Consider the following 57,182-nt stretch of genomic DNA (forward strand, 5'->3'; position numbering starts at 1 on the left):
CCTTGGAATTCGGACATCAAGCTCCCTGCCTTTCGAATACAAGACACGGCCGCACCATCTGGGGCGCGGAGGGCCACAAATAGGTTGTAGCCACTTAAGGTCACCGTACGGTGCTCTTCAGTGCATCGCGGGCCTATATGAAGAAAACCCACGAACCAGTGGAATTGAGGTCTCTGAGCGCTCGAAAAGCGCTAACCGGATAGATGCGGGGCAGATCCTGGCAATCCAATTTCGGGCAGAAAAAAGCAGACAGTGACGCGATCGGACGGATCGCTCTTACTGGCCGAGTCGGCCAGAGCAGGGATAATTCGTACATCGCGCGCAGTGAGCCCATCCGGCTCATCCGGCGCATTGCGGCGGTGCCCACGCGAAACAGGTCGCATCGGGGTGTCAGGGTTCCTCCGGATGGCCGCCGGCCGCTCCGCCGGGAGAGACTGAACCGGTGACCGCCCCGATCGACGAGTACGTCCGCGCGGTCGGCGACCGGCTGCGCGGTTCCGCGAGATTGCGGGCCGACATGCTGGCCGAGATCCGGGACGCGCTGGTCGACGCCGCCGAGGCGCACCGGCACGACGGGCTGACCCTCGGGGAGGCGCAACGGCTGGCCGTCCGGGAGTTCGGTTCGGCGCAGCGCATCGCGGCGGGGCTACAGGACGTGCTGGCGGTGGCGCAGGGACGGCGTACCGCGCTGCTGCTCCTCGGAGTGCTCGCCGCCCAGTACGGCACGACGGAGCTGTTGGGCCGGCTCGGGGGCTGGCAGCAGTTCTGGGACGGCGCGCAGCCCGGAGCGGCGTACCTGTGGCTGGCCCGGGCGACGGACACCTTCGCCGGGCTCGCCCTCGGCACCGCCCTGGTGGCGGTCGTCCTGCTGCGCTGGGGGCCACGGCACTTCGACATCCGGCCGGCGGCGATCCGGTTGACCGCCGTACTCGCCTCGGTGGTGGTCGGGGTGACCATGGTCTGCGGCGTGCTGCTGGCCGTACTGCCGCCCGGGAACGGAGGCGTGCAGGCGCTGGTCGGCGGGGTGGGCTCGGCTGTCTCGTCGGCCCTGCTGCTCGGCTCGGCGCGGCACTGCTGGCAGGCCGCCGCCGAGCGGCCGTACTCCCGGGCGGCGGCACGACTGGCCGGGTCGTGGGCGGGCCGCTGAGGGCAGGTTCGCGCGGCTGGACGATTGGTCGTACTCTCCGGCCGTGACCGACGGGGACTCCCACCACCGCCCACCGGCCGACCAACAGCCGCAGATCGGCTACCCGCCGGCCGACATCCCGCCCTCCGGATGGCACCGCCCGGGCGGTCACCCGTCCTCCGCGCCGGAGCCGGCCGCGCTCGGCCTCCCGCCGGTCACCGGCTATCCGGTGCGGCCCACCGGCTACGAGTCGGACGTCGGCCGCCACCAGCCCACCCAGACCGGCTACCAGTCCGGAGGCGCGGATGTCGGCGCGGGTGTGGAGCCGCCCGCCGGTTACGACTCCGCCGGCTACCAGCTCCGGTCGTACCCGCCGGGTGGCTACCCGGCCCGGCCCGGCCAGCCGCCGGCCGGATACCCGACGCCGGGTGGCTATCCGACGCCCGGCGGCTATCCGACCCCCGGCGGCTATCCGATGCCGGGCAGCTATCCGACGGTGGGTGGCTATCCGACGGCCGGCGGTCATCCGACGGCCGGCGGCTACGGGCCGGCGCCGGTCGATCTCCTCCCGCAGCCGCGCCGGCGCCGGTGGCCGCTCTGGGTGGGCTTCGGCACCGTCGTGGCCCTGCTCCTCTGCGCGGCACCGGTCGCGATCGGGGCGGCGCTGCTCGACCGGGTGTCCGGCCCGACCGGCCCGGCCGCCGGTGCCGGTGCGGCGGCCAGCCCGAAGGCCGGCGACCCGGCGTCGGTCACCGGTGACTGGCTCACCGAGCAGATTCGCGGCCTGCTCGACGGGCAGGCGAAGGCGCTGCTCGGCGGCGACGAGAACGGCTACGTCGGGCTCGCCGAGCCGAACACGGCGATCGCCCGGCAGCTCCGGCGCGAATTCCGGACCCTGCGGGCGATGCGGGTGAGCAAGTGGGAACCGGAACTGCTGGGCCAGGTGGTCAAGCTCGACACCGCCGGCGAGTGGCGGGCCAACCTCACCGTCGCGCACTGCTTCGTGAGCCCCGGCTGCGAGCCGAACGAGATCACCATGGTCACCCGGTGGAAGGACACCGCCGGCCAGCCGCGACTCTTCGCGATCGACACCGACCGGGCCGGCGGACCGGGTCGGCCCCGGCCCTGGGAGAGCGACGAACTGGTCGCCTCGATCGGGGAACGTACCCTGGTCGCCGCGCCCCGGGCGTTCCGGGACCGGCTGCCCGACCTGCTGCGCGAGGGGGAGCGGGCGGCCAAGGTCGCCGACCGGTACGCCGTGGACGGCTCACCGCCCGAGCGCTACCTGATCTTCTACGCCGGCCCGAACGAGTGGAGCCGCTGGTACGGCGGCAACCGACCGGAGTGGACCGCCGGATACGCCGTACCGGTCGGTGACGACCAGTACGACCTGGTGCTCAACTCCAAGGCCGTGGTACCGGGCCAGTACGCCGACCTGATGCGGCACGAGCTGACCCACGCCTCCTCGCTGGCCGGCGCCGACCAGATCGACGACGACGCCTGGTGGCTGGTGGAGGGGCTCGCCGAGCAGGCGGCAGCCGGTGGCAAGGCGGCGAGCCGCTACGGCAGCCTGGACGACGTCGACCGGCTGGTCGGCTCGGGCTGGAACGGCAAGCTGGCGGACGTCGCGCCGAGCAACGGTTCCGAGGACTGGCACGTCGCCGGCAGTTACGGCGTCGGCTATCTCGCCGTACGGCATCTCGTGGACCGGTTCGGCGAGAAGGAGGTACTCGCCTTCTTCAAACTGGTGGTGCACGACGGCAGGTCGGAGGCGGAGGCGTCCCAGGAGGCGTTCGGGCGGGACTGGTCGAAGCTGCACGACGAGTGCGTGGCGTACGTGAAGAAGACCGCCTCCTAGATCAGGTGCAGCTCAGCGGCCTCGCCGGCCCGCGCGTCGTGCCGCCCGGGGCGGTGGTAGCTCGTACCATGGCGGCGTGCGTCGCGCCTCTCCGCCGCGCCTGTCCGCAGCACCGCGGCCCCGTCGCCCCGTCATCTCCGCCACCCTCGTCGCCGCCACCGTCCTGTTCGGCCTCTCCGCGGCCTCCTGCGAGTCCGACGAGCAGGTCGGGCTGGCCAGTGTGGAGCGGGCCGACGTCGCCGAACTGGTCGACGCGCCGGCCAGCGTGACCGCGCGGGCGGCGGCGACCCTGAGCGCCCCCGCCGACGGCACCCTGGCCGAGTTGCGGGTCAGGCCGGGTGCCCAGGTCAGGGCGGGCCGGGTGCTCGCGGTCATCGACTCGCCCACGGCCCGGGACCGGCTGGCCAAGGCCCGCCGGGCCCTCGACGCGGCCCGGAGCGCCGGGCGGGGCGTCGGCGGCGGCGCCGACCTGGCCCGGTTGCGTCGCGGCACGGACCGGGCGGCGGAGCAGGCGTTCCGGGCGGCCCGGGACGCCGCCGACAAGCTCACCGACCCGGGCGCGCGGGCCGCGCTGCTGGCCCAGGTCCGGATCGCGGAGCGGCAGTACGAGGCGGCGGCCGAGACCGCCAGCGCGGCGGTACGCGCCGTCCAGCGCGGTGTCGCCGGGCTGAACTCGGCGGTACGGGCACTCTCCGCCGCCCAGCGTCTCCAGGCCGAGCAGGCGTACGACCTGGCGAAGGCGACCGTCGACGCGCTGGTGCTGCGGGCGCCGATCGGCGGGGTGGTGCAGCTCGGTGGTGCCGCGTCGCCGGCTGCCTCGGGCTCGGCCGAGGCGCTCGCCGGGCTGCTGGGCGCGACCGGTGGACTCGGTGCGCCGGCCGGGGTCGACCCGGCCGGGGCGCTCGGCGGTGGCACCCCGGCCGCGCCGGTGGCCGGGGTCGACGGCGCGGTACCGGTCGGCGGCCGGGTGAGCGCGGGTACGCCGATCCTGACCGTGGTGGACCTGACCGACCTCGGCCTGGTCGCCGAGGTCGACGAGACCGACGTGCTGCTGGTCGGCCCGGGGGTGCCGGCGAGCGTGGAGCTGGACGCCGCCACCGGGGCGGAATACCCGGCCCGGGTCCGCTCGGTCGACGTACTGCCGACGGCGTCGGCCCGGGGCGGCGTCACGTACCGGGTGCGGCTCTCGCTGGGCTCCGGGCGCTTCGCCGACGGGCGGGCCGCCCCGGCACCGCGCCCCGGGATGAGCGCGGTGGTCCGGCTGCGGGTCCGCGAGGCGGCCGGTGCGGTGACCGTACCGGCGGCGGCGCTGCACTCGGCCCAGGGACGGGACGCGGTCTGGGTGGTCGAGGACGGGATCGCCGAGCAGGTGCCGGTGACGGTCGGGGTGCAGGGGCAGGACCTGGTGCAGGTCGTCAGCGGGGTGCAGCCGGGCCAGCAGGTGGTGGTCAGCGGCGGCGACCAGGTGCGCCCCGGAGAGCGGGTACGGTGAGCGGCCCGCCGGCGGCTGCCCCCGGCGACACGAGGGCCGGTGGATCGGCCCGGCGGTCCGGGGTGGCGGTCGAGGCGGTCGACCTGGTCCGGACGTACGACCTGGGCGGCGTCTCGGTGGCCGCGCTGCGCGGCGTCTCGCTGACCATCGCGGCCGGTGACTACGTGGCGGTCGTCGGGCCGTCCGGGTCGGGGAAGTCGACGCTGATGCACCTGCTCGGCGGGCTGGACCGGCCCACCGCCGGCCGGCTGGTGATCGGCGGCAGGGACGTCGCCACGCTGGACGCCGGGGAGCTTGCCACGCTGCGCAACGAGACCATCGGCTTCGTCTTCCAGTCATTCCACCTGCTGCCCCGGACCTCCGCGCTCGACAACGTGGCGCTGCCGCTGGTCTACCGGGGGATCGGCGGTCGGCGGCGGCGGGAGCTGGCGGCGGCGATGCTGGGCCGGGTCGGTCTCGGGCACCGGCTGGAGCACCGGCCCAACCAGCTCTCCGGCGGTGAGCAGCAGCGGGTGGCGATCGCCCGGGCCCTGGTCACCGACCCGGTACTGCTGCTCGCCGACGAGCCGACCGGCAACCTGGACAGCGCCACCGGCGAGTCCGTGCTGACCCTGCTGGAGGAGTTGAACGCTTCCGACGGGGTGGCGCTGGTGCTGGTCACCCATGACCGGGAGGTCGCCGAGCGGGCACACCGGCAGGTCACGATGCGCGACGGCCGGGTGGTGCCGTCGGCGGGGGAACCGGAACCGGCGACACCTCTACCACCGGCGGCGGGGGTGGATACCCCGACGGTCGTGCCGGCGGCGCGGCGCGGGCCTGAGATAGTAGATCCCGCTCCCAGCGCGGAGCCCCGACGAGCGTCCGGAAGCGACTCGGGGCACCCGTCCGGGGGGGGGGGGGGGGGCCCCCCCCCCCCCCCCCCCCCCGGGGGGGGGGGCGCCCCCCCCCGGGGCCGGGGGGGCGCGACCCCCCGGGGGGGGGGGGGGGGGGCCCCCCCCCCCCCCCCCCCCACGCCGCGGTGCGGCGGACGCCCCGGCCGGGACCGGTGGGGACGTCACCCCCGGCTCGGGGAGCGGCTCGTGAGGATCGCCGAGGCGTGGCGGGTCGCGCTGGACGCCCTGCGGGCGAACCGGCTGCGCAGCATGCTCACCATGCTCGGGGTGGTGATCGGGGTGGCCGCGGTGGTGGTGCTGGTCGCCATCGGCACCGGCGCCAAGCGGGAGGTGGAGCAGCAGGTCGAGGGGCTCGGCTCCAACCTGCTCGTCGTGGTGCCCGGCCGGCTCGACTTCGGCGCGGCACCGGCGGTCTCCCGGCTCTCCCTCGCCGACGTCGAGGCGGTAAACCGGGTGGTCGGCGACCCGCGCCGGGTGGCGGTCACGGTCACCTCCGGCGAGACGGTACGCGCCGGCACCCGCTCGGCCTTCACCACCGTGCAGGGCGTACTCGAGACCACGCCGGAGGTCTTCGTCCGGGAACTGGACCGGGGCAGCTACCTCACCTCGTCCGATGTGGACACGAGTCGCCGGGTCGCGGTGCTCGGCGCCACGGTCGCCGGTACCCTCTTCGGCGACCGGGAGCCGGTCGGGCAGCAGGTCGCGATCGCCGGCGTACGGTTCCGGGTGATCGGGGTCTTCGCCCCGCTCGGCCAGAGCCTCGGGGTGGACCGGGACGACGAGGTGCACATCCCGGTCACCGCCGCACACCGGCTCTACGGCACCCAGCGGATCGACGGGATCGCGATCAAGGCGCCGGACCGGGAGGAGATCGACGACCTCGGCGCCCGGGTCGTCGCCGAACTGACCCGGCGGCATCCCGACACCGAGTTCAGCGCGGTGACCCAGGAGCAGATCCTCGGCGTACTCGGTGACATCCTCGGGGTGCTGACCGGGGTGCTGGCCGCGATCGCCGGCATCTCGCTGCTGGTCGGCGGCGTCGGGGTCTCCAACATCATGCTGGTCTCGGTACGCGAGCGGACCCGGGAGATCGGCCTGCGCAAGGCGGTCGGCGCCCGTCCCCGGGACATCGGGGTGCAGTTCCTGCTGGAGGCGGTGCTGCTGACCGCGCTCGGCGGGGTGCTCGGGATGGGGCTCGGGGTCGGTTCGGCGCTGCTGGTGGCCGCGCTCTCCCCGGTACCGGCGGTGGTCACCTGGTGGTCGCTGGCGCTCTCGTTCGGGGTCTCGGCGGCGGTCGGGATCATCTTCGGGGTGGTACCGGCGCAGCGGGCCGGGCGGTTGGACCCGGTGATCGCCCTTCGCGCCGAATGACCACCAATGACGCGTTCCCAGGGGTGGACGGGCGAGCCAGTGATGATCAAATGCCCGAAGGGATCGCGCCGGTCACAGCCGCCCCGTTACCGTACTGGTAACACGCGCGTAGCTGCGGCGCGGAAGCATCCCGTCGGGCGGCACGCGCCGGGGATTGGGATGGGTTGGTGAGCCATGGCAGGATCACCACAGCCGGACAGCCGAATGCCGGAGGTCAGGTTTCTGACCGTCGCCGAGGTGGCGACGCTGATGCGGGTCTCGAAGATGACGGTCTACCGGCTGGTGCACTCCGGCGAGCTGACCGCCGTGCGGGTCGGGCGGTCCTTCCGGGTGCCGGAGCACGCGGTGCACGACTATCTGCGCGGTGCCTTCCAGGAGACCGCCTGACGGCGCAGCCGGCGATGTCGCGACGGTGCCGGAGCGGTCCGGGCGGTTTCTCGGCGGGGCCGGGCGGTTCTCCGTGGGGGCGCTTTGGCCCGGCTGACGGCCGAGGGCTAGTCTGGACCGCGACCGTGGCCACGTGCCGATATGGGTGCGAGCCCGTAGTGCCGGCCCGGTCCGTTGTCCAGCTCGGTAACCGGCCGCACCTTCGGGTGGGGCCGGTCCGATCAGCACGTCGCATCAGAAGGGCTGTCGTATGGGCTCGGTGGTCAAGAAGCGCCGCAAGCGCATGGCCAAGAAGAAGCACCGCAAGCTGCTGCGCAAGACCCGCGTCCAGCGTCGCCGTCTCGGCAAGTGACCCCGGCCGGGCGCACCTGCCCGGCCGGCGGTGAGCCGTTCAGACTGTCGACCTTCGGAGGCCCACGTGACGACGTCGCGGCGGTCCGGGTCCGGCCCGGGTCGTCCCGTGCGGAGCGCGAGGTGACCCCCGGTAGCACCCCCGGTGCGCCGGGGGTCGTCGTGGTGACCGGGGTCAGCAGGTTCCTCGGCGCCCACGTGGCGGCGCGGCTGGTCGCCGACGACCGGATCACCCGGGTCGTCGGCCTCGACGTGCACGAACCTGCGCCCGAGATCGCCGGGCTGCTCGACGGCGTCGAGCGGGTCCGGGCCGACGCCGGTGCGGTGGGCAGCATCGTCGAGGAGCTGGGCGCCGACGCCGTGGTGCACCTGGCGCTGGTCACGGCCGCCGACCCGCAGCAGGGCGGCCGGGCGGCGATGAAGGAGCAGAACGTCATCGGCACGATGCAGCTGCTCGCCGCCGCCCAGCGGGCGCCCCGGCTGCGCAAGCTGGTCGTCCGGTCGTCGACCGCCGCCTACGGGGCGTCGTTCCGGGACCCGGCGGTCTTCACCGAGGACACCGAGCCCCGGGCCGTGCCGCGCGGCGGCTTCGCCCGGGACATCCTCGACATCGAGGGGTACGTCCGCGGCTTCCGGCGCCGCCGCCCCGACGTCACCGCCACCGTGCTGCGCTTCGCGCCGTTCATCGGCTCGATGGCGAACACCACGCTGACCCGGTACTTCGCCCAGCCCGTGGTGCCGACCGTGCTCGGCCGGGACCCCCGGCTCCAGTTCGTGCACTTCGACGACGTGCTGGAGGTGCTGCACCGGTCGGTGGTGGAGGAGCACCCCGGGACGTACAACGTCGCCGGGTCGGGAGTGCTGGCGCTCTCCCAGGCGATCCGCCGGGCCGGCCGGGTCGCCCTGCCGGTGGCGGAGCCGGGGCTCTCCGGCGCGGCCGGGCTCGCCCGGGTGCTGGGCTTCGCCCGCTACGGCCTGGACCAGGTCGACCTGTTCGTGCACGGCCGGGTGGTCGACACCACCAGGCTGACCACCGAATTCGGCTTCACCCCGAGGTCGACCGCCGCCGCCTTCGAGGAGTTCATCGCGAGCCACCGCGACGGGACGGTGCTCGGGCCGGAACAGCTCCGCCGGGCCGAGCAGGCGATCATGGACGGCATCCGGCAGACCCGGGCCGCGGTCCGGGACCGGATCGGGCTCGACGCGGCCGACGGTGCCGGGCCGGCCGAGCGGGGCGGACGATGACCGGCAGCGCGGACGACCGGCGTAACGGCAGCGGAAACGGGGAGGCCGCAGGGGTGCAGCACGATCCGGAGAGCACGGCCGGCCGGCGGTACGCCGTACCCCCGGAGGCGGACGGCACCGAGCTGGACCGGCCGGTGCGGCGCAACGGGCACCGACCCGGGTCGACGGTGCCGGACGAGTCCGGCGACGTCTGGGACCGGCGGGTCGCCGCCGGGCTGGCCTTCCTGCGCCGACGCCTCTCCGGGCAGTACGAGGTCGACGAGTTCGGCTTCGATCCCGAGCTGACCGACCAGCTCTTCCATCCGGTGCTGCGCCGGCTCTACCGCGACTGGTTCCGCACCGAGGTCTCCGGCGTGCACCACCTGCCGGTCGACGGTGCCGGACTGGTGGTCGGCAACCACTCCGGCACGGTCGCGATGGACGCGCTGGTGTTGGCCGCCGTGCTGCACGACAAGCACCCGAAGCACCGCTACCTGCGGCTGCTCGGTGCCGACCTGGTCTTCCGGATGCCGGTCGTCTCCGAGCTGGTCCGCAAGACCGGCGGCACCGTCGCCTGCAACTCCGACGCGGAGCGGCTGCTCGGCCGGGGTGAACTGGTCGGTGTCTTCCCCGAGGGCTTCAAGGGCGTCGGCAAGCTCTACGCGGACCGCTACAAGCTGCAACGGTTCGGCCGGGGCGGCTTCGTCTCCGCCGCACTGCGTACCGGGACGCCGATCGTGCCGGTGGCGATCGTCGGGGCCGAGGAGACGTACCCGATGCTCGCCGACATCAAGCCGCTGGCCCGGCTGCTCAAGCTGCCGTACTTTCCGGTGACCCCGACCTTCCCGTGGCTCGGCCCGCTCGGCGCGGTGCCGCTGCCCAGCAAGTGGCTGATCGAGTTCTGCCCACCGATCCCCACCGAGCATCTGGTCGACTCCGCCGACGATCCGCTGGTGGTCTTCAACCTCGCCGACCAGGTCCGCGAGACCATCCAGCAGACCCTGCACCAGTTGCTGGAGAAGCGTCCCGACCCGTTCGGCCCCTGAGCAGCGCTCCGACCGCCGGGCCGGTCACCGGGCCAGCCGGCGGCGCATCGCCAGCCCCGCCGTCACCGCGCCGGCCACCAGACCGGCGGCGACGGTCGAGGGTACGGCGATCCGGGCCGCCTTCCGCCCGGTCCGGAAGTCGTGTACCGACCAGCCGTGCTCCCGGGCGTACCGCAGCAGCATGCTGTCCGGGTTGATCGCCACCGCCCGGCCGACGGCGGAGAGCATCGGCAGGTCGTTGGCGGAGTCGCTGTACGCGGCGCAGCGTTCCAGGTCCAGCCCTTCCACGGTGGCGAGCTGGACCACCGCGTCCGCCTTGGCCGGCCCGTGCATCAGGTCGCCGACCAGCCGCCCGGTGTAGGCGCCGTCGCGGATCTCGGCGACGGTGCCGATCGCGCCGGTCAGGCCGAGCCGGGCCGCGATGATCCGGCCGATCTCCACCGGTGCGGCGGTGACCAGCCAGACCCGCTGGCCGGCGTCGAGGTGCTGCTGGGCCAGGGCCCGGGTGCCGGTCCAGATCCGGGGCGCCATCAACTCGTCGAAGATCTCCGCGGTGAGCCGCTCGACGTCCTCGACCCGCCAACCGGCGACGAAGGCCAGCGCAGCCTCCTTGATCCGGGACATGCTGCCGGCGTGTTCCACGGCGAGTACCCGGAACCGGAGCTGCTGCCAGGCGAACCGGGCCAGGTCGCCGGTGGTGAGGTAGTTCCGGGCCGCCAGGCCACGGGCGAACCAGTAGATGGAGGCGCCCTGCATCACCGTGTTGTCCACGTCGAAGAAGGCGGCGGCCTCGGGATCGGTCCGGGCCGGCTCCGCCGGTGGGGCGTCCGGTCCGGCCTCGGCCCAGCCGGCGGTGTGACCGTGGTCGTCGGTGCTGACCGTCACCTTGCGGGCCCGGGCCACGCGGGAACCTCCTCGCTTCGGGTACACAGCGAGGGTAGCCGGATCGGCGCGGGCGCACCTGGAGTCCGGGGCAGCGGCCGACGTACGGGCCGGTGCGGGAGGGTCAGCCGCCGACCCGGTGTACGGGTTCGGTGGTGCTGCGGTCCCGTACCGCCGGTGGCTGCTCGGGGCTGGGCGTCGCGGCGGGTGGCCGGGGTGGCGTACTCCGGTCCGAGGTACGCGGCGCACCCTCCTCCGGGGTACGGCTGCCGCCCTCGGCCTCGGCCGCCGGAGGTGGCGGGTCCACCGCCGTACCGACCGGGCCACGGCCGGCCGGGCAGGTCCGGGGGAGTGGACCGATCGAGTCGGCCCGGCCGATCGCGCCGACCCGGCAGGTGAGCGCGGCCCGGAGGCTCTCGGAGCGGGCCTGAACGTCGTCGAGGAGTTCCAGGGACTCGTTGGCCCGGCTGCGGGTGGCCCGGGTGGTGTCCTCGAAGAGGCGGGCGACCTGCGGCCGCTGCTCGTGCAGGAAGCTGTCCACGGCGTCCAGCGCCGACGGGTCCTGGCGTTGCACCGCCGCGCTGGTCAGCAGCTTGACGCCCTGTCGCGTGTCGGCGTCCATGTCTTCCAGGACGGCGGAGAAGCCGAAGTTCTGGCCGCCGACCGCGACCGCCTCGGCGAGCCGGGTACGCGCGAAGTCGAGGAAGAGCTGCCCGCGACTCAGGTCTGAGCTGGCCAGGGCGAGCTGGGCGCGTTCGGTGTGCCGCTTCATGCCGTAGAGCGCGTCACCGGGTACGGCGTTCTCGCTGGCGGCGGACATTCCGGAGACGGCGATCGCGCCGACGGCGACCCCGATGACGACGGCGCCCCGGGCCCGGGCCCGGGTGCGTGGGCCCCGGAACGCGGGCTGGCCGGTCCGGCGGGTGGCGGGTTGGCCGCCGCCGTCGACGATGGCTTCGTCGGTGGCGGTCGCGCCGATTCCCTCCCGCTCGGCGGTGGCGACGAGCATGGCGCGCAGGCCGGCCCGGAAGTCGGGGTCGACCTCGACGGTGGACTGGACGTCGCGGAGCCGTTCGCCGACCGCCAGTGGCTGTGCCAGGTCGTCGTCGAGGCGGGACCGGACGTGGTGGCGACGGCCTCCGTTGGCCTCGTCGAGCAGCTGCGCGAAGCGCTCGGCGCGTTGGCGGTAGAAGGTCTTCCAACTCACCGCCGACACCTCCCTTCGCTGGTCGCGATGCTGCGGTCGGCGTCGTCTCGCCGTCCGGGTACGACGGTGGCTGACTTCAGGACCAGGCCACGGTGCCCGGGACCCGATCCGCTCTCCGACCGACCGGTCGGCGGGATCTCAAGCCAACCACCGGTCGCACCCGGACAAACGGTCGGCGGGGGCGACCGGTTACGGCCCGGCGGCGGGAAATACTACGAAGAGTGAGCGGAGTCACGGAGCGTGGGTGCCGGCGCTGGGAGCGCTTCACGGGCGGAATCCGTCCGGCAGCAACCGGGCCAGCGCCCGCACCGCGCGGTACTGGAGAGCCTTGATCGCGCCCTCGTTCTTCCCCATCGCCTGGGCGGTCTCCGCCACGGAGAAACCCTGTAGGAATCGCAGAACGATGCATTCCTGCTGCTCGGGGTTGAGTTGCTTGACGGCGGTCAGCAAGGCGACGTTGGTGATGTGCTCGACGACGGCCGCCTCCGGGCTCCCCTCCGGCCCCCGATCCTCGCGGTCCGCATCCAGAACGTCACCCGTAGTAACTTCCAGGCGGTACCGGCCGGACTTGAAATGGTCCGCGACCAGGTTCCGGGCGATCGTCACCAGCCAGGCGCCGAGGTCGCGGCCCTGCCAGGTGAAGCTGCCGATCCGTTTCAGCGCGCGTAGGAAGGTGTCCGAGGTGAGGTCCTCGGCGAGCTGCCGGTTGCCGACCCGGAAGTAGACGAACCGGAAGACCGTGTCGACGTACCGGTCGTAGATCAGGCCGAACGCCTCCGGCTCGCCGGCCTGGGCCCGCTCGACCAGCGCCCAGACCTCCCGGGCCGGGTCCGACGGATCCGGCCGGTCCGGATAACCGGTCGGCGTGCCGCCGCCCGAGCCGGTCGAGGTCTCGGTCGCCGGCACCACCGGAAGGATCGCGGTCTCGGTCTCCGGCGTCTCGGGCCGGGCGGATGGTGCCGCCGTACCCGGCTGGGCGGGCATCGCCGGCCGGGTCGGACTGGCCACCCGGCCGCCGACGGGCCGGGCGTTGCCGCCCGGCGTGTTGTGCCGGGTCGGCGTCTCGTTCGGATGTGGACGGTTGCGGATCCGTTTCGAGCCCCCGTCGCCGCGCACCGCCAGGCTCAGCATGTCGTCCATGGACGCGCGGAGCCGGTCGAGGCCCTGGGTGAGGGCGAGGCGGGTGTTCCGTGGCGCGCCGCCGGATGCTCCGTCGACGTATCCGTATGTGCTCACTGGACCTCCCCGGCCGGCCGAGGCCGCGAAACCGGTCGCCGGAACCGGGCCGCGATGGGGGCCGTACCCGCGCCGGGGTCGGCGCGATCCGGCACGGCAGTTCCGGGGTGCGCCGTACGACGGCACACGCCCCACAGCTGCTGGTGCAGTGCTCTCACAGGCACGGCGGCCTCCTCGGGCTGAGGGGTGTCGACTCACGGCAAAAGGGGTGAGCCGACCCGAGTGATGATAGGGCCAACGTCACCCATGTGCGGCAAGTCCGTTACACAGAGCCAAAGTATTTCCGCCAAGCCACCCGAACGGGGCGCACAGCTTGTGCGTTGTCAGATGGCTGACAGTGCGGTATCAAGGGCCCTGAGCAGGGGAAACGTGCGAACACGCCAGTGCGCGACGGGCCTTGGGCGCGCCGCCGCGAACGTGTTAGAAGCTGTCCACCGCACGGGGGCGTCGATATCCGAAACCCGTTACGGCCTGCTGGAACGTACCCCGGCCACGCGGAGAAGTCGAGACAAGTTCCACGTCGAGGGAAAGTTCCACCGGCCCGCGCCGTCCACCGGCCCGAGCCGGCCGAACCGGACGTGGCGGCCGAACCGGACGTGGCGGCGGGGTCCGGGATGGCCGGTTGTGCGACCGCTGGACGAGGCGGCGGTGGGAGCGCGCGTCGGGCCCGGCGCTGTGCCAGACTCAGCGACCGTGCAGGATGGACCGGACACCCCCGCCGAGCCAGCCGCGGCCACTTTGGCCGACCGGGTACGCCTGGCCGCCACCAGCCGCCCCGACCAACCCGCGCTGCTCTGGCCGGACGGCGTGCTGAGCTGGGCCGAACTGGACACCGCGGTGGACCGGGTCGCCGCCGCACTCCGCCGCCGGGCCGGCGGACCGACCGACGGCCACCCGGCGCGGGTCGCGATCGCCCTGGCCAATCCGCCCGACTTCGCGGTGGCGTTCTTCGGCACCCAGCGGGCCGGGCTGGTCGCGGTACCGGTGAACCCGGCGCTGACCGGCCCGGAGCTGCGACACATCCTGGCCGACTCGGCGGCGAGCATCCTGATCTGCACCGAACAGGTCCGCTCGGCCGTCGACGGGGTCCGGGCGGAGCTGCCGGCACTGACCGAACTGCACACCGCACTGTCCAGCCTGACCGGACCGGCAGCCGACGAAGCGGTGTCGTCCGGGGCGGTGTCGTCGCCCGGAGGCGACCTGGCCGACCGGCCGATCCGGACGGACCCGGAGGCGGTGGCCGTACTCCTCTACACCTCCGGCACCACCGGCGAGCCGAAGGGCGCGATGCTGTCGCACCGGGCGCTGCTCGCCAACCACGAGCAGGTCGGCCGGATCTCCCCGCCGGTGGTCGGGCCGGACGACCGGGTACTGCTGGCCCTGCCGCTCTTCCACGCGTACGGGCTGAACGCCGGGCTGGGCGCGGTGGCGTACCACGGGGCGTGCGGGGTGCTGGTCGAGCGCTTCGACGCGGCCGACGTACTGGAGGTGGTCGCCCGGCACCGGGTGAGCGTGCTGGTCGGCGTACCGTCGATGTTTCTCGGCTGGACGATGCTGCCGGACGCCCCGGCGGCGGCCGGGGTGCCGGCCGGCTCGGCGCTGCGCACCGCGATGGCCTCGGTGCGGGTCGCCATCTGCGGCGCCGCCCCGCTGGCCGTCGGCGGCGCGACCCGGTTCGCCGAGGCGACCGGCCGGCGGATCCAGGTCGGCTACGGCCTCACCGAGACCGCTCCGGTGCTCACCACCACGCTCTCCGGCCCGGAGGCGAAGCCGAACTCGATCGGTCGGCCGATCCCCGGCGTCGAGCTGCGGCTCGTCGCGGCCGACGGGGAGGAGCTGTGGCGGGACGGCTCCGCCGTCGAGCCGGCCGAGGGCGGGGACGACGCGGACGAGCCCGACCTGGAACTCTCCTCGCCCGGCACCGATCCCGGCGAGATCGTGGTCCGGGGCGCCAACCTCTTCTCCGGCTACTGGCCGGACGGGCACGGCGGCCCGGACACCGACGGCTGGTGGCGGACCGGCGACGTGGCGTACGCCGACGCCGGGGGTGACCTCTTCCTGGTGGACCGGCTCGGCGAACTGATCCTGGTCAACGGCTTCAACGTCTATCCCCAGGAGGTCGAACGGGTGCTCGGCGCGCATCCGGAGGTGGCCGAGTCGGTGGTGTTCGGCAGGCCCGACCCGGTGGCCGGGGAGGCGGTCACCGCGTACGTCGTACGGGCACCGGACAGCGGCGTCTCGGCCGCCGAACTGGCCGCGCACTGCGCCCGTAGCCTGGCCCGGTTCAAGTGCCCGAGCAGGATAGAGTTCGTCGGGTCCCTGCCGCTCTCCGCGATCGGCCGGGTACGCAGATCGGTGATCCGGCACGAGGGGCGCGAGTGACGACGAGTGAGCCACGGCTGACCTTGATCACCCGACCCGGTTGCCACCTCTGCGAGGTCGCCAGGGAGGCCGTCGACCGGGTGGTGGCGGTGACCGGGGACCGCTGGACCGAGCTGGACGTCACCGGCGACCTGGAGCTGGAGCGCGAGTACGGCGACCGGCTGCCGGTGGTGCTGCTCGACGGCCGCGAGCACGGCTACTGGCGGGTCGAGGAGGAGCGCCTGCTCCGCGACCTGACCGCACCCCGCGGCTGACCGTCCCTCCGGTCTCCGCCGGGAGTCGGCGGATGTGACGTCGGTGACTCCGTGGCCCGCCGGCTGGTCGCGGGCGTGAGCCCGGTCGGGGCAGCCGCGTATCGTGCTCGGATGCGCGAGCACCTCGTCTGGGACTGGAACGGCACCCTGCTCGATGACCTGACCCTGGTGGTCGCCGCCACCAACGTGGCCCTGGCCGGAGCCGGCGGGCCCGAGGTGACCGCCGAGGAGCACCGTACGCAGTTCCGGCGGCCGATCGCGGACTACTACGCCGAGGTGCTGGGCCGGGCCGTGGACCCCGAGGAGTTCAGCCGGCTGGACCAGCTCTTCCACGAGGCGTACCGGGTCGGGCTGGCCAGCTGCGAGTTGGCCGCCGACGCGACCACCGCGATCAAGACGTGGACCGGTACCCAGTCCCTGCTGTCGATGTGGTTCCACGACGAGCTGGTGCCGGCGGTCGACCGGTATGGGCTGACCACCGTGTTCCGCCGGGTCGACGGGCTGCGCGGCACCGTCGGCGGCGAGCGCAAGGCCCGGCACCTGGCCCGGCACCTGGCCGAGTCCGGTGTCGAGGGAAGCTCGGCGGTGCTGATCGGCGACTCGATCGACGACGCCGAGGCGGCCGACTCGGTGGGCGCCCGCTGTGTGCTCTACAGCGGCGGGTTCACCGATTCGGCCCGGCTGCGGGCCGCCGGCTGGCCGGTCGCCGACTCGCTCACCGAGGCCGTCGAACTCGCCGCCGAACTGGACTGACCGTCCGGGTGGCGGGGTCGGGCGGGCGGGTCAGCCGCGCAGGTAGGCGAGCACGGCGAGGACCCGGCGGTGCTGCTCCTCGTCCGGTGGCAGTTGCAGCTTGGTGAAGATGTTCCGGACATGCTTCTCCACCGCGCCGTCGCTGACCACCAGGGCCCGGGCGATGGCGGTGTTCGACCGCCCCTCGGCCATCAGCCCGAGCACCTCCCGCTCGCGTGGCGTCAGCTCCCGCAGCGGGTCGTCCCGACGGCGCCGGACGAGGAGCTGGCCGACCACCTCCGGGTCGAGCACCGTGCCGCCGCCGGCCACCCGGTTCACCGCGTCGAGGAACTCGTCGATCGCCGCCACCCGGTCCTTGAGCAGGTAACCGATGCCACCGCCACCGACGCCGCCGCTGGGCTTGACGGTGGCGAGCAGGTCGTCGGCGTACGACACCTCGACGTACTGGGAGAGGACCAGGATCGGGGTCCGGGGTACCCGCTGCCGGGCCTCCACCGCCGCCCGCAGCCCCTCGTCGGTGTGCGAGGGCGGCATCCGGACGTCCACGATCGAGACGTCGGGGCGGTGCGTGACGATGGCCTCGACCAGGGTCGTACCGTCGCCGACCGCGGCCACCACCTCGTGGCCGTGCTCGGTCAGCAGGCGTACCAGACCCTCCCGGAGGAGAACCGCGTCATCGGCGATCACTACGCGCATGATGTTGTTGTCTACCACTGCCGGCTCGTCCGAGGCGTGCTCCCGTCCGATCCGGGCGGCTCCGGGTGACGCCGGTGCGGTGCCGGCCGGGGCGTCGGGGTGGCTCAGCACGGCAGCTCGGCCCGGATCTCGGTCGGCCCACCGGGCGGGCTGAGCACGGTCAGGGTGCCGTCGTTGGCGCGTACCCGGTCGGCGAGCCCGGCCAGGCCGTGCCCCTTGGAGAGGTGTGCGCCGCCCTCGCCGTCGTCGATCACCACGATCCGCAGCGCCCGTTCCTCCCGGGTCACCGTCAACCAGCACTCGGTGGCCCGGCTGTGCTTGGCGACGTTGGTCAGCGCCTCGGCGACCACGAAGTACGCCGTCGACTCGATCGCCGGGCCGGGCCGGCCGTCCGGGGTGCCGAGCCGGGGGTCGACGGCGAGTTCGACCGGGATCAGCCCGCGACCGGCGAGCGCGGCCAGGGCGCTGGGCAGGCCCCGGTCGACCAGGATCGGCGGGGCGATGCCCCGGGAGAGTGCGCGCAGTTCGGCGAGGGTGTCCCGGGTCTGCGCGAGCGCCTCGCCGAGGGTCTGCCGGGCCGCCTCCGGGTCCGAGTCGAGCTGCTGCTGCGCCCGGCTCAGGTCCATGGCCAGCCGGACCAGCCGCTGCTGCGGCCCGTCGTGGATGTCCCGCTCCAGCTTGCGCAGCGCGGTGGCCTCGGCCGAGACGGCGGCCCGCTTCTGCTCCTCCAGCACGGTGATCCGGTTGCGCATCTCCGCCACCCCGGTCAGCAGTGCCCGGCCGAGCCCGGCCTGCATCAGGGCACAGCCCCGGACCACCAACGGCAGGGTGATCAGGAAGAACACCCCGAGGGCGGTGTTCACGCCGATCCGGGCGGCGGCGGTGTCGCCCAGCCCGAGCAGTTCGTGCAGGCCCTCGTCGTTCGGGCCCTGCGGGATCGCCCAGTCGTACGCCCAGTAGAGCGAGCCGCCGATCGCGCCGAGCCACCAGACCGCAGTGATCACGAAGGTGCCGAGCGCCACGATCAGCCGGACCCAGCCGTGCGCGAGGTCGAGCCAGGACTGGGCGTCGGCGATGGGTACGAAGATCCGCCGCCACATGCTGGCCCCGGGGTCGGCGGTGCGGTAGTTGGGGCGTACCCGGGGTTGCCGCAGCACCGCCGGCATCCGCAGCCGTTCGATGTCGGCGAAGCCCCGGGCGGCGTAGAGGGTGCCGGCCAGGATCGGCAGCCCGGTCACCGTCACCGCCAGTCCGGCGCTGAGCGCGGTCCCGGCGACGAGCACGACGAAGCTCGCCAGTGCGAGGGGGAGGCCGAGGAACACGTAGCCGGAGTCGATGGCGAGTTGGCGTAGCACGCTGCGGCCGGCGCCGGGTTCGGCGCCGACCGCCACGCTGGTGGCGGTGGTCGTGGTCATGTTCTCGACGCTAGGCATCGCTGCGATCGGTCCCCATCCCATCGGCTGGCCTCTTCACGGTAGGGCTGTCCCCACCTGGCGGAAAATCCGCGCTCCCACACCGGCGGAATTCCGCGCCGACCGGAGCCGCCGGGCCGGTCCGGTCGGCGGCGTCGGCACGGTCGTCGGCGCCGCGTGCCCCGGCTGCCGGGGTGGCCCACCCCGGCCGCGGGTCGGGTCCGGGATTCCGGCCGCCGGGAATGTGCTTGGGCTGCCACGGTTGTCGCCGAATGTAATGGTGGACGTCAGGAAATTCGCGGCGCATCGTGATTGCTGGATCGGCCGAAAGAGCCGGTCGATCGGCCGGCGTGGTAGTGGCGAGTTGGTCAGATAAGTCGGACTTAGGTAATAATCGCCGTGACGGCTCCGGTTGGGTCGCGAACTGATCTTGTAAGTGGAGGCCCAGGTGAGGCGTTATCGCGGTCTATCAAGATCGCGATTTGTGCGTGTCTTCACAAGCGCCTACTCTGTTACTCCGACGAGCCCTGCTAGCACAGCCGGTCACAGCGGTCGCCAGCGGGTGCCCCGAAACGACCCGCCGGTCCGGCTGGTCGAAGATCGCACGGCACGGAGTCGCATGAATCAGCACCGCCCTGTAGGCACGCCCGGCCGCGCCGGTGCGGTGCCGGCGCTTCCTGATCTCCCTGAGGCGACGGTCGCCCGGCTCCCCGAATACCTCCGTGCCCTGCACAATCTCGCCGAATCCGGTAACGACACGGTCTCCAGCGAGGAGCTGGCGACGGCGGCCGGGGTCAACTCGGCGAAGCTACGCAAGGACCTCTCGCAGCTCGGGTCGTACGGCACCCGGGGCGTGGGCTACGACGTCGCCCTGTTGATCGACCAGATCGAGTTCGTGCTCGGGCTCACCCAGTGCCGGGCGGTGGCCCTGGTCGGTGTGGGTAATCTCGGTCACGCCCTCGCCGGCTACGCCGGCTTCGCCGGCCGCGGCTTCCGGATCGCGGCGCTCTTCGACGCCGACCCGGCCCGGCTCGGCGAGGTGATCAACGGGCTGGTCGTCCGGCACATCGACGAGCTGCCGCAGGTGGCCGCCGAGGAGAGCATCGCGATCGGTGTGATCGCCACCCCGGCCACCGCCGCGCAGAGCGTCGCCGACCAACTGGTCGCGGCCGGGGTGACCAGCATCCTCAACTTCGCCCCGTGCGTGCTGGCGGTGCCGGACGGGGTCGACGTCCGCAAGGTCGACCTCGCCATAGAGCTACAGATCCTCTCCTTCCACGAGCACCGCAAGGCGGCGCTGACCGGGTTGCCGGCGACCGCCGGTCCGGGCGCCGGGCTCGGCACGGCGAACGGCAGCACCCTGGGCGGCGCGGCCACGACAGGGCTGACGGCCCTGCCCGGCGGGCTCGCCGCCACCGGCACCACCGAGGCAACGCCCACCGGGACACTCCGGTCGACGAACGCGGAGGCGGTCGGCTCATGAACCTGCTCGTCGTCGGTGCGTCGCACCGCACCGCGCCGGTCGCGATCCTGGAGCGGCTGGCGGTGGCCAACACCGAGCTGCCGGAGATCCTCGCCCGGCTGCTCGCCCAGCCCTACGTCGGCGAGGCGGTCGTCGTCTCGACCTGCAACCGGGTCGAGGTCTACGCCGCCGTCACCGGCTTCCACGGCGGGCTCGGAGACATCTGCGCCGTACTGGCCGAGCACGCCGGGGCCGCCCCGGCCGAGCTGGCCAACCACCTCTACGTGCACTACGACGGCGCGGCGGTGGAGCACGCCTTCCGGGTCGCCGCCGGGCTGGACTCGATGGTGGTCGGCGAGGCGCAGATCCTCGGCCAGCTCCGCGACGCCTACCATGCCGCGAGCGAGGCCGAGGCGCCCGGTCGGCTGCTGCACGAGCTGATGCAGCAGGCCCTCCGGGTGGGGAAGCGGGCGCACGCCGAGACCGACATCGACCGGGCCGGACAGAGCGTGGTCAGCGCCGCGCTCGACGTGGCCGCCACCCACTTCGGCGGGAGCGTCGAGGGTCGCCAGGTGCTGGTGGTCGGGGCCGGCTCGATGGGCGCGCTGGCCGTGGCCACACTCTCCCGACTGGGCGCCGGTCCGGTCGAGATCAGCAACCGGGGCCACGACCGGGCGCTGCGGCTGGCCGAGGCGTACGGCGCGTCGGCGGTGCCGATCGCCGAACTCCCGACCGCCCTTTCCACAGTGGACATAGTAGTCGCCGCCACCGCGTCGATCGAGCCGGTCCTCACCCGCGAGACGGTGGCCCGGGCGCTGCGGGAACGCACGGCCGACCGGCCCGATCCGCTGGTACTGCTCGACCTCGCCGTACCCCGGGACATCGAACCGGCGATCGCCGAGCTGCCCGGCACGGTGGTGATCGACATCGACGGGCTCGCCGCGGCCCAGCCGATCGGCCCGGCCGCCGCCGACACCGCCGCCGTCACCCAGATCGTCGGCTCCGAGGTCGAGGCGTTCCTCACCTGGCTGCGCGGTGCGGACGTCGCCCCGACCGTGGCCGCGCTGCGGGCCCGGGCCGACGAGGTGGTCACCGCAGAGCTGCGCCGGCTCGCCCAGCGCCGCCCCGACCTCACCGACGACCAGCGCGCCGACGTGAGCCACACGGTGCACCGGGTGGTGCAGCGGCTGCTGCACTCGCCGACGGTACGGGTCCGGCAACTCGCCGCCGAACCCGGCGGCGACCAGTACGCCGCCCTGCTCCGGGAACTCTTCGACCTGGAGGTGCCGGTCACCTCACAGGCGGACACCGTGCCGGAACTGGCCGCCGCCGAGCTGGCCGGGGTACCGGCCGGCAACCGGCTGACCGGTCTCGCCGGCCTGCCCGGCCTCGGCGACCTGCCGGCCGTCGGCGGTCAGGCCGACCTGGACGCCGGCCCGGCCCTGCGCGCACCGGTGCCCCGACAGCAATCCGGAGGAGAACGATGACCGAGGTTCAGGCCGGCGCCGGCCGGACCGGTGACCCGGGGTGGGCCGACCTCGCCGAGCGGATCGAGGTGCCGGCATGACCGCGCTGCGGCTCGGCACCCGGGGCAGCGCCCTCGCCCTCGCCCAGTCCCGGACCGTCGCCGAGGCGGTGACGGCGGCGACCGGCCGGCAGGTCGAGCTGGTCGAGGTCGTCACGGCCGGTGACCGCTCCAACGCCCCGGTGCACCGGCTGGGCGTCGGGGTCTTCGTCTCGGCGCTGCGGGACGCGCTGCTCGCCGGAGAGATCGACTTCGCGGTCCACTCGTACAAGGACCTGCCCACGGCAGGTGAGACCGGGCTGCACATCGCGGCGGTACCGCCCCGGGAGGACCCGCGCGACGCGCTGGTCGCCCGGGACGGGCGCACCCTCGCCGAGCTGCCGCCCGGCGCCACGGTCGGCACCGGTGCGCTGCGCCGGATCGCCCAGCTGCACGCGCTCGGGCTCCAGCTCACGGTGGTGCCGATCCGCGGCAACGTGGACACCCGGGTGGGCCGGGTGCGCGGCGCGGAGGCGGATCTCGACGCGGTGGTGCTGGCCCGGGCCGGACTGGCCCGGCTCGGCCGGGCCGACGAGATCAGCGAGACCCTCGACCCGATGCTGATGCTGCCGGCACCCGCCCAGGGTGCGCTGGCGGTGGAGTGCCGGGTCGACGACTCGGAACTGGTCGAGCTGCTCGGTGCGCTCGACCACGCCCCAACCCGGGCCGCGATCACTGCGGAACGGGCATTTCTGGCTACCCTGGAGGCCGGGTGCAGTGCCCCGGTCGCCGGGTACGCCGAAGTCGCCGAGGGCGACGACGGCGAGGAGATCTACCTGCGCGGGGCGGTGATCAGTCCGGACGGCACCCGTGACATCCGGCTGTCCCGCACCGGTACGCCCGCCGAGGCGACGGAGATCGGAAAGGCCCTGGCCGCCGAACTCCTCGACCTCGGCGCCGACTCGATCCTCGGGGCGCCCAAGGAATCCGGCGCGAGGACCCAGCATTTTGGAGCTACAGAATGATCGGCACCCGTAAGCCCGCAGGCCGCATCGCGTTCGTCGGGGCCGGACCCGGCGACCCCGGCCTGCTGACCCGCCGGGCGCACGACGCCCTGGTCGACGCCGACCAGGTGGTATACGACCGCAGCGTGCCCGAGGCCCTGCTCACGGCCGTCAAGGCCGAGGCCAAGGAGGACGCGCAGTTCACCCCCGCCGAGGGGGCACCGGGCGACGTGGCCAAGGTGCTGCTGTCGGCCGCCCGCTCCGGCCTCTCCGCCGTGCACCTGGTCGCCGGTGACCCGTTCGGGCACGACTCCGTGGTCAAGGAGGTGCAGGCGGTGGCGCGTACCGCCGTGCACTTCGAGGTGGTGCCGGGGGTCGGCCAGGCCGAGGGGGTGGCCACCTACGCCGGGGTACCGCTGTCCGGGGTACGCACCGCCGCCGACGTCGACGACGTCACCGCGATGGACTTCGAGGCGCTGGCCGCGGCGGTCAACCGCGGCTCGCTCGCGCTGGCGGTGGACGCCGGTGACCTCGCCGCGGTCCGGGACGGGCTGCTCGCGGTCGGGGTGGACGGCTCCACCGCGGTCGCGGTGACCGGGGACGGCACCGGGGAGACGCAGTACACCACCACCTCGACGGTGGACAGCTTCGTCGCCGCCGCGCTCGGCTTCACCGGCCGGGTGGTGCTCACCCTCGGCGCCGGTGTCCCGCACCGGGACAAGCTGAGCTGGTGGGAGAACCGCCCGCTGTACGGCTGGAAGGTGTTGGTCCCGCGCACCAAGGAACAGGCCGGGGTGATGAGCGCCCGACTGCGCGAGTACGGCGCGATCCCGTGCGAGGTGCCGACCATCGCGGTCGAGCCGCCGCGTACCCCGGCCCAGATGGAGCGGGCGGTCAAGGGTCTGGTCGACGGCAGGTACGCCTGGGTGATCTTCACCTCGGTGAACGCGGTCCGGGCGGTCTGGGAGAAGTTCGCCGAGCACGGCCTCGACGCCCGGCACTTCGGCGGCGTCAAGATCGCCTGCATCGGTGAGCCGACCGCCGAGGCGGTACGCGCGTTCGGCATCCAGCCGGAGCTGGTCCCGTCCGGGGAGCAGTCCTCGGAGGGGCTGCTCGCCGAGTTCTCGCCGCACGACGAGATCCTCGACCCGGTCGGCCGGGTACTGCTGCCCCGCGCCGACATCGCCACCGAGACCCTCGCGGCCGGGCTGACCGAGCGCGGCTGGGAGGTCGACGACGTGACCGCCTACCGGACGGTGCGGGCGGCGCCGCCGCCGGCCGAGATCCGCGACGCGATCAAGTCGGGCGGCTTCGACGCCGTGCTCTTCACCTCTTCCTCCACCGTGCGCAACCTGGTCGGCATCGCCGGCAAGCCGCACGCCCGGACGGTGGTCGCGGTGATCGGCCCGAAGACGGCGGAGACCGCCACCGAGTTCGGCCTGCGGGTGGACGCCCAGCCGGCGCACGCCTCGGTGCCGGACCTGGTGGAGGCGCTGGCGTCGTACGCGGTGGAGCTGCGGGAGAAGCTCGCCGCGATGCCGGCCAAGCAGCGCCGGGGTTCGAAGGTTCAAGGCCCGACCGCGCTGCGGTTCCGGTAATCTCTGTCGGATTTCTGTAGCACCATCGGATGTGAAGCAGGCTCGGTCCTTCAGGCACCATCGGCCCTAGGGCCGTCGGCGGCCCGGGCGGCCCGGCAGACGCCGGGTCGGGTGTCGGCCGGTCGGTCGTGAGGAGTGGTCATGTCGTACCCAGAGATCCGTCCGCGCCGGTTGCGGCGGTCCCCGGCGATCCGACGGCTGGTCGAGGAGACCCGGCTCGCCCCGGCGGAGCTGGTGCTGCCGATGTTCGTCAAGGAAGGGCTGGCCGAGCCGAGGGCGATCGCCTCGATGCCGGGCGTGGTGCAGCACTCCCGGGAGTCGCTGCGCAAGGCGGCGGCCGAGGCGGTGCACGCGGGCGTCGGCGGGATCATGCTCTTCGGGATACCGGCGCAGAAGGACGAGACCGGTTCCGGCGGCACCGACCCGGACGGCATCCTCAACGTGGCGATCCGGGACGTGATCGCCGAGGTCGGCGACGCCACGGTGGTGATGAGCGACCTCTGCCTGGACGAGTTCACCTCGCACGGGCACTGCGGGCTGCTCGCCGGAGACGGCAGCGTCGACAACGACGCCACCCTGGCCGCGTACGCCAAGCTGGGGGTGGCGCAGGCCGAGGCCGGTGCGCACATGGTCGGCACCTCCGGGATGATGGACGGCCAGGTCGGGGTGGTCCGCCGGGCGCTGGACGCCGCCGGGCACACCGACACGAGCATCCTGGCGTACGCGGTGAAGTACGCCTCCTCGTTCTACGGCCCGTTCCGGGACGCCGTGGAGTCGTCGTTGCAGGGCGACCGCCGCAGCTACCAGCAGGACCCGGCCAACCTGCGCGAGTCGCTCCGGGAGGTGCGCCTCGACGTCGCCGAGGGCGCCGACATGGTGATGGTGAAGCCGGCCCTGCCCTACCTCGACGTGCTCGCCGCCGTCCGGGCCGAGGTGGACGTGCCGGTCGCCGCCTACCAGATCTCCGGTGAGTACGCGATGGTCGAGGCCGCCGCGGCCAACGGCTGGATCGACCGCGACCGGGCGGTACTGGAGACGCTGACCTCGATCCGTCGGGCCGGGGCGCAGATCATCCTCAGCTACTGGGCCGTCGAGGCGGCCCGGATGCTCCGCGACCGCTACTGAGCGACCCGGGGGTGCGCGGGCCGGCCGAACCGGCCCGCCCCGCCGCGCTCAGTTGCCGGCGTCCAGCCGGTGCACCAGCTCGGCGACGTCGACGCCGTACTCGTACCACTCCCGGTCGGCCTGGAAGCCCAGGTCGGCGTTGACGGCCCGCATCGCCTCGTTGGTCCGGGCGTTCCAGGTCTGCACCTCGGAGAGCTTCGGCTCGGCCGAACGCAGTTCGAAGAGCATCCGCGCCTTCATCGCCCGGTCGATTCCGTAGCCCTGGTGCTCCTGGCCGACGATGGTGTCCCACTGGTCGGCCCGGGTCGGATGCTGGGCCGGCACGACGACCTCGGTGAGTCCGGCGACCACGCCGGTCTTCTCCTCGATCGCCAGCACGATGTACGGCTTCATGCCGCGCCGGTGCAGACAGTTCAGGCTGTCCCGGAGGCGCTGCGGATCGTGCGAACTGGGGCGCAGATCCAGGTCACCGTCGTCAATGTCGCGCGTCTCGGCCTTCGCCATGGCGTACGCCTCGATCAACTCGTCCGGCGGCCCGCCCGGGCAGAACTCCAGACGGTATCCGGGACCGATTCCCTGGGCCATGTCGCCGAGCGCGGCCCAGTCGACCGTGCCGAGCCGCAGCACGCTGCGGTCCTCCTCGTACTCCCGGACGAAGCCGAGGGCCTCGTAGAACCCGACCGCGGGGGTGTCGCCGATGACCTCGACGCCCATCGACCGGAAGCCCTCCTGGTAGGTCCGCCGGGCGGCCGTGGCGATCAGCCTGCGTCCGAGCCCGCTGCGCCGGGCCGCCGGATGCACCATCACCTCCAGCACGCCGATGTCACCCAGCAGGAGTACGTGGGTGTGCCCGAGGATGCGCCCCGGCTGGCCGTCGGCCGAGGGCTCGTCCTGGGCGATCCAGGAGATGCGGCGTTCGCCGGGCATCACCTCGCAGAGGTACTCCCGGAGCATGCCGTTCTCCCACAGGGGGTCCTCCGGTAGGTCGGCCGCGAAAACCGCGTTGAGCGCGTCCAGGAAGGACTCGATCTCGGCGGCCGGGGCGGTCCGGGGATCCCACTCGCGCACCATCACCCGTCTAGCTTGCCGTCAACCGCAGCCTGGCGAAAGTGCCCAGTTCGTCAATGTGTCGAGGACATTACGCTAAGTTCTACTGTCTGTGCCGTACTTGTTGGCCGCGTTGAACACCGCTTGGGCATATGGCCGCACGTCATTGTAGGAAAGGATGGCGCTCCACCAGTCCGAGGCGACCGACAGGTTGCGGCCTCCCTTGCACAGATAGTTACCGGCCGCCAGAGCCGCGTCGTCGATGCTGTGCGGGTTCTTCACCCCGTCGCCGTCGGCGTCGGCCCCGATTTCCTCCCAGGTGGTCGGGATGAACTGCATCGGTCCGACCGCACGGTCGTAGGTGGCGTCCCGGTCGAGCCGGCCGTCCTCGGTGTCCATGATCCGCATCCGGCCGCCGTTGCCGTCCAGCGGCAGGCCGATGATCTCCGGCGCGGCGATCCCGTTCGCGCCGAGGACCGCCCCGTTCGCCCGCCCGTGTCCGGATTCCACCTGGCCGATCGCGGCCAACGTGGTCCAGCGGAGCTGGCAGCCGGGCGTCGTCTGGCCGACCCGCAGTTCGGCGTAGCCGTACGCCTGAAGCGCGGTAGTGGAGATCCCGACCCGGGGCCCGATCTGCCCGGCCCAGCCGGCGAGTACGTCGGAGGGGCGGCCGCCGGTCGCGTTCCAGGGCGGTGCCGGCACGCTCGGCGTACCGAACGCCGGTGGGCTCGGCAGCCCCGAGGGCAGCCCGCCGGGACCGACGGGAAACCCGGGCGCGGTCGGTGAGGGCGGTGGCAGGCTCGTGGCGGCACCCGCGTCCACCGGCCGGGCCTGGCGCGCGGTGGCCGGGATCAGGAAGGCGCCCGCGGCACCGGTCGTGGCGACCAGGGCGAAGAGCAGCAGCGCCGGCAGGGTGAGCCGGCCACTCGGCCGTTTCGACCAGGCGCGTACCGCCCCGGGTGACGGCCAGCGGGAGACCGCGTGCGCGAACCGGACCCGGATCCGCCGGTTTCGCCCGGCCGGCGCGGTGGCGGGTACGTCGAGGTCGATGACCGTCTCGCCCGGCTTGCCCGCCGGGGCGGTCGTGGCCGTAGGTGTGGCGGCAGCGCTCGCCGCCGTCACGGCGGTCGCGGGCGTGCCGGCCGCCGACGTGGAGGTTCCGGAGGTGGCGGTGGAGCCGGACGCCGGCTCGCCGCCGGTGACCGGCTCGGCCTCGGCGGCGGAGTCCGGCTTCGGCTCGGCGGTGGGCTTCGGCTCGGCCTCGGCGGTCGGCTTCGACTCAGTTTCGGCGGTGGGCTTCGGCTCGGCCTCGGCGGTCGGCTTCGGCTCGTTTTCGGTGGCCGGCTCGGCCCCGGCGGTCGCCTTCGGCCGGGTTCCGTCGGCCGGCTCGGTCTCGGTGGCCGGCTTCGGCTCGGCGGGCGGGACGGGTTCGGCCTCGGCGCGCGGGCGCGGCACGGCGACCGACGGCGGATCGAAGTCCGGATCCGGGGCGGCACCCGAGCTGGCCAGCGGCCCGTCGAAGACCGGTGCCGCGGGTCGCAGTGGTCGAGTCGTAGAAGTCTCCTCGCGCTCCGCCACCCGTCGAGTATTACCCATCGACCGTCGAACGTCAGGTCTGGCCGTACGCTGTTGGTATGCCCCGGTACGAGTTCCGTTGCCGCGCCTGCGGCGACACCTTCGAGATGAACCGGCCGATGGCCGAGGCCTCGGCTCCGGCGTCCTGCCCCCGAGGGCACGACGACACGGTCAAACTACTGTCGACGGTCGCCTTCACCGGTCGCGGCGCGGGCGGCTCCGCCCCGGCGCCGGCGGCCCCCAGCGGCGGCGGCTGCTGCGGCGGGGGTTGCGGCTGCTGAGGCCGTAACCCGGCTGTCCGGACCCGGCCCCCTCCCGTTCCGGACAGTGAGGACAGTTCGCGACCGTGATGTCGGTTTCGTGGCACAGTCCCCGGTTAGCACCTTGGTACGGGGTCGCGCCGTCCGTTTCTACGATGGGCCAACCCGTAAATATGCGGCAGCATGAACGCGACTTCCAGGGGGCGGGAGGTTCCAGGCATGTCAGCACGGATCCACCTGCCGAGCGGGTTGGTGACATTCATGTTCACCGACATCGAGGGCTCCACGAGGCTGGCCCAGATGCTCGGGCCGGGCTACCGGCCGGTGCTGAGCGAGCACCGGCGCCTGCTGCGCGCGACGCTGGCCGCCAGTGACGGGACCGAACTCTTCACCGAGGGCGACTCGTTCTTCGTCGCGTTCGCCGACGCCTCGTCCGCGCTCGACGCCTCGCTGGCCGCACAGCGCGCGCTGAACAACCACGAGTGGCCGACGCCGGAGGCCACCCCACGGGTCCGGATGGGACTGCACACCGGGCACGCCGAGCCGCGCGACGGGGAGTACGCCAGCGCCGAGGTGCACCGGGCCGCCCGGATCGCCGCCGCCGCGCACGGTGGCCAGGTGCTCTGCTCCGGTGCGACCGCCAAGCACGCCGCACCGCTGCCGCCGGGTGCCTCCCTGCTCGACCTCGGCCTGCACCGGCTGCGCGGCTTCGACGACCGGGAGCGGCTCTTCCAACTCGTCGCCCCCGGGCTGGAGCGCCAGTTCCCCCGTCCGCGTACGGCCGACGCGATCCCGCACAACCTGCCGACCCAGGTCACCTCGTTCGTCGGCCGGCAGGCCGAGCGGGAGGAGCTGGACCAGCTCATCGACTCCCACCGGCTGGTGACGGTGGTCGGTGCCGGTGGTGCCGGCAAGACCCGGCTCGCGGTCGAGTTGGCCGGCGGCGTGGTCGAGTCGTACCCGGACGGGGTCTGGTTCGTCGACATCGCCACCGTGACCGATCCCGGGCTGGTCGCCTTCGCGGTCGCCGCGGTCCTCGGGCTGCGGCCGGAGCCGGGCCGGCCGATGCTGGAGACGCTGGTCGAGTTCGCCGCGTCCCGGCGGATGCTGGTCGTGCTCGACACCTGCGACGCCCAGCCGGCCGCCTGCGCCGAGGTGATCTCACGACTCCTGGCCGGTGGCAGCGGCGTGCGGGTGCTCGCCACCAGCCGGGAATCGCTGGGGCTGCCCGGTGAGGTGATCTGGCGCATTCCGCCACTCTCCGTCGACCCGGCGCCCGGCGGCGGTCCGAGCGAGGCGGTGACCCTGCTGCTCGACCGGACCGCGGCGGCCCGGGGCGGGCGCCGGTCCGGCCCGGCCGAGTCGGCCGACCTGCAACGGGTGGTGACCCGGCTGGACGGGCTGCCGCTGGCGATCGAGCTGGCCGCCGCCCGGCTGCGGGTGCTCTCCGCCAGCCAGCTCGCCGAACGGCTGGACGACGTACTCGGTGCCCTGGACGCGGGCCGGGACGATGTGGAACCCGCCCCGGCGGCTGTCCGGACCTGGTCGGCCAACCAGCAGGACACCGTGGACCTGGCGGCGGCGGCCCGGGGGGTGGCGCCACCCGCCGGCGCCCGCGCGGTGCAGCGTTCGGCCACCCAGCGGCACGTGACCATGCAGGCCACGGTCACCTGGTCGTACCGGACGCTCGGCCCCCGGGCGGCCCGGCTGCTGCGCTGGTTGGCGGTCTTCTCCGGCCCGGTCGACCTGGTCACCGTCGAGTGGCTGCTCAACGACGACCCGCTCGACCCGCTCTCGGTGCTGGTCGACAAGTCGATGATCCAGGCCGAGCCGAACGTCTCCGGCAGCACCTACCGGATGCTCGACCCGATCCGGGCGTACGCGGCGCGCCGGCTGGTGGACGCGGGGGAGGAGCAGACCGCCCGGGACCGGCACGTGGCCTGGTCGCTGCACGCGTTGCAGCGGGCCTACCTGGGCCCGGACGACCGCCCGGTCACCCTCTCCCTCTACGCGCTCGACCCGCTCGCCGACGAGCTGCGGGCCGCGCTGCGCTGGACGGTCACCGGCGGCAGCGCCCGGCAGGGGCTGCAACTCGCCAGCGGGCTGGACGAGTGGTGGCGGGAGCGGGGGCTGGCCCGGGAGGGGCGGCTGTGGCTGTTCCGGCTCTACGGCCGGATCGCCGAGACCGGCGAGCAGATCCCCGAGGCGGAGCTGGCGGCGGCGTACCACATGCACTCGCAGCATGCCGGCGCGGACGGTGAGTTCGCCGAGGAGCTGCGCTTCTCGCAGCGGGCCGAGTCGGCCGCCCGGCAGGCCGGCGACGCGGGGTTGCTGACCCGGGTACTGGCCGGCCGGGCCGCACCGCTGATCGACATGGGACAGTTCGCCGAGGCCGAGCGGGTGTGCCGGGAGGTGATCGCCGAGGCCGAGACGGAGGGCGTGGCCGGTGAGGCGCTGCTCGCCGTCTACAGCCTGGCGGAGCTGCTCTGGCGCCGGGGTGCCCTGGACGAGGCGGCCGAGCTGCTCGGCGCGGCCCGGCCGGTGGAGGCGAGCCGGCCGACCGAGCGCGGCAAGCGCTCCGTCGACATGCTGCTCGGGATGGTGGCGCTGGCCCGGGGTGATCTCGTCGCCGCGCACGACCACCTGGTCGTCGCGCTGCGGTCCCGGATGAGCTACGGCTATCTGGCCAGGGCGTGCGACACGGTCAACGCGATCGCGGTGCGCTGTGCCGGCGGTGGGGACCCGAGGTCGGCGGCGCGGCTCTTCGGCGCGGCCCAGCTCACCCGTTCGGCGATGCGCTGCACCCCGGGCACGTTCGGGGCGTACTGGCTCCAGGAGCAGACGGCGCTGCGGAACCTGATGGGGGACGCGGCCTTCGACACGGCGTACGCGGCCGGGGCCGAACTGACCCTGGAGGAGGCGGCGGCGGTGGCTCTGGAGGTCGACCATCCCGACCTGGCGGCCGGCTCGATCCGGTTCTCCCACGTCGAGACCCCGGCCCAGCGGCCACGGCCCCGGGAGAGTGTCGACACGCCCCGGGAGGCCGAGCGCTGACCCGGGCGGAGCGGCACCGCGCCGGCCGTGCCGAGGTCGCGCGGCCGGGGGTCGGGTGGCGAGGACGGCGATGCTCCCGTACCCGGGTGGGTGCGGGAGCATCGGAGCGGGCAGCGGTCAGCGGGCCTTCGTGAGATCGACGAATATCCGCCAGGACTCGGGGCGGAACGCCAGGACCGGACCGGTCGGATCCTTGCTGTCCCGGACGGCGACCACCTCCGACAGGTTGTCCGCCACCTCGACGCACGCACCACCGTTGCCACCGGACCGGGTCGACTTGCGCCACAGCGCCCGAGTTAGGTCCATATCTTTGACACTTCCTTGATCAATTCGAGTGACTGTTTAAGGGGAAGGGCGTAGTTGCGCACGACTTCCCACATTCGCACGAGTCTAACAATTTCACCCGGTTGATCCACGATTTGTGCCTTGAGTTGGTTGTCGGCGTATCCGACCCGGCTGTCGTCCGGCATCTCGGCGACGATGAACTGCCCGGCCAGTCCGAGGTAGATCCCGGTGCTCGCCGGCACGACCTGCACCTGGACGTGGTCCAGTTCGGCGAGCGCGATGATCCGGTCCACCTGTTCGCGCATCAGCCCGGGATGCCCGGAGGCCGGCCGGCGCAGTACCGCCTCGTCGATCACCGCGATGAGCTGCGGCGGGACGTCCCGGTTGAGGATCGCCTGCCGGGCCAGCCGGGAGGCGACGTGCCGGTCGATCTCCTCGGCGGTGAACCGGCCGCCGGCCAGGGTCGCCCGGGCGTACGCCTCGGTCTGCAACAACCCGGGCACGTACGCCGGCTCGAACCAGCGGAGCAGTACCGCCTCCCGCTCGATCTCGATCCAGTCCCGCAGCCAGATCGGCGCGCTGTCGAAACTGGCGAGCCGGACCAGGAGCCGCGTGTAGGCGCCCCCCGTCTGGAACGCCCGGTCCACGGCCGCCACGTACTCGCCGGTCGGTGGCCGGTGCCGCGTCTCCACCGAGCTGACGTGCGTCGGAGAGAACTTGACCGTACGTGCCCACTCCTCCTGGGTCATCGCCCGGGACGTCCGCGCCTCGATCAACTCCTCGACCAGCAGGTCCACCGCCGCGCCCATCACGCACCCTCCACTCGAAATGTGTCGGTATCTACGCGGCCCACTCACGACTACGCGCACGCCGCGGCCAAACTGCGCAAACGTTCCGGATCATCCTTCACGGTATTTGCCTCTACACCAGACTGTCACCGACGGGACCGCTCCGGGGGTCGTTTCTCGGGGGGAGAGCGGACCCGCGCGGGGACCGCTCGCAGCCGGCACCGCACGAGCGGTCCCCGCCTCCACAGCCAACGCGGAGGGGGTCGCGAGATGAGCTGGTTACGCCGTACACCCGAACGACATCGCCGGGACTGGCGCCGACTCTGGCGGTACTGCCGGTGCGGACACCGGTGGCGGTGTCCCGGCTCGGCGGGCGCGGTAGGGTCCGCCGGGCCGCCGACACCACCGGCCCGCAGGGCCGTGGCCGCCGACCCGCCGCCACCGGCCCGGGCCCGGCCGACGAACCAGCGGCTCACCTGGGCGCGTCCGGTCGGCAGCCTGGCCGGCCGCGCCGGACCGCCGGCGACCGGCGGGACCACCGGGGCGCGGGCTTCCGAACCGGACACGCCAGCGGGGCAGTCCGGCAACGTGCGCCGGACGGCCCAAGCACCGGGCCGGGCGCGTCGACGGCCGTTGGCGCGGCGCTCCATCTGACCCGCCCCGGCGCCAACCCGCCCGGGAACCGGCGTCGGGACCGGCGCCGACGGCAATCGGCGCCGGTCCCGACCGGCTCAGTGCGATGGGCAGTGCGGCGAGGACGCCGAGGTCAGCGGGGTGCGGCGGCGGCCGCCCGGCGCTCGCCGTCGGCCTTGAGCTTCGCCGCCCTGTCCAGGTCGGACTGGCTGATGATCACGGAGCCGAACGCGCGTACGGCCTGGTAGTACGTCCAGGCCAGGCTGTAGCAGGCCGGACGGACGAAGGCGTTGTACGTCGCGCAGACCCGACGCAGGTCCTCGTAGAACGCGCTGTCCAGCCGGGCCTTGTTCGGGTCGAACTGGCCGGCCGCCTTGTAGTTGCGGTAACCGAAGTCGTGCCGGTAGCAGGAGAGTTCGAAGTTGAACCCGAGCGGGTTGTCCGGGCTGGACGAGCAGTAGTCGGTGCTCCAGTTGAAGGCGTACTCGGCCCAGGCGGCCTGGTTGGTGCGGGCCGAGTTCCAGGCGTTGTAGCTGCTGGCGCTGGTCTGGGTCCAGCTCGACAGCACGGCGAGCTTCTGTTCGGGGGTCACCGCGGCGGCGGCGGGCGAGGCGTACCCGAGCAGCGCCAGTACGGCGAACGCACCGGCGGTCAGGGTCGTGAGCAGGCGACGGGACAAGGCGCGTACCTCCGGATAGAAGGGCCCCCTCGTGGGAGACCCGGGCGGGACGGAGCTGTCACCGGTAGGTGATCTACGTGATGACAGTCTCCGGGCATCGTCGCCCGCCGATCTCTACCCGACCTTTATTTTCGTAGACAGCGCCAGAACAGGCGAATGCTCCGGGGTGCCGTACCCCGGAGCATTCGCGGTGTCGGTGCCGGCCGGTTCCGCTCAGCGGAGCACGAACCACGGCGGGCTGGGCTGGCTCTCGTTGGCCAGCCGGTCCAGCGCGGTCACGTAGTAGCTGTACCGCCGACCCGGCTCGGCGGTCCCGTCCAGCCAGGACTGCGCGCCCGAGCCGTCGGCCCGGACGGTGCCGACCAGGTTGCCGGCGTCGGCGAAGCCGCAGGAGCCGGGGAGGTCGATCCCGTCGAACCGGTAGATCGCGTACGAGGTCGCCCGGCCGAACGGGCCGAGCCCGTCCGCCGGCTGCCGCCAGCGCAGCCGTACCCCGTCGGCCTGCCGGGACGCGCCGGTCAGCACCGGGAACATCAGCGGCCTGGCGGCCAGGTGCGGCATGGTCGGGATCAGCGCCGGCCGGGAGTAGTGCTCGGCGGCGTAGATGTCGGTGGCGCCGAGCTTGTTGGCCCGGACCTGCACCGCGCTGAAGTGGATGTTGCCGGCGACCTGCGGATGGTCCCGGTTGAAGGTCAGGTGCCTCGACATCTCGGCCGGGTCCTGCCAGGGCGCCGGCTGGGCCGGCTCGGCGATCTTGTAGTCCGCCTGCCCGATGTAGAGCTGCACCCGGGTCCCGGCGACCACCTCCGACCACCACGGGACCAGCTTGGCGTAGTCGGCTACCGCGAAGCCGATGTTCCAGTAGACCTGCGGCACGATGTAGTCGATCCACTCCTCCTTCACCCACTTGCGGGTGTCGGCGAAGTTGGCGTCGTAGGACTGGGTGCCGTTGGTCTGCGAGCCGAGCGGGTCGGCCGAGGCGTTCCGCCAGATGCCGAACGGGCTGACCCCGAACTTCACCCACGGCTTGGTCGCCTTGATCCGCTGGGCCATCTCCTGGACCAGCAGGTCGATGTTGTGCCGCCGCCAGTCCGCCTTGCTGGCGAAGCCGGCACCGTACTCCTCGAAGGTGGCCTGGTCGGCGAAGTCCTGCCCGGCCGCCGGGTAGGGGTAGAAGTAGTCGTCGAAGTGCACGCCGTCGATGTCGTACCGTTTGACCGCGTCGAGCATGGCGGTCTGGACGAACTGGCGTACCTCGGGGATGCCGGGGTTGTAGTAGAGCCGCGAGCCGGCCGCGTTGACCGGGTAGGCGACCGCCCAGTCCGGGTTCTCCCGGGCCGGGTGGCCGGGGGCGAGCTTGTCGAGGTCGGCGCCGGCACCGTCCGGCATGGAGATCCGGTACGGGTTGAACCAGGCGTGGAACTCCAGGTTCCGCTTGTGCGACTCGGCGACCAGGTACGCCAGCGGGTCCCAGCCCGGGTCCTGGCCGCGCACCCCGGTCAGGTACTCCGACCACGGCTCGTGCGGCGACGGCCAGAAGGCGTCGGCGGTCGGTCGGACCTGCACGACCACCGCGTTGTGGTTCAGCCGCTGGGCCAGGTCGAGCCAGCCGGTGTACTCGGCCTGCTGCGCGGCGACCCGGTCCGGCGCCGTGTACGACGCCTTGGTCGGCCAGTCGATGTTGACGACGCTCGCGATCCACATCGCCCGGAACTGCCGTTTCGGGGTGGCGGGATCGGTTGGGCAGTCGGTACGGGCGGCTGCGGTGGTGGCACTGGTGGCGGTCGCGGGTGCGGCGTTCGCGGGGGTGGCGGCGGCCAGCGAGCCGAGCAGCGCCACGGCCAGCCCGGCGGCTGCGATCCGATACGGCTTCATGCGGTGCGTCCCTTCGTCGGGCTCCCCGGGGGCGGGAGTGGACACGACGGTCAGTGGTCGGCGGTTTGTGTCGACGTACGCGTGTTGCTGGAAGGAAATTTTCACAGGATCGAGGTGGGCGCAAGCCTCCGAACCGATCCGAGGGCCTCCACCGTAAGGTCCCGCTCCCGCCACCCGGTCCCGGCCGGGTCGGACCGGGCCGAGCCGGGCGGTGGTCCGCGGACCCGCCGCCGATCTATGCCGCAGTCTTATGTCCGCCATACACATATTGCATTTGAATCGAAGTCCGTCAGTGACGAGGATTCAGTTATGGATTCGTTTCCACATTTCTGCTGCGGCAGTTGTCCGACCAGTGAACGGGGGAGATCATGATGAGGTTCGTAAACTCCGGGGCCACGCGAGTTCGCGCGGGTGGCGTGGTGCTGGCCGTCGTACTGGCAGCTCTTGCCGCCCTGGTGGTCCCGACGCCGGCGGTCGCCGCGCCGAGTTGCACCAGCCCCAGCCACAGCGTCAACGGCGAGGGATCCGGCGTCATGAAGGGGACCTACAATCTCAAGGTGGCGCCCTATTCCGATTGCGGCACCATCAGGAGCGTCCCCAAGGGCACCGAAATCTTCTACCACTGCCTCTATGTGAACGACTACGGGAACCTGTGGGTGTACGGCCGGGTCGAGGGTACTTCCACCTCGGGCTGGATGTCCTTGGACAACCTGACGGACACGTGGCTGGACGACGACGGTGACGGCGTCTACGAAGAGGCGTTCTGCTAGTAACCGAGGCGGCTCGCCGAACTCGACCTGACATGTTCTGGCCGGCTCAGGAGAGCCGGCCAGACATGTCGCGCGCCGGCTCCGCGGGTTGGACGGGCCCGATCAGCGCCGCGACCCTGACCAGCGCCTCGATCCGACCCTGCGTCCCGCCGTCCCGGTCGAGCCGCTCGCCGACGATCCAGACCCACTCGTCCTGGTAGTAGTGGGAGATGTCGTGCCGGACCTGCTCGACCCGGAGCCGGAGCGGGTGGCCGCCGTAGCGCCAGTCCTCCTGGCGGAGCTGGAGCACCGTCCCGGCGGCCAGGTCGGGAACTGCGGGCAGCGTGGTCACGGCACCTCCAGGCGACGGGGGCAGAGCGGTGGGCGCGGGGTTCGGTTGGGCGAATAACCGCATCTGACGTCACAGCGTGCTAATTCGGAGGCACCCAGCGCAACGTATCTCACCAAAATTTCAGCTCGATGCATGGCGGGACGGCCGGCCACAACCCGGCTTGTCGGCCCCGATCCGGGCACCCGGCCAGCCCGGTGCGATGATCCCGGCTATGTTGTGGGCGTGCGGGCGGGGGCGGCGATGAGGCGGGGTGGGCGGTGATCCACTTTCCGGCCATCCGCCGGGGGCCACTGCGGGCGCTGAGCCAGCGGCTCGCCGCCGCGATCGGCCTCGTGCTGCTGATCGTCGCGGTCGTCTACCTCGACCGGGACGGCTATCGTGACGTCAACGAGGACGGGATCACCCTCCTCGATTCCTTCTACTACGCGGTGGTCTCCCTCTCCACCACCGGATACGGCGACATCACGCCGGTGACCGAGGGCGCCCGGCTGATCAACGTCCTTGTGATCACCCCGGCCCGGGTGCTCTTCCTGATCATCCTGGTCGGCACCACCCTGGAAGTCCTGACCGAGCAGTACCGCACCAACCTCCGCTTGACGCGGTGGAGGAGACAAGTGAAGGACCACGTCATCATCTGCGGCTACGGCACCAAGGGCCGTAGCGCGATCTCCGCACTGCTCGAAACCGGCTTCGACAAGCAACGGATCCTCGTCGTCGAACGCAATCCGGCAGCCGTCCGGCAGGCCACCTCGGCCGGCCTGGTGGTGGTCGAGGGCAACGCCACCCGGTCGGCGACGCTGAACGAGGCGCACGTACGACACGCGAAGTCCGTGATCATCGCGACCGACAGCGACGAGGTCTCCGTACTGGTCACGCTGACCGTACGGCAGCTCACCGCCGGTCAGGTCCGGATCATCGCCGCCGCCCGGGAGGCGGAGAACGCCCCGCTGCTGCGGCAGAGCGGGGCGCACCACGTCATCGTCTCGTCGGCGACCGCCGGCCGGCTGCTCGGCGTCTCCACTTCGGCTCCGCCGCTGATCGACGTCGTCGAGGACCTGCTCACCCCCGGCCAGGGCATGGCGCTGGCGATGCGCTCGGCCACCCGGGACGAGGTCGGTGTCTCGCCGCGTCGGCTGGAGGCCCTGGTCATCGCGCTGGTCCGGCGGGGCAAGGTGGTCTCGCTCTCCGACCAGGCCGCCACCGCCATCGAGACCGGCGACATGCTGGTGTACGTCCGCGACGACCGAGCCGGCAGCGGCAGCGCCCCGGTCGCCGACCAGACCCGCTGACGGTCGCCGTCGTCCGTTCGCCGTCGGCCGTCGTCCGGCGCCTTCGGTCCCGAAGACTCAGGCCCGCCGGCCGGTGCACACCGGTCGACGGGCCGTGGTCGTCCGACGGGTCAGAGGATCGTCCAGGTGTCGCCACTGCTCAGCAGGCCGGCGAGCTGCTCCTCCGGGGTACCCGTGCTCTTCGCCCGGGCCGCTTCGAGCTGCCCCTGGACCACACCGTCGTAGCTCGGCCGGTCGACGTTGCGGAAGATCCCGATCGGGGTGTTGCGCAGCGCGAAGCCCGGCAGCCGGGAGAGCGCGAACGCGTACGCCGGCTCGGTCACCGTGGCGTCGTGCACCACGATCTCGTCCGCCGGTACCGAGGCGGTCTCCCGGACCTCCAGCCCGAAGCCACCGGGCGGGTGGACGACGCAGAACTGCCCCGCCGAGCCGAAGGTGATCGGCTGGCCGTGCTCCAGCCGGATCAGGTAGTCGTCCCGGGTGGCCGGCTCCTTCAGCTCGTCGAAGGCGCCGTCGTTGAAGATGTTGCAGTTCTGGTAGATCTCCACGAACGCCGAGCCCTCGTGCTCGGCGGCGGCATGCAGCACCGACTGGAGGTGCTTGCGGTCCGAGTCGATGGTCCGGGCCACGAAGGTCGCCTCGGCACCCAGGGCCAGCGAGAGCGGGTTGAACGGCGCGTCCGCCGACCCGACCGGCGTCGACTTGGTGATCTTGCCGACCTCGGAGGTGGGTGAATACTGACCCTTGGTCAGCCCGTAGATCCGGTTGTTGAAGAGCAGGATCTTGAGGTTGACGTTCCGCCGCAGCGCGTGGATCAGGTGGTTGCCGCCGATCGACAGCGCGTCGCCGTCACCGGTGACCACCCAGACCGACAGGTCCGGCCGGGACACCGACAGCCCGGTGGCGATCGCCGGGGCCCGACCGTGGATCGAATGCATCCCGTACGTGTTCATGTAGTACGGGAAGCGCGACGAGCAGCCGATGCCGGAGACGAAGACGATCCGCTCCCGGGGGATCTGCAACTCCGGCATGAACGACTGGACCGCGGCGAGGATCGCGTAGTCACCGCAGCCGGGGCACCAGCGCACCTCCTGGTCGGACTTGAAGTCCTTGGTGGTGAGCTTGAGGGCGACGGGCTCAGGCATTCTTAACGACCTCTTCCAACATGGTCTCCAGCTCGGTGGCGGTGAACGGCAGCCCCCGGACCTGGTTGTATCCGATCGCGTCGACCAGGTAGCGGGCCCGGATCACGTGGGCGAGCTGGCCGAGGTTCATCTCCGGGATCACCACCCGCTCGTAGCGGGCCAGCACCTCGCCGAGGTTGGCCGGCAGCGGCGCCAGGTGCCGCAGGTGCGCCTGGGCCACCGGCAGGCCGCGCTGACGCAAGCCACGGCAGGCGGCGCCGATCGGGCCGTACGTCGAGCCCCAGCCGAGCACCAGCACCCGGGCGTCCGAGTCCGGGTCCTCCACCTCGACGTCCGGTACCTTGATCGCCTCGATCCGGGCCGCCCTGGTCCGCACCATGAAGTCGTGGTTCGCCGGGTCGTACGAGATGTCACCGGTCTTGTCGGCCTTCTCCAGCCCGCCGATCCGGTGCTCCAGCCCCGGCGTGCCGGGGATCGCCCACGGCCGGGCCAGCGTGGCCGGGTCGCGCAGGTAGGGCAGGAAGCTCCTGCCGTCCTCGCCGTTCGGCTCGGTGGCGAACTCGACCCGCAGGTCCGGCAGCGACTCGACCTCCGGCAGCAGCCACGGCTCGGAGCCGTTCGCCACGTAGTTGTCCGAGAGCAGGATCACCGGCGTGCGGTGCGTCAGCGCGATCCTGGCCGCCTCCAGGGCGGCGAAGAAGCAGTCCGACGGCGAACGCGGGGCGACCACCGCGACCGGCGCCTCGCCGTGCCGGCCGTACAGCGCCATGTTCAGGTCGGCCTGCTCGGTCTTGGTCGGCATGCCGGTGGACGGGCCGGCCCGCTGCACGTCGACGATGACCAGCGGCAGCTCCAGGGCCACCGCCAGGGAGATCGTCTCGCCCTTCAGCGCCACGCCCGGACCGGAGGTGGTGGTGACGCCGAGCGCACCGCCGTACGACGCGCCGAGCGCCGCCCCGATCGCCGCGATCTCGTCCTCGGCCTGCATCGTGGTCACGCCGAACCGCTTGTGCTTGCTCAGCTCGTGCAGGATGTCCGAGGCCGGGGTGATCGGGTACGCCCCGAGGAAGACCGGCAGCCCGGACCGGACCCCGGCGGCGACCAGCCCCAGCGAGAGTGCCGCGTTGCCGGTGATGTTCCGGTAGGTCCCCGGGTTCATCTTCGCCGGCTTGACCTCGTAGCGGACCGCGAAGTCCTCGGTGGTCTCGCCGAAGTTCCAGCCGGCCTTGAACGCGGCGGTGTTCGCCGCGACCAGCTCCGGCCGGGCCGCGAACTTCCGCTCCAGGAACCGGATCGTCGACTCGTACGGCCGGGAGTACATCCAGGAGAGCAGGCCGAGCGCGAACATGTTCTTCGCCCGCTCGGCGTCCTTCTTCGAGACGTCGTGCTCGGCCAGCGCGCCGACGGTCATCGAGGTCAGCGCCACCGGGTGCAGCACGTAGCCGTCCAGCGAGCCGTCCTCGAGCGGGCTGACCTGGTAGCCCACCTTCGCCAGGTTGCGCCGGGTGAACTCGTCGGTGTTGACGATGATGTCGGCCCCGCGCGGCAGGTCGGCCAGGTTGGCCTTCAGCGCGGCCGGGTTCATCGCGACCAGGACGTTGGGGGCGTCGCCCGGGGTCAGGATGTCGTAGTCGGCGAAGTGCACCTGGAAGCTCGACACCCCGGGCAGGGTGCCGGCGGGGGCGCGGATCTCCGCCGGGAAGTTGGGTAGCGTCGAGATGTCGTTGCCCAGTTGAGCGGTTTCCGAGGTGAATCGGTCGCCGGTGAGCTGCATGCCGTCGCCGGAGTCGCCGGCGAACCGGATGACCACCCGATCCAGCTGTTGGACCTGCTTGCTCACTGCTGCACCTCGCTTCGCTCGGCCCGGTCGGACGGGCCGAGCTCAGGGGTGACCTCGCCGTGCTCGGCCACATGTCCTCCTTGAGCGCCGGTGGCGGGTTGGCGGTGGTGAGGGCCGGGCCCGCTCCAGTCCTTCACTCCAGAGCCTACGTCGGTGGTTAGGTGATCCTTGCCCAAGGTCCGTCACATGGGACGCGGTAATGGCGGCATTGGCCTGGTTTCGCCCCACCCGGAAAGCGGCGTCGTTATCCAGATCACCGAAGTTCGGACGTCGAATTCTGCGGGGCAGGAACCCGACATCGGGCGGTAGGCTGCGGCACATGACCGGATACCTGGGGTCGTACGCGACGCTGGGACTGCTGCTGCTCGCCAGCGTACTGGTCTTCGTCGGCGCGTTCACCGCCAATCGGGTGCTCCGGCCAGCCCGCCCCGCCGACCCACCCGGCAAGCGGACCAGCTACGAGTGCGGGCTGGATCCGGTCGGCAGCGACTGGGCGCAGATGCAGATCCGCTACTACGTCTACGCCTACCTCTACGTGCTCTTCGCCGTCGAGGCGGTCTTCCTCTTTCCCTGGGCGGTGGTCTTCGACCGGCCCGGGTTCGGCCTCGTCACGGTGGTCGAGATGGCGGTCTTCGTCGCCGTGCTCGCCCTCGGCATCCTCTACGCCTGGCGGAAGAACATCCTCCGCTGGACCCAGTGAGCCGGACGCCGAACCGGGTGGGCCGGACCTGACGGTCCGGCGACCAACTCTGCCGGGTCGGGGTCAGGCCAGCCCTGCGGGACCGGAGTCAGGCCAGCCCGCGCCGGGACACCGCCGGTGGGCGGTCGCCGCGGATCGAGGCGACCATGTCCAGCAGCCGCCGGGTCGGGCGTACCTGGTGGGCCCGGAACACCCGGGCGCCCAGCCAGGCCGAGACGGCGGTGGCCGCGAGGCTACCCTCCAGCCGCTGGTCCACCGGCAGGTCGAGGGTCTCCCCGACGAAGTCCTTGTTGGACAGGGCCACCAGCACCGGCCAGCCGGTTCCGGTGAGTTCGGCCAGCCGGCGGGTGATCTCCAGCGAGTGCCGGGTGTTCTTGCCGAAGTCGTGCGCCGGGTCGATCAGGATGCCGTCCCGGCGTACCCCGAGCCGGACCGCCCGCTCGGCGAGCCCGGTGACCGTGTCGAGCACGTCGGCCAGCAGGTCGGTGAAGGCCGCCCGGTGCGGCCGGGTCCGCGGCGTCAACCCGCCAGCGTGCGAGCAGACCAGCCCCACCCCGGTCGCGGCGGCCACCTCGGCCAGCGCCGGATCGGCACCGGACCAGGTGTCGTTGAGCAGGTCCGCTCCGGCGGCCACCGCCTCGACGGCCACCTCGGCCCGCCAGGTGTCGATCGAGATCACCACCTCCGGGAAGGCGGCCCGGACGGCGGCGATGGTGCCGACGGTACGACGGATCTCCTCGGCCACGTCCACCTCGGCACCGGGCCCGGCCTTCACCCCGCCGATGTCGACGATCTCGGCACCCTCGGCCACCGCCCGCTCCACGGCCCGGAGCGCGCTGTCGGCGGCGAACGTGACGCCCCGGTCGAAGAACGAGTCCGGAGTCCGGTTCACGATCGCCATCACGGCGAGGTCTCCGGGCGCGAACGTGCGCCGCCCCAGTCGAAGCGCGTCCGCCATCCACTCCTCCTCCACCATCTCGGCGCTGATCACGCTAGTCGGCGGTGGGTCGTCGTACCCCTGCGGGCGCCCGCGTCGGTCGGGGCCGGCAGCCGGGATGGCGGCACGTCGGCCACCGGTGTCCGGCCCGCCGACGGGGCAGGGTTTCACGTCCTTCGAAGAACGACCGGGGTGGCGGGGTCGCCCGGCCCGGCTCGCCATGCCACCATCGGCGGATGGGTCAGGTTCTGCTCCTCTTGGTCGTGGCGCTGACCGTCGCGGCGGTGGTCTTCGGGGTGACGGTGCTGGTGACCGGCTCCGATCCGGGGCTGGGCGCCGCCGAGCCGGACGGGCGGGCGGTGCCGTTGCCGGGCAACCGGCCGCTGCTGGAGACCGACGTCGGGCAGGTCCGGTTCGACCTGACGCTGCGCGGCTACCGGATGGCCCAGGTCGACCAGGCGCTGCGCCGCACCGCGTACGACATCGGCTACAAGGACGAGCTGATCGGGGTGCTCCAGGCGGAGGTCACCGCGCTGCGGGAAGGGCGGCTGGAGGACGCCGAGGTGCTCCGCCGGGCCCGGGAGGCGGCTCTCGTACCGGCCGGGTCGGTGCCGGACGCGCCGGACGCCCCGTTGGACGGCTCCTCGGCCCGTACCCTGGCGTCGGCCACGACCGGCGGGACCGCGGTCCACTCGTCGCCGGTGCCGCCACTCGGCGGCCCGGTCGGGAACGGCGGAACCGGTGCGAACGGCCCCGGCGGGCGGTCCGACCAGGCCGAGACCACACCGTCCGGGCTCCAGCAGACCGACGTCGACACTCCTGACACCCGGCCCGAACCCGCCACGGCGGCAGACGCGCCCGCGACGGAGGACCGGGCGGAGGACGCCGAGCCGGTTCCGACCCGGTCGGTCCGGGCGGGCGGGTCCGTGATCGAGGCCGAGGACGGCGACCTGACCGAGGCCACCGCACCGCCCCGACCGACCGATGACGCCGGACCGACCGTTCGGGGCAGCAGGGACGGGGCCGTTCCGGGCAGCGGAGCCGAGGCCGTTCCGGGCAGCGGAGCCGAGGCCGTCCCGGGCAGCAGGGCCGAGGCCGTCCCCGGCAGTGCGGACGCGGGCGACGACCAGCGGACCCGGCCGGCCCGGGCCGACGCCACCGCCGAGGCCGACGGGGCGGCGGAGGAGGCGTCGACCAGGCGGGTCGAGCGGCCGGTACGGACGGAGGGGACGGCCGGGCCGGCGGAGCAGCCGGAGCGGGCGTGAGCGCCGCCGGTTCGGGCGCTGCCGATCCGGACGGCACCGAGGGGCTCCGGGCGGCGGCCGAGCCCGGCTCCGGAGAGGTCACCGCGACGGTCATCGTCGCGGCCCCCGCGCCCCGGGTCTTCGCCGCGCTGACCGCATGGGAACGACAGGGCGACTGGATCCCGTTCACCCGGGTCCGCCTGGTCGAGGGGGACGGTGGCGAGGGCAGCCTGGTCGAGGCGGTCACCACGGTCGGACCGGCAGTACTCCGGGACGAGATGCGGGTGGTCCGGCTGGACCCGCCGTACGAGGTACGCGTGGTGCACTGCGGGCGCCTGTTGCGCGGTCCCGGGGTGCTGCGCTGCACCCAGATGGCCGAGGACCGGACCCAGGTGGTCTGGCACGAGTGGTTCCACCTGCCCGGCGGCCCGACCGGCCGGATGGCCTGGCCGGTGCTCTGGCCCGGCTCCAAGTTCGGCCTCACCCAGGCGCTGAAGCGGTTCGCCCGGCTGGTGGAACGCGGCCAACTGCCCTGATCACGGCGGAACACCGTGCCGACCCGCTGACCGGCAGGTTGTCGGGCGGTTGGCCTACCGTTGACGCCGTGACTGATCTGGTGATTGGCGCCGACGGGCTGGCCCGCTGCCGCTGGGGCGCGAGTACCCCCGACTATGCCGTCTACCACGACGAGGAGTGGGGCCGGCCGCTGCACGGCGACGACGCGCTCTACGAGCGGCTGACCCTGGAGGCGTTCCAGTCCGGGCTCTCCTGGCTGACCATCCTGCGGAAGCGGCCGGCGTTCCGGCGCGCCTTCGACGGGTTCCACCTGGCGACCGTGGCCGGCTACGGCGACGCGGAGGTGGCCCGGTTGATGGCCGACGCCGGGATCGTCCGGAACCGGGCCAAGATCGACGCGGCGATCGCCAACGCGCGGGCCGCGCTCGACCTCCCGGACGGGCTGGCGGCCCTGCTCTGGTCCTTCGCACCGGCCGCCCGGACGGGCCGACCCCGGACGTTCGCGGAGGTGCCCGCGATCACCCCCGAGTCGACAGCGATGGCGAAGGCGCTCCGGAAGCGCGGCTTCCGGTTCGTCGGCCCGACCACGGCGTACGCGCTGATGCAGGCGACCGGCATGGTCGACGACCATCTCGACGGCTGCCACGTGAAGCCGCCGGCCGCCGCCGTGATGGGATAGCGGCATGAGTGCAGCGGGTTCGGCCGGGACGTGGGCGGTGGTCATCCCCGGCGAGCGCTACGAGGCCGAGCGGCTCTTCCACCACGACACGCTGGAGCTGACCGGCCGCAACGGCGGGCCCCGGCCCGGCCCCGGCGACCCCGTCCTGGTGGTCCGCGACGAGCAGCCGCCGCTGGTGGTCGCACTCGGCCGGGTGACCGTCGTCGGCGGGGCCGGCGAGCGGGACCCGGACGATCCGCAGTCCGGACCGGGCGAGACGGGCGCGCTCGCGGTGACGTACACCCGGCAGGTCTTCGACGCGCCGGTGCCGGCCGACCGGCTCTCCCTCGACGGCCCGGTGACCCCGGTCGACCCGGCGGTCTACCAGGAGCTGGCCGGGCGGGTCGGCCCGCCGCCGGAGCGCCGGAACTACCTGGTCAGCCTCGACCTGCCGATCGAGGCGGGGTCACCGGCCGAGGCGGTCCGGCTGTTCTGGGCGTACGTCCAGGAGCTGGGCCCCCGCGAGCTGCCGGCGTTCGTCGCGCCGTCCGACGACGAGCTGGCGATGCAGGCGTTCGTGCTCGGTGCCGAGGCCAACCAGGACCCGGAGGAGGACGAGGACTGAGCCGCTGCCGGCCCGGCTCGCCGACCGCCGTCAGGTGAGCACCCCGGCCAGCCGGCCCCGCCAGCCGGCCAGCACCTGCTCCGGCTCGGTGTCGAGGACCCGTTCCAGCAGGCTGGCGTAGACGTCCCGGAAGTCGGTGGTGAACCGCAGGTCGCCGTCGTCGAGCCGGGTCAGGTCGGGCGGCTCGCCGTGCAGGCCGCCGTGCACCCCGGCGCCGAGCAGGAAGACGTCCGACGCGGTGCCGTGGTCGGTGCCGTCCGAGGCGTTGGCCCGGACCCGCCGGCCGAACTCCGAATAGACCGCCACCACCACCTTGCGCCCGGCCTCGGTGCCGGCCATCCGGTCGACGAACGCGGTCAGCGCCTTGTCGACCTGGCCGAGCAGCACCGCCTGGAGTTGCTTCTCGTCGGCGTGGGTGTCGAAGCCGCCCAGCGAGACCGAGAAGACCCGGCTCGACACCCCGGCCTCGACACACTGCGCCACCAGGTCGAGCTGGGCGGCGAGCGCACTGCGCGCCCCGCCGGTGGCGGTCGCCGCCGGCCGGTCGTCGTTCCCGCCGTCGTCGGCCTCCTCGGCGGTGGCCGCGTCACGCACCTCGGTGATCATCGCGTCGACGGCGCGCAGGTCGGCGAAGCAGGCGGCGGCCCGGGCCTGCCCGGCCGGCTCGCCGGGCTCGGCCACCGCGAGCTTGGCCAGCGTCGGGTCGCCGACCGGGCGCCTGGCCTTCCGCTCGGTGACCGGTACGGCGGCACCCGCGCTGCGGGCACCGGCGAGCAGCGGTGGCAGGGTCGGCTCGAACGAGACCGCGAGCCGGGGGTCGCCGCCCGCCCCGTCCAGCCAGCGGCCCAGCCAGCCGGTGTGCTCGGGTCGGTCCGGGCGTGCGGTCTGCCAGATGTCCATCGAGCGGAAGTGACTCCGGTCGGGTGTCGGATATCCGACACCACGTACGATCGCGAGCCGGCCGTCGCCGTACAGCCGGTGCAGCCCGGCCAGGGCCGGGTTCAACCCCACACTGTCGTCCAGCCGCTTCACCTCGTCGGCGGAGTACGCCAACTCGGGGCGGGCGTCCTGATAGGCCGGGTCGGCGTACGGGACGACGGTGTTCAGGCCGTCGTTGCCGCCGTAGAGGGTGACCAGCACCAGGGTACGGGCCTGCGGATCGCGGTCACCGGCCGTGTCGAACAGGTCGGACAGGCCGTACGCGCCCGCGCCGGCCGCGAGCGCGCCCGCCCCGGCCACGCCGCTGGCGAGCAGGAACCTGCGTCGGGTGAGGATGTCCATCCGCTTCGTCTCCTCCTCGTCAACTGACGGTGTACTCGGGGCTGACCAGCCCGGCGACAAGCAGCCGGCCCGGGTCGTCGGCCAGCGGGGCCAGGGCGGCCCGGCTGCGTGGCGTCCACCGGTCCACCACCAGCAGCCGGGCCAGCGCCTCCGGCCGGTCGTTCGCGGGTGTGCCGGCGAGCCGCCGGGTCACCTCCGGGGCCGCCGCCCCGGCCAGCAGCGCGGCCAGCCGCATCCGGGACTGCAACGACGAGGTGGTCAGCCAGGCGGGCCCGGCCGGCCAGCCGCCGACGCTCGGCGGTCGCAGCGGCACCTGGTCCATTCCGGCCAGCCGGTTGGACAGCTCCCGGCGCTGCTGCTCGGCGAGCTTGCCGGGCCGGATGCCGAGCTGGCGCATCGCCCCGACCGCCCACTCCACCGGCTGCTTCACCAGCCCGCCCCGGGCCTGCCCGAACTCGGGCCGGGTGAAGAGCGCCCGGAGCAGCCCGGTGGTGGTGCCGGCGGCTCCGCCCAGCGCCTCCGGCGGGGGCAGGTCGGTGCCGGCGAACCGGGCCCAGAGCCGGGCCGCGACGAAGGCGCCGGCCTCGGGGCGGGCGGCCAGCAGCCGGGCGTACGAGTCGGCCTCGAACGCCTCCGTCCGGCCCAGGATCGTCTTCCCGGCCGGATCGTGCCGGCGCCGGACGAACCTCGCCTCGCCGGTACGCCGGTCGACCTGCCAGCCGGTCAGCGCCCGCGCCCCGGCCTTCACGTCCGCCTCGGTGTAGTGCCCGATGCCGAGCGTGAAGAGCTCCATCAGCTCCCGGGCCAGGTTCTCGTTCGGGGCGGTACGGGTGTTCTTCTGCCCGTCCAGCCACAGGATCAGGGCCGGGTCCCGCACCATCGCCCGGACCAGCGCCTCGAACGGCCCCGGGCCGTACCGCCGGAAGGTGTCGAGCTGCCCGAACATGAGCTGGGCGGACTTGACCTTGCGTACGCTGGTCGCCCAGTGCCCGTGCCAGAAGAAGACCAGCTTCTCGGTGAGCTGGTGCTCGGCGGCGACCATCCGGTCCAGCCACCAGTCGACCAGCCCGCGCACCTGTTCGGCCCGCCGCTTCTGGGCCTGCTGCCGCTGCTCCCGGCTGGACTCCTTGGTGATCCCGGCATACGGGTCGGCGCCGAGGTCGGGCGGCGGGGTGGCCGCCGCACCGGGGTCGGCGCCGACTGGGGCGAGCAACCGGTCCAGCGTGGCTGCCAGCCCGGCGCGTCCGGCCGCCTCCACCTCGGCGGCTGTCGGCCCGAAGGTGGCGCGGCGCAGCAGATGTACGACGGCGTCCCGATCGACCATGCGGCCGACCCTAGGCCGGTCGTGTACGAGCCCGGTAAGGCCGGTGATCGAGCCGGGTCTGCGTCGACGCGCCGTGGTGTGCCGGGCCGGTCAGCGCCCCTCGAAGGTCGGTCGGCGCTTCTGCACGAAGGCGGCGGTGGCCGTCCGGTGGTCGGCGGTGGCGCCGCAGATCGCCTGGGCCTGCGCCTCGGCGGCCAGCGCCTCGGAGAGGGTGCCGGCGTCACCGACCGAGAGTTGCCGCTTGATCGCCCCGTACGCCACCGTCGGTCCGGCGGCCAGCCGGGCGGCCAGCTCCCGGGCGGTCTCCAGCACCTGCTCGTCGTCGACCAGCCGGTTCAGCAGCCCGAGCCGGTACGCCTCGTCGGCCGGTACCGGCTCGGCGAGCATCAGCAGCTCGATCGCCTTGGCGTGCCCGACGAGCCGGGGCAGCGACCAGGAGGCGCCGGTGTCGCCGGCCAGGCCGACCTTGGCGAAGGCCATCAGGAAGCTGGTGCCGGGGCCGCCGATCCGGAAGTCGGCGAGGAAGGCGAGCGAGGCGCCGGCGCCGGCCGCCATTCCGCGTACCGCCGCGACGACCGGCTTGGGCAGGCTGGCCAGCCGGGAGGCGATCGGGTTGTAGTGGGTCCGCACGGTGCCGAGCGGGTCGGTGCTGCCGTCGGCCAGCGTGGCGGCGTGTTCCCGCAGATCCTGGCCGGCACAGAAGGCCGACCCGGCACCGGTGAGCACCACGGCCCGGCAGGAGCGGTCGTGCTCCAGCTCGGCGAGCGTGTCCCGCAGCGCCTCCTTCAGCGCCACGTCCAGGGCGTTCATCGCGGTCGGCCGGTTCAGGGTCAGCGTGACCACGGAGTCGGAGCGGTCGATGAGCAACGGCTCGGTCACAGGTGTTGACCCTTCTGTCGGGGGATCCGGTGGGAACCGTCGAGGCACTGCTCGACGAAACGGTCGGCAGCCGGGCGCAGCCGTGCGGCGTGCCGGTCGAAGAAGGCCGCCGCGCTGGTCCCCGGCCACCGCTCCGGCAGGAGCGCGGGAGGTAGCTGCGGGTCCCGGAAGAGGAAGGTACGCCATGCGTGCACCAGCCGGAACCGGGCGGCGTACGCGTCCTCGTCGCAGCTGCGTACCGTCACCGCGGCGAGCAGTGGACGCTGCGCGGCGACGAACTCCTGGTACGCGTTGGCGATCTCTTCGAGGTCCCAGGCCCGCCGGACCACCCCCATCGCCCCGGGCGTACCGGCGGCGTGTGCGGCGGTGAACCGCTCGTAGCGCACTCCGGCCTCGGTGAGCAGGCCGTCCACGTCCTCGCCGGGCCGGGTGGCGACCCAGGTCTGCTCGTCGAGCATGCCGTAGCCCAGATAGCTCAGGTTGGCGGCGAGGCGTTGCCGGTCCCGCCGGTTCGTACCGCTTTCAAGCACGATCAGGTCGAATCGGCCGTCCCATCCGATCTTGCCGGTCCGGTAGATCCGGGCGGCCGCCTCGTCGAGCCGTCGGGCCGCGCGCGGGGTGAGCAGATACCCCGGTCCGGTGGCCAGTCGGAGCGGGTGCAGCCAGCCCTGCCGGACCATCCGGGAGACGGCGGTCCGGACCGCGGGTGCGGCGATGCCGAGCGGGGATAGTAGTTTGACCAGCGCGGACACCGGTGCGCGCCCACCCCGGGAGCGGAGGTAGTCGCCATACAGGTCGAAGAGTGCCGACCGTGCCTGCATGACCGCACATTGTGACACCCCTTCTCAAGATAAGCTAGATGCTGTTACATCAACGCCGGTTCGGTTTGGGTCCGGCGGTGTTCATCAGGGAAAATCGTTGGTCGGCACCGCGGCCTTGGGCGGTGATGCTGACCAAATGGATGTGGGGTAACCCACCGACCCTGATGAAGGTCTGAGGGGAGACAACATGGCGGCGATGAAGCCGCGGACGGGCGACGGTCCGCTGGAAGTCACCAAGGAGGGCCGGGGCATCGTCATGCGGGTTCCGCTGGAGGGTGGTGGCCGGCTCGTCGTCGAGATGACTCCCGACGAGGCCAACGCGCTCGGTGACGCGCTGAAGGCCGCCGCCGGCTAAGTGAACGCCGACTCCGCCGGGCGGCACGTCCGGCGGGGTTTTCTCACCCTGGGCCACCGGCGACACGCCGGTGGCCCAGGGTCGTGATGTCGGGCGGGTCGCCTACTTCCCGCCCATCCGAGATCGTCTGGAGGTACCGTCGGCGTGCTGTCGATCCGTCTGGTAGTCGACCCCACCGGGTTCGAAACCCTGACCCTGCCGGTCGCGCCCCAGGAGGCGCCGGGTCAGCCCGCGGACGGGCCCGGCGGCACGCTGCTGCCCACCCTCCTCGCCCTCCCCGCCGAGCTGACCGCCGAGGCGAGTGCGCTGCTGCCCCACCTCGAGCAGCCCGGTGGCGCGGGCGCGCTGCACCGGTCGATCCGCCCGCAGGGCGAGCCGACCCGGCTGCTGCTGGCCGGCGTGGGCGCCGGTGACGAGGCCGGCTGGCGCTCCGCGGGTGCGGCCGTGGTCCGGGCGGCCACGCGTGAGAGTTCGATCACTATAGCGATCCCGGTCGATGTTGCCCCGGAGGCCGTACGCGGGCTCGCCGAGGGGATCTGGCTGGCGTCGTACCGGTTCCGGATGCCGGACGCCGACGAGGCCGCCGGCGACCCGCCCGCGCTGACCGAGGTGCTGCTCGCGGTCGCCGACCCCGAGCCCTACCGGGCGGCCCTGGAGACCGCCCGGGTGGTCGCCGAAGCCACCCGGTTCGCCCGGGACCTGACCAACACCCCCTCCTCGGTGAAGAGCCCGGCCTGGTTCGCCGACCGGGTGGTCGAGGCCGCCGCCGGTCGGGACGGGCTGACCGTCGAGGTACGGGAACCGGACCGGCTCGCCGCAGAGGGGTTCGGCGGCATTCTCGCCGTCGGCGGCGGATCGGCGCAGGGCCCCCGGCTGGTCGAGCTCAGCTGGCGGCCCGAGGGCGCGGACCGGCACGTCGTCCTGGTCGGCAAGGGCATCACCTTCGACACCGGCGGCATCTCGATCAAGCCCCGGGACGGCATGAAGCTGATGCGCAAGGACATGGGCGGTGCCGCGGCCGTGGTCGCCGCCACCATCGGTGCCGCCGCGCTCGGACTGCCGGTCCGGATCACCGCGCTCGCCCCGCTCGCGGAGAACATGGTCAGCGGCTCGGCGTACCGGCCGGGCGACGTCGTGCGGCACTACAACGGGCTGACCAGTGAGAGCACCAACACCGACGCCGAGGGCCGGCTGGTGCTGGCCGACGCGCTCGGCTACGCCGTGGCGCGACTCGCGCCGGACCTGCTGGTCGACCTCGCCACCCTGACCGGGGCGAACGCGGTCGCGCTCGGCAAGCGGACCGCTGCCCTCTACAGCCACACCGACGAGCTGGCCGAGGCCGTGCTGTCGGCCGCCGAGGCGGCCGGTGAGCGGGCCTGGCGGATGCCGCTGCCGGCCGACTACGCCGAATACCTCGGCAGCGACATCGCCGACCTCTACAGCGCACCGACCCAGGGCGCCGGCTCGGTGCTCGCCGCCCTCTACCTCCGCGAGTTCACCGGTGACCTGCGGGACCGCTGGGTGCACGTGGACATGTCGGCGCCGTCCTGGTCCGACGGCAACGACGGCGAGCTGGTCAAGGGCGCCACCGGCTGGGGCGTACGCACCCTGCTGCGCTGGCTGGCCACCCGGCCGTAGCCGATGCCGGTGGTCCGGCCGGGTGCACAGCGGCGGGCACCAGACCGGTGCCGGTCAGCGCTTGACCGCGACGAGCAGCCCCTCGCCGGTGGGGAGCAGCGCCGGGGTCCACTCCTCCGACTCGCGGACCGCCTTGGCCACCTCCCGGACGGTCACCGTCTCCACGTCCCGGGCGGCCGGGTCGCCGATCCGGCCGGCGGCCAGCGCGCCGTGCAGCGCGAGTACCCCGCCGGGGCGGAGCAGCCGCAGCGCCGCCTCGACGCAGGCGCTGTATTCCGCGACCTCCGAGTCGACGAAGATCAGGTCGTAGACGCCGTCGGCGAGCCGGGGCAGCACGTCCAGCGCCCGGCCGGTGATGATCCGGGTACGCCCGGAGGCGAAGCCCGCCTCCTGGAAGATCCGTCGGGCGATCCGCTGGTGCTCCGTCTCCACGTCGATGGTGGTCAGGATGCCGTCGGGGCGCATGCCGCGGAGCAGCCAGAGCCCACTGACCCCGGTACCGGTGCCGATCTCCACGACGGCCCGGGCACTGCCGGCCGCCGCCAGCAGCCGGAGCGTGGCACCGGTCCCCGGCGTGACGGCGTCGAGGCCGACCTCCCTGGCGAGGCTGCGGGCGGTACGCAGGACCAGGTCCTCGGCGACGTACGCTTCGGCGAACTGGAGTGCTTGGGCGGTCGTCGTACTGACTGACCGGGCGACCGTGGCGATGGGGCACCTCCGGGCGGCGAGGGACTCGGCTGGGGATGGACTTCGGTCGGTGGTGCGTCTTCGAGGGTGCGGGATTTCCGGCGGGCGGAGCTTGCGGACGGCGGGTTCACGGGGCGACGGTGGAACGGGCGGCGGTGCGGCGGCGGACCGGGGTGGGGTCGCGGGTATGAGCCTAAGGGTGGCGGTAGGTGATCGGCAGGCGCGTACCTCGGACGGCGCCCCGGCCTCCGACCAACCGATGACCGGTACTCGGCCATCCGTGCGATCCTGGATGCGGAACCCGGACGCCGCGGCCGGAACCGGTCGCCCCGGCCCGCGCGGCACCCGGCTTCAGGGACGGACTGGGAGGCAGCGAACGTGACGGACGGCTGGAACTGGCGCCAGCCCGATGGGACGGCGACGCCGGGGAACTCCCCGCCGCCGACGCCCCCGACGGTCGGCACGCCGGCGGTCTCCGGGTCGGCCGCCGACCCGGGATCGTCCCCGTGGTGGTCCGACGCGCTGCACGACCCGTGGCGGAACCCGGCCACCCCGGCGGCCGTGGTGGTGCAGGCGGGGCCGGCCTCCGGCGGGGGCGCCGACCCCGAGCCGGTGACCGACCCGGACGCCGCCGGGCGGCGCGGGCTGGCCCCGGTCTTCCTGGTCTCGCTGGTCACCGCGCTGCTGGCCGGTGCGCTCGGCGGCTCGCTCGGGTACGCCTTCGCGGTGCGCGGCGGTGTCACCGGTACAACCGCGCTCGGCTCGAACGCCGCGGAACCGCCCGCCACGGCCCGACGCCCGCCCGACTCGCTGGCCGGTGTCGCGGAACGGCTGCTGCCCAGCGTCGTCACCGTACGGGTCAGCGGCAACGGCGGGATCGGTCTCGGCTCCGGATTCGTCGCCACCCAGGACGGTTACGTGATCACCAACGACCATGTGGTCGGGGTCGGTGCCGACACCGCGACGGTGGTCTTCAACGACGGCTCCACCGCGCCGGCCGAGGTGGTGGGGAAGGATCCCGAGGCGGACATCGCGGTGATCAAGGTGTCCCGGACCGGCCTCAAACCGGTGGAGTTCGGCGACTCCGACGCCGTGGCGGTCGGCGACCCGGTGCTCGCCTTCGGTACGCCGCTGTCGCTGGCGAACACCGTCACCGCCGGCATCGTCAGCGCGCTGGACCGGACGTTCCGGCAAGGTGAGACGGGCGGCCAGGTGCGCTACTACGCCGCCATCCAGACCGACGCCGCGGTGAACCGTGGTAACTCCGGCGGGCCGCTGGTCGACGGCGGCGGACGGGTGATCGGGGTGAACTCGGTGATCCAGACGCCGGCCGCCGACGAGGAGACCGCCGGCAACGTCGGCCTGGCCTTCGCGATCCCGATCAACCAGGCCAAGCGGCTGGCCCAGGAGATCATCGACACCGGCAAGGCGCGCCGGACGGTGATCGGCGCGACGGTCGGCGGTACCCGCTCCGGCGGGTCGGGTGGGGTCCGGGTCTCCTTCGTCGAGCCGACCGGGCCGGCCGCCGCCGCCGGGCTGCGCGCCGGAGACGTGGTGCTCAAACTCGACGGCAAGCCGCTGGAGGATCCGAGCGACCTGATCGCGCTGGTCCGCAAGTACGCGCCCGGCTCGGTGGTGAGCGTCGAATACCGGCGCGGCTCGGAGCGGCAGGCCGCCTCGGTGACCCTGGCCGCCGACGCGAAGTGACGCCGGTCTGACCCGGAGATGACCCGTTCCTGAACGCCCGACCGTACCGGCCGGGTGGGGGCGGGACGGTGGCGGCGGGCCGGGAAGTAGCGGTCCGCTCCCCCTCCCACCGGCCACCATGACGTGCGTACTCTTGCCGTGGGCGGGGATGAGGGGAGGCAGGCGTGTTCGAGAACCTGAACTGGTGGGAGATCGGTGCACTGCTGCTGGTCGCGCTGCTGATCTTCGGTGACCGGCTGCCCACCGTGATCAGCGACGGTCTCCGGATGCTGCGCAACCTGCGCAACATGGCCCGCAACGCCACCGGCGACCTGAGCCGGGAGTTGGGCACCGACATCCAGCTCGAGGACCTGCACCCGAAGGCGTTCATCCGCAAGCACCTGCTGAGCGAGGAAGACGAGCAGGCGATCCGGAAGCCGCTGGAGGGGACGTTCGAGAAGCTCCGCTCAGACCTGACCGACGTACGCCGCGAGGTCGACGACGTGGCTGCCTCGGTGGACTTCCGCTCGTCCGGCGGCTCGACGAGCGGCACGGCAGCCCCGGCCCCGGCCAGCGGCAGCGACGTGACGCCGGTCCAGCGCCGCACCTTCGACGTCGACGCCACCTGACCCCGATCCCGGGTCCGGCGGCCGAGGGGCCCGCCCGCTCGGCCTCAGGCCCCGGTGCGGCCCGGGCGAGCCGTCGGGCGGCCTGGCTGACCCACGAAGGTCAGCCGCCCACGGTGGCCAGCGCACACAGGTCAGCGGCCGGCGGGGCGTAGCCCGAGGGGCTTGCCGAGCAGCGACTCGCGGCGGACGGCGAGCCGGTCCGCGACCGAGGCCAGCGCCTTGGCGGCCGGCGCCTCGGGCTCGGCGAGTACGACCGGGTTACCGGCGTCGCCGGCCTCGCGTACCCGGGTGTCCAACGGAATCTGACCCAGCAGCGGCACCTGTGCGCCGATCACCCTGGTCAGCGACTCGGCGACCATCGCGCCGCCGCCCGAACCGAAGACCTCCATCCGGGAGCCGTCCGGCAGTTCCAGCCACGACATGTTCTCCACCACACCGACCAGCCGTTGGTGGGTCTGCAGGGCGATCCCGCCGGCCCGCTCGGCCACCTCGGCGGCGGCGGTCTGCGGGGTGGTCACCACCAGGATCTCCGCGTTCGGCAGCAACTGGGCCAGCGAGATGGCGACGTCGCCGGTGCCCGGCGGCAGGTCCAGCAGCAGGACGTCGAGGTCGCCCCAGTAGACGTCGGCGAGGAACTGCTGCAAGGCGCGGTGCAGCATCGGGCCTCGCCAGACCACCGCCGCGTTGCCGTCGGTGAACATGCCGATCGAGATCACCTTCACCCCGTGCGCCTGGGGCGGCATGATCATGTCCTCGACCCGGGTCGGCCGGCCGTCGACCCCGAGCATCCGGGGCACCGAGTGGCCGTAGATGTCCGCGTCGACGACGCCCACCGAGAGTCCCCGGGCGGCGAGCGCGGCGGCCAGGTTGACCGTGACACTCGACTTGCCGACCCCGCCCTTGCCGCTGGCCACCGCGTAGACCCGGGTCCGGGAGCCGGGCTGGGCGAACGGGATCACCGGTTCCTGGCTCTGCCCGCCGCCGCGCAGCCGCGTCTGAAGGGCCTGCCGCTGCTCGGGGCTCATCACGCCGAAGTCGATGGTGACTCCGGTCACGCCCGGCACCGCGCCGACCGCCGCGGTGATGTCGGTACGCAGCTTGTCCCGCAGGGGGCAGCCGGCGACGGTGAGCAGCAGCTCCACCCGTACCGTGCCGTCGGCGGCGACCACGGCGGAGCGCACCATGCCGAGTTCGGTGATCGGCCTGCGGATCTCCGGGTCGTCGACGGTGGCCAGCGCGGCCTGCACCGCCTCCTCGACGGCGTTCGTGGGCCGGACGGCGGAGTCGGTGCCGGAGGCGGCGGCCTCCTGGCCGGGTACGGCGGGAGCAGACATGTTCGCAATGCTACGTCGCCGGCAGGTCCCGCCGGCCGGCCGTACCGGAACGGACGGCAGCACAGCGGCCCTCGAACAGCCGAGGGGGAATCAGCACGGCGTGGGCGGCAAGTCGGGCGTTCAGCCATGGGTGGGGAAATTGGCGATTTGACGGTAGACGCCGTACCCGTCGGGGTGCGACGATCGTTGAAGTTCGCCGCGCGCCTAGCCCCTTGAGGCGCGCGGCGTTTTCGTGCCGTCGAGCCGGCCCGGGGACGTCCGATTCCGTCCGGTGCCGCCCTACCCGGCCCGTGCTGCCGGATGGGCCGGCCCGGCCGGCCCGGTCAGCGGCGCCGGACCCGGTGCAACCGGAACGGCCGGCGGGTCTGCCGGACCGCGGTGGTCTCGCGCGGCGGTGCGGCGAGAGAGTCGTCCGGCAGGGTCTGCCCGGCGGCCAGCGGCGCCCCGGCCGGCACCAGCCGGCTGAGCACACACTCGGCCCGCCACCGTTCGGCCAGCTCCACCGGGCTGCCGGAGGCGTTGAGCCGCTTGGCCGCGACCTGTGGGGCCACGGTCGCCCACTGCTCGCCATCCGGTGCGACCCGGATCACCTCGGCCGGCCAGGTGACGATCTGCCCGCCGTGGTCGCCGCGCAGGGTGACGGTCGCGGTCTTCGCCTCGGCGAGCCCCGGTGCGGACTGCTCGCCCGGGCCGCTCACCACGAAGAGCGCGCCGTCGAGTGGGAAGCACCACAGCGCGACCGGTGGCTGGTGGCCGACCGCCACCCACGCCACCGCGGCCTTCTTCACCGCCTCGGTGACCAGCGGTGAGACCGCGGCCTCCTCTTCGTCCGTCACACCCCGCATCCTGCCCCACCCGGGACCGGCACGGAACCCGCCGGCGTCGACCCGGCCCGGCTTCGGGGTACGTCGAGCAGCCCGGGCACCTCGGCCAGCGAGGTGAGTGCCAAGCCGCTCCAACCCCGGTCCGGGTTGAAGACCAGGTGACCGTCGAGGTCGGCGGCGGCCAGCCGGACCGGGGTCATCCCGGCCCGG

The 57,182-nt window shown here is 73.2% G+C and carries 49 protein-coding genes and 5 pseudogenes (2 of these 54 cut by a window edge); 30 read left to right on the top strand and 24 right to left on the bottom strand.

Translation table 11 applies throughout. From position 1 onward, the window contains the following. Positions 1-17, bottom strand: partial view of a hypothetical protein gene (locus V1634_RS31430; protein WP_331211339.1) — the start only. The gene continues 2,506 nt to the left of window position 1, outside the view; the window shows 17 of its 2,523 coding nt (coding positions 1-17); its start codon is at positions 15-17; the stop codon falls past the left edge of the window. 425 nt (positions 18-442) lie between these two features. Here V1634_RS31430 and V1634_RS31435 point away from each other — a divergent pair, with 425 nt between their 5' ends. The 9 genes and pseudogenes from V1634_RS31435 to V1634_RS31475 all read left to right on the top strand — a co-directional run bounded on the left by V1634_RS31435 (position 443) and on the right by V1634_RS31475 (position 9,748). Further along, positions 443-1,147: a permease prefix domain 1-containing protein gene (locus tag V1634_RS31435; RefSeq protein WP_331211340.1), complete on the top strand. Its 705-nt coding sequence runs from the start codon at positions 443-445 to the stop codon at positions 1,145-1,147. A 43-nt stretch (positions 1,148-1,190) separates the two neighbouring features. Further along, a complete protein-coding gene (locus tag V1634_RS31440; protein ID WP_331211341.1) occupies positions 1,191-2,984 on the top strand; it encodes a hypothetical protein in 1,794 nt (597 codons plus the stop codon). Between the two features lie 76 nt (positions 2,985-3,060). Continuing rightward, complete coding sequence (locus tag V1634_RS31445; RefSeq protein ID WP_331211342.1) at positions 3,061-4,476, top strand: efflux RND transporter periplasmic adaptor subunit; 1,416 nt, start codon at positions 3,061-3,063, stop codon at positions 4,474-4,476. Positions 4,477-4,538: 62 nt separating this feature from the next. Next, a pseudogene (locus V1634_RS31450) lies at positions 4,539-5,378 on the top strand (ABC transporter ATP-binding protein); the annotation flags it as partial. A gap of 177 nt (positions 5,379-5,555) precedes the next feature. Beyond that, positions 5,556-6,740: an ABC transporter permease gene (locus tag V1634_RS31455; RefSeq protein WP_331211417.1), complete on the top strand. Its 1,185-nt coding sequence runs from the start codon at positions 5,556-5,558 to the stop codon at positions 6,738-6,740. A 174-nt stretch (positions 6,741-6,914) separates the two neighbouring features. Continuing rightward, positions 6,915-7,127, top strand: a complete 213-nt coding sequence (locus V1634_RS31460) for a helix-turn-helix domain-containing protein (protein WP_101369425.1) — start codon at positions 6,915-6,917, stop codon at positions 7,125-7,127. Positions 7,128-7,377: 250 nt separating this feature from the next. Further along, complete coding sequence (locus V1634_RS31465; RefSeq protein ID WP_007465623.1) at positions 7,378-7,479, top strand: 30S ribosomal protein bS22; 102 nt, start codon at positions 7,378-7,380, stop codon at positions 7,477-7,479. Positions 7,480-7,601: 122 nt separating this feature from the next. Then, complete coding sequence (locus V1634_RS31470; protein ID WP_331211343.1) at positions 7,602-8,723, top strand: NAD-dependent epimerase/dehydratase family protein; 1,122 nt, start codon at positions 7,602-7,604, stop codon at positions 8,721-8,723. Next, positions 8,720-9,748 (top strand): lysophospholipid acyltransferase family protein, encoded by a 1,029-nt coding sequence (locus V1634_RS31475; protein WP_331211344.1) that lies wholly within the window; start codon positions 8,720-8,722, stop codon positions 9,746-9,748. Before V1634_RS31470 ends, V1634_RS31475 begins: the two co-directional genes overlap by 4 nt. Positions 9,749-9,772: 24 nt before the next feature. Here the strand turns inward: V1634_RS31475 and V1634_RS31480 are convergent, their stop codons facing one another. The 3 genes and pseudogenes from V1634_RS31480 to V1634_RS31490 form a co-directional block, all read right to left on the bottom strand. Further along, entirely contained in the window at positions 9,773-10,651 is an 879-nt protein-coding gene (locus V1634_RS31480) for an HAD family hydrolase (RefSeq protein ID WP_331211345.1), read from the bottom strand. Between the two features lie 304 nt (positions 10,652-10,955). After that, positions 10,956-11,846, bottom strand: a pseudogene (locus V1634_RS31485) (DUF5667 domain-containing protein); the annotation flags it as partial. A gap of 255 nt (positions 11,847-12,101) precedes the next feature. Then, a complete protein-coding gene (locus tag V1634_RS31490; RefSeq protein ID WP_331211418.1) occupies positions 12,102-12,968 on the bottom strand; it encodes an ECF subfamily RNA polymerase sigma factor, BldN family in 867 nt (288 codons plus the stop codon). 798 nt (positions 12,969-13,766) lie between these two features. Between V1634_RS31490 and V1634_RS31495 the strand changes: the two genes are divergently transcribed. The 3 genes from V1634_RS31495 (at position 13,767) to V1634_RS31505 (ending at position 16,462) form a co-directional block, all read left to right on the top strand. Further along, a complete protein-coding gene (locus V1634_RS31495) occupies positions 13,767-15,455 on the top strand; it encodes an AMP-binding protein (RefSeq protein WP_331211346.1) in 1,689 nt (562 codons plus the stop codon). Continuing rightward, positions 15,452-15,709 (top strand): glutaredoxin family protein, encoded by a 258-nt coding sequence (locus V1634_RS31500; RefSeq protein WP_107257654.1) that lies wholly within the window; start codon positions 15,452-15,454, stop codon positions 15,707-15,709. Before V1634_RS31495 ends, V1634_RS31500 begins: the two co-directional genes overlap by 4 nt. Positions 15,710-15,820: 111 nt before the next feature. After that, a complete protein-coding gene (locus tag V1634_RS31505) occupies positions 15,821-16,462 on the top strand; it encodes an HAD family hydrolase (RefSeq protein ID WP_331211347.1) in 642 nt (213 codons plus the stop codon). A gap of 30 nt (positions 16,463-16,492) precedes the next feature. Here V1634_RS31505 and V1634_RS31510 read toward each other — a convergent pair whose 3' ends face one another. Both V1634_RS31510 and V1634_RS31515 read right to left on the bottom strand, forming a co-directional pair. Then, positions 16,493-17,158: a response regulator transcription factor gene (locus V1634_RS31510; protein ID WP_107263776.1), complete on the bottom strand. Its 666-nt coding sequence runs from the start codon at positions 17,156-17,158 to the stop codon at positions 16,493-16,495. 104 nt (positions 17,159-17,262) lie between these two features. Further along, a complete protein-coding gene (locus V1634_RS31515) occupies positions 17,263-18,573 on the bottom strand; it encodes a sensor histidine kinase (RefSeq protein WP_331211348.1) in 1,311 nt (436 codons plus the stop codon). A gap of 616 nt (positions 18,574-19,189) precedes the next feature. Between V1634_RS31515 and V1634_RS31520 the strand changes: the two genes are divergently transcribed. From V1634_RS31520 to hemB, 5 genes and pseudogenes are all read left to right on the top strand, one after another. Then, complete coding sequence (locus V1634_RS31520; protein ID WP_331211349.1) at positions 19,190-20,053, top strand: redox-sensing transcriptional repressor Rex; 864 nt, start codon at positions 19,190-19,192, stop codon at positions 20,051-20,053. Continuing rightward, a pseudogene (locus tag V1634_RS31525) lies at positions 20,050-21,369 on the top strand (glutamyl-tRNA reductase); the annotation flags it as partial. The gene V1634_RS31520 and the pseudogene V1634_RS31525, both read left to right, overlap by 4 nt. A 226-nt stretch (positions 21,370-21,595) precedes the next feature. Beyond that, a complete protein-coding gene (gene hemC / locus V1634_RS31530) occupies positions 21,596-22,561 on the top strand; it encodes a hydroxymethylbilane synthase (protein ID WP_331211350.1) in 966 nt (321 codons plus the stop codon). Further along, positions 22,558-24,138: a bifunctional uroporphyrinogen-III C-methyltransferase/uroporphyrinogen-III synthase gene (locus V1634_RS31535; RefSeq protein ID WP_331211351.1), complete on the top strand. Its 1,581-nt coding sequence runs from the start codon at positions 22,558-22,560 to the stop codon at positions 24,136-24,138. The genes hemC and V1634_RS31535 overlap by 4 nt, the downstream gene beginning before the upstream one ends. Before the next feature lie 141 nt (positions 24,139-24,279). After that, on the top strand, positions 24,280-25,263 hold the full coding sequence (gene hemB / locus V1634_RS31540) for a porphobilinogen synthase (protein WP_331211352.1): 984 nt from the start codon (positions 24,280-24,282) through the stop codon (positions 25,261-25,263). Positions 25,264-25,311: 48 nt separating this feature from the next. Here hemB and V1634_RS31545 read toward each other — a convergent pair whose 3' ends face one another. After that, positions 25,312-26,334: a GNAT family N-acetyltransferase gene (locus V1634_RS31545; RefSeq protein WP_331211419.1), complete on the bottom strand. Its 1,023-nt coding sequence runs from the start codon at positions 26,332-26,334 to the stop codon at positions 25,312-25,314. A gap of 72 nt (positions 26,335-26,406) precedes the next feature. Then, complete coding sequence (locus V1634_RS31550) at positions 26,407-27,906, bottom strand: lytic transglycosylase domain-containing protein (protein ID WP_407951882.1); 1,500 nt, start codon at positions 27,904-27,906, stop codon at positions 26,407-26,409. Positions 27,907-27,944: 38 nt separating this feature from the next. Between V1634_RS31550 and V1634_RS31555 the strand changes: the two genes are divergently transcribed. Then, positions 27,945-28,166, top strand: coding sequence for an FmdB family zinc ribbon protein (locus tag V1634_RS31555; RefSeq protein WP_331211354.1), 222 nt, complete (start codon positions 27,945-27,947; stop codon positions 28,164-28,166). Between the two features lie 198 nt (positions 28,167-28,364). After that, positions 28,365-31,125, top strand: a pseudogene (locus tag V1634_RS31560) (ATP-binding protein); the annotation flags it as partial. Positions 31,126-31,316: 191 nt separating this feature from the next. Here V1634_RS31560 and V1634_RS31565 read toward each other — a convergent pair. The 4 genes from V1634_RS31565 to V1634_RS31580 all read right to left on the bottom strand — a co-directional run bounded on the left by V1634_RS31565 (position 31,317) and on the right by V1634_RS31580 (position 35,459). Further along, positions 31,317-31,505 carry a DUF397 domain-containing protein gene (locus tag V1634_RS31565; RefSeq protein ID WP_331211355.1) on the bottom strand — a complete coding sequence of 63 codons (189 nt, stop codon included), beginning with the start codon at positions 31,503-31,505 and terminating at the stop codon, positions 31,317-31,319. Continuing rightward, positions 31,496-32,293, bottom strand: coding sequence for a helix-turn-helix domain-containing protein (locus V1634_RS31570; protein WP_331211356.1), 798 nt, complete (start codon positions 32,291-32,293; stop codon positions 31,496-31,498). Before V1634_RS31570 ends, V1634_RS31565 begins: the two co-directional genes overlap by 10 nt. A 745-nt stretch (positions 32,294-33,038) precedes the next feature. Continuing rightward, positions 33,039-33,584 (bottom strand): phospholipase, encoded by a 546-nt coding sequence (locus V1634_RS31575; RefSeq protein ID WP_331211357.1) that lies wholly within the window; start codon positions 33,582-33,584, stop codon positions 33,039-33,041. A gap of 213 nt (positions 33,585-33,797) precedes the next feature. Beyond that, positions 33,798-35,459 carry a glycoside hydrolase family 10 protein gene (locus tag V1634_RS31580; RefSeq protein WP_331211358.1) on the bottom strand — a complete coding sequence of 554 codons (1,662 nt, stop codon included), beginning with the start codon at positions 35,457-35,459 and terminating at the stop codon, positions 33,798-33,800. A 419-nt stretch (positions 35,460-35,878) separates the two neighbouring features. Between V1634_RS31580 and V1634_RS31585 the strand changes: the two genes are divergently transcribed. After that, positions 35,879-36,229, top strand: a complete 351-nt coding sequence (locus V1634_RS31585) for a hypothetical protein (RefSeq protein ID WP_331211359.1) — start codon at positions 35,879-35,881, stop codon at positions 36,227-36,229. Between the two features lie 46 nt (positions 36,230-36,275). Here V1634_RS31585 and V1634_RS31590 read toward each other — a convergent pair whose 3' ends face one another. Beyond that, positions 36,276-36,560 (bottom strand): hypothetical protein, encoded by a 285-nt coding sequence (locus tag V1634_RS31590; RefSeq protein ID WP_331211360.1) that lies wholly within the window; start codon positions 36,558-36,560, stop codon positions 36,276-36,278. A gap of 257 nt (positions 36,561-36,817) precedes the next feature. Here V1634_RS31590 and V1634_RS31595 point away from each other — a divergent pair, with 257 nt between their 5' ends. Then, positions 36,818-37,849, top strand: coding sequence for a potassium channel family protein (locus V1634_RS31595; RefSeq protein ID WP_331211361.1), 1,032 nt, complete (start codon positions 36,818-36,820; stop codon positions 37,847-37,849). 110 nt (positions 37,850-37,959) lie between these two features. On the opposite strand, the gene V1634_RS31600 is transcribed toward V1634_RS31595, so the two are convergent. After that, positions 37,960-38,994 (bottom strand): 2-oxoacid:ferredoxin oxidoreductase subunit beta, encoded by a 1,035-nt coding sequence (locus V1634_RS31600; RefSeq protein ID WP_331211362.1) that lies wholly within the window; start codon positions 38,992-38,994, stop codon positions 37,960-37,962. Next, positions 38,987-40,834, bottom strand: a complete 1,848-nt coding sequence (locus tag V1634_RS31605) for a 2-oxoacid:acceptor oxidoreductase subunit alpha (protein ID WP_331211363.1) — start codon at positions 40,832-40,834, stop codon at positions 38,987-38,989. Before V1634_RS31605 ends, V1634_RS31600 begins: the two co-directional genes overlap by 8 nt. A gap of 319 nt (positions 40,835-41,153) precedes the next feature. On the opposite strand from V1634_RS31605, the gene ndhC reads away from it, so the two are divergent. Further along, entirely contained in the window at positions 41,154-41,534 is a 381-nt protein-coding gene (gene ndhC / locus V1634_RS31610; RefSeq protein ID WP_331211364.1) for an NADH-quinone oxidoreductase subunit A, read from the top strand. Between the two features lie 88 nt (positions 41,535-41,622). Here the strand turns inward: ndhC and folP are convergent, their stop codons facing one another. Beyond that, the gene (folP, locus tag V1634_RS31615) at positions 41,623-42,492 is read right to left on the bottom strand and encodes a dihydropteroate synthase (protein ID WP_331211420.1); all 870 of its coding nucleotides are present in this window, start codon (positions 42,490-42,492) and stop codon (positions 41,623-41,625) included. 215 nt (positions 42,493-42,707) lie between these two features. Here folP and V1634_RS31620 point away from each other — a divergent pair. The 4 genes and pseudogenes from V1634_RS31620 to V1634_RS31635 all read left to right on the top strand — a co-directional run. Then, positions 42,708-43,091 (top strand): annotated as a pseudogene (locus V1634_RS31620) (DivIVA domain-containing protein); the annotation flags it as partial. Between the two features lie 641 nt (positions 43,092-43,732). Then, a complete protein-coding gene (locus V1634_RS31625) occupies positions 43,733-44,251 on the top strand; it encodes an SRPBCC family protein (protein WP_331211365.1) in 519 nt (172 codons plus the stop codon). 68 nt (positions 44,252-44,319) lie between these two features. Next, positions 44,320-44,910 (top strand): DNA-3-methyladenine glycosylase I, encoded by a 591-nt coding sequence (locus V1634_RS31630; RefSeq protein WP_331211366.1) that lies wholly within the window; start codon positions 44,320-44,322, stop codon positions 44,908-44,910. A gap of 4 nt (positions 44,911-44,914) precedes the next feature. Continuing rightward, complete coding sequence (locus tag V1634_RS31635) at positions 44,915-45,514, top strand: hypothetical protein (protein ID WP_331211367.1); 600 nt, start codon at positions 44,915-44,917, stop codon at positions 45,512-45,514. A gap of 30 nt (positions 45,515-45,544) precedes the next feature. On the opposite strand, the gene V1634_RS31640 is transcribed toward V1634_RS31635, so the two are convergent. The 4 genes from V1634_RS31640 to V1634_RS31655 form a co-directional block, all read right to left on the bottom strand. Next, the gene (locus tag V1634_RS31640) at positions 45,545-46,795 is read right to left on the bottom strand and encodes a DUF1501 domain-containing protein (RefSeq protein WP_331211368.1); all 1,251 of its coding nucleotides are present in this window, start codon (positions 46,793-46,795) and stop codon (positions 45,545-45,547) included. Between the two features lie 19 nt (positions 46,796-46,814). Next, positions 46,815-48,119: a DUF1800 domain-containing protein gene (locus V1634_RS31645; protein WP_331211369.1), complete on the bottom strand. Its 1,305-nt coding sequence runs from the start codon at positions 48,117-48,119 to the stop codon at positions 46,815-46,817. A 90-nt stretch (positions 48,120-48,209) separates the two neighbouring features. Continuing rightward, positions 48,210-48,998 (bottom strand): enoyl-CoA hydratase-related protein, encoded by a 789-nt coding sequence (locus tag V1634_RS31650; RefSeq protein ID WP_331211370.1) that lies wholly within the window; start codon positions 48,996-48,998, stop codon positions 48,210-48,212. After that, on the bottom strand, positions 48,995-49,819 hold the full coding sequence (locus V1634_RS31655; RefSeq protein ID WP_331211371.1) for a PaaX family transcriptional regulator: 825 nt from the start codon (positions 49,817-49,819) through the stop codon (positions 48,995-48,997). The genes V1634_RS31650 and V1634_RS31655 overlap by 4 nt, the downstream gene beginning before the upstream one ends. A gap of 187 nt (positions 49,820-50,006) precedes the next feature. Here V1634_RS31655 and V1634_RS31660 point away from each other — a divergent pair, with 187 nt between their 5' ends. Together V1634_RS31660 and V1634_RS31665 are read left to right on the top strand one after the other, a co-directional pair. Beyond that, positions 50,007-50,174: a DUF3117 domain-containing protein gene (locus V1634_RS31660; RefSeq protein WP_007455245.1), complete on the top strand. Its 168-nt coding sequence runs from the start codon at positions 50,007-50,009 to the stop codon at positions 50,172-50,174. 144 nt (positions 50,175-50,318) lie between these two features. Next, the gene (locus V1634_RS31665) at positions 50,319-51,812 is read left to right on the top strand and encodes a leucyl aminopeptidase (protein ID WP_331211372.1); all 1,494 of its coding nucleotides are present in this window, start codon (positions 50,319-50,321) and stop codon (positions 51,810-51,812) included. A 54-nt stretch (positions 51,813-51,866) separates the two neighbouring features. Here V1634_RS31665 and V1634_RS31670 read toward each other — a convergent pair whose 3' ends face one another. Beyond that, a complete protein-coding gene (locus tag V1634_RS31670; RefSeq protein ID WP_101371792.1) occupies positions 51,867-52,442 on the bottom strand; it encodes an O-methyltransferase in 576 nt (191 codons plus the stop codon). A gap of 435 nt (positions 52,443-52,877) precedes the next feature. Between V1634_RS31670 and V1634_RS31675 the strand changes: the two genes are divergently transcribed. Together V1634_RS31675 and V1634_RS31680 are read left to right on the top strand one after the other, a co-directional pair. Further along, positions 52,878-54,206 (top strand): S1C family serine protease, encoded by a 1,329-nt coding sequence (locus V1634_RS31675; RefSeq protein ID WP_331211373.1) that lies wholly within the window; start codon positions 52,878-52,880, stop codon positions 54,204-54,206. 164 nt (positions 54,207-54,370) lie between these two features. Beyond that, positions 54,371-54,814: a Sec-independent protein translocase family protein gene (locus V1634_RS31680; protein ID WP_331211374.1), complete on the top strand. Its 444-nt coding sequence runs from the start codon at positions 54,371-54,373 to the stop codon at positions 54,812-54,814. A gap of 131 nt (positions 54,815-54,945) precedes the next feature. Here V1634_RS31680 and V1634_RS31685 read toward each other — a convergent pair whose 3' ends face one another. The 3 genes from V1634_RS31685 to V1634_RS31695 form a co-directional block, all read right to left on the bottom strand. Further along, on the bottom strand, positions 54,946-56,157 hold the full coding sequence (locus V1634_RS31685; protein WP_407951889.1) for an Mrp/NBP35 family ATP-binding protein: 1,212 nt from the start codon (positions 56,155-56,157) through the stop codon (positions 54,946-54,948). Between the two features lie 314 nt (positions 56,158-56,471). Then, a complete protein-coding gene (locus V1634_RS31690; RefSeq protein ID WP_331211376.1) occupies positions 56,472-56,993 on the bottom strand; it encodes a hypothetical protein in 522 nt (173 codons plus the stop codon). After that, positions 56,981-57,182, bottom strand: the end of a protein-coding gene (locus V1634_RS31695; RefSeq protein WP_331211377.1) for an HAD family hydrolase. It continues 764 nt past the right edge of the window; the window shows 202 of its 966 coding nt (coding positions 765-966); its start codon lies off the right edge, out of view; the stop codon is at positions 56,981-56,983. Before V1634_RS31695 ends, V1634_RS31690 begins: the two co-directional genes overlap by 13 nt.

Source organism: Plantactinospora veratri, from assembly GCF_036421995.1.
GTDB lineage: Bacteria > Actinomycetota > Actinomycetes > Mycobacteriales > Micromonosporaceae > Plantactinospora > Plantactinospora veratri.

Coding starts and splice junctions, on each gene's coding strand:
- V1634_RS31460 (WP_101369425.1), top strand. CDS start 6,915: ATGGCAGGATCACCACAGCCGGACAGCCGAATGCCGGAGGTCAGGTTT.
- V1634_RS31465 (WP_007465623.1), top strand. CDS start 7,378: ATGGGCTCGGTGGTCAAGAAGCGCCGCAAGCGCATGGCCAAGAAGAAG.
- V1634_RS31475 (WP_331211344.1), top strand. CDS start 8,720: ATGACCGGCAGCGCGGACGACCGGCGTAACGGCAGCGGAAACGGGGAG.
- V1634_RS31490 (WP_331211418.1), bottom strand. CDS start 12,968: ATGCTGAGCCTGGCGGTGCGCGGCGACGGGGGCTCGAAACGGATCCGC.
- V1634_RS31505 (WP_331211347.1), top strand. CDS start 15,821: ATGCGCGAGCACCTCGTCTGGGACTGGAACGGCACCCTGCTCGATGAC.
- V1634_RS31510 (WP_107263776.1), bottom strand. CDS start 17,158: ATGCGCGTAGTGATCGCCGATGACGCGGTTCTCCTCCGGGAGGGTCTG.
- V1634_RS31515 (WP_331211348.1), bottom strand. CDS start 18,573: ATGACCACGACCACCGCCACCAGCGTGGCGGTCGGCGCCGAACCCGGC.
- V1634_RS31520 (WP_331211349.1), top strand. CDS start 19,190: ATGAATCAGCACCGCCCTGTAGGCACGCCCGGCCGCGCCGGTGCGGTG.
- hemC (WP_331211350.1), top strand. CDS start 21,596: ATGACCGCGCTGCGGCTCGGCACCCGGGGCAGCGCCCTCGCCCTCGCC.
- V1634_RS31535 (WP_331211351.1), top strand. CDS start 22,558: ATGATCGGCACCCGTAAGCCCGCAGGCCGCATCGCGTTCGTCGGGGCC.
- hemB (WP_331211352.1), top strand. CDS start 24,280: ATGTCGTACCCAGAGATCCGTCCGCGCCGGTTGCGGCGGTCCCCGGCG.
- V1634_RS31545 (WP_331211419.1), bottom strand. CDS start 26,334: ATGGTGCGCGAGTGGGATCCCCGGACCGCCCCGGCCGCCGAGATCGAG.
- V1634_RS31550 (WP_407951882.1), bottom strand. CDS start 27,906: ATGGGTAATACTCGACGGGTGGCGGAGCGCGAGGAGACTTCTACGACT.
- V1634_RS31555 (WP_331211354.1), top strand. CDS start 27,945: ATGCCCCGGTACGAGTTCCGTTGCCGCGCCTGCGGCGACACCTTCGAG.
- V1634_RS31565 (WP_331211355.1), bottom strand. CDS start 31,505: ATGGACCTAACTCGGGCGCTGTGGCGCAAGTCGACCCGGTCCGGTGGC.
- V1634_RS31570 (WP_331211356.1), bottom strand. CDS start 32,293: ATGGGCGCGGCGGTGGACCTGCTGGTCGAGGAGTTGATCGAGGCGCGG.
- V1634_RS31580 (WP_331211358.1), bottom strand. CDS start 35,459: ATGAAGCCGTATCGGATCGCAGCCGCCGGGCTGGCCGTGGCGCTGCTC.
- V1634_RS31600 (WP_331211362.1), bottom strand. CDS start 38,994: ATGCCTGAGCCCGTCGCCCTCAAGCTCACCACCAAGGACTTCAAGTCC.
- ndhC (WP_331211364.1), top strand. CDS start 41,154: ATGACCGGATACCTGGGGTCGTACGCGACGCTGGGACTGCTGCTGCTC.
- folP (WP_331211420.1), bottom strand. CDS start 42,492: ATGGCGGACGCGCTTCGACTGGGGCGGCGCACGTTCGCGCCCGGAGAC.
- V1634_RS31635 (WP_331211367.1), top strand. CDS start 44,915: ATGAGTGCAGCGGGTTCGGCCGGGACGTGGGCGGTGGTCATCCCCGGC.
- V1634_RS31640 (WP_331211368.1), bottom strand. CDS start 46,795: ATGGACATCCTCACCCGACGCAGGTTCCTGCTCGCCAGCGGCGTGGCC.
- V1634_RS31645 (WP_331211369.1), bottom strand. CDS start 48,119: ATGGTCGATCGGGACGCCGTCGTACATCTGCTGCGCCGCGCCACCTTC.
- V1634_RS31655 (WP_331211371.1), bottom strand. CDS start 49,819: ATGCAGGCACGGTCGGCACTCTTCGACCTGTATGGCGACTACCTCCGC.
- V1634_RS31660 (WP_007455245.1), top strand. CDS start 50,007: ATGGCGGCGATGAAGCCGCGGACGGGCGACGGTCCGCTGGAAGTCACC.
- V1634_RS31690 (WP_331211376.1), bottom strand. CDS start 56,993: ATGCGGGGTGTGACGGACGAAGAGGAGGCCGCGGTCTCACCGCTGGTC.